Source organism: Glycomyces niveus (assembly GCF_017592475.1).
GTDB classification, from domain to species: domain Bacteria; phylum Actinomycetota; class Actinomycetes; order Mycobacteriales; family Micromonosporaceae; genus Glycomyces; species Glycomyces niveus.
In genome coordinates, this window is sequence record NZ_JAGFNP010000003.1 from 451,279 (window position 1) to 501,041 (window position 49,763).

A 49,763-nucleotide genomic window follows, 5' to 3' on the forward strand; every position below is an offset into this window, starting at 1 on the left:
AGCGGGCGGGGAGGCGGCGCTCGCACCTCGCGGAGGGCAGAGCGAACCGGCCGCCGCTTCCGCTCGTGACGGTGACCGTGGCGTCCCTTGGGACGTAGACGAAGTCGGTGACCCGGCTGAAGACGTTCCGGCGGCCCTGGACCTCGAAGGTCTGGCCGTCGCAGGTGACGGTGCAGCTCCCGGAGAGCGGCAGCACCAGTGCTTCGGCGTCTCCGGTCGCGAACGTCGCGGTGCCGGAGGGCTCCAGCGCCAGGACCTTCAGGCCGGAGTAGCCCCAGCCGGCGGATTCGGGGGTGACGACCGTGTCGTAGCGGCCGTCGGCCGTGGACCTGGAAGGCAGGTAGTAGTTCACAGCAGGCTCACCACCGCGTCGACGGCCCCGGCGACGTCGCCGTCGGCCGGATAGAGCAGCGAGCGGCCGACCGTCAGGCCGACCACATTGGGCAGTGTCAGGGACCGGCCCCAGCTCTCGCGCTGCGCGGCGAGGTCCTCGACTTCGCCGCCGAGGACGACCATCGGCAGCGTGGAGGCGGCCGCGACGCGCGCCATGTCGGGCGCGGTGGGGACCTTCAGCCAGGTGTGGGCGGAGGTAGAGCCGAGCCCGGAGGCGATCGCGACCGACTTGACGACCCCCTCCGTCGTCAAGTCGTTCACGACTTTTCCGCCTTCGCGGCGGGAGATGAACGGCTCGACCATCGCGATGAGGCCGAGGTCGGCGAGGGCGTCGACGGCGTGCGCGGAGGCTTCGAGGGTGGGCGCGGTGCGGTCGTCGTCGAGGTCGATGCGGGTGAGCATCTTCCCGCCGTCGAATCCCATGCGGGCGATGGCGTCCGCGTTCATGCCGGTGAACCGGTCGTCGAGTTCGAACGCGGCCCCGGCGAGGCCGCCGCGGTTCATCGAACCGAAGACGACCTTGCCCTCGAGGGCGCCGAGCAGGAGCAGGTCTTCGAGGATGTCGGCGGTGGCGAGCACGCCGTTGCAGCCGGGGTTCTCGAGGGCGGTGACGAGGCGGTCGAGCATGTCGCCGCGGTCGGCCATGGCCATCGGGTCGCCGCCGGTGGCGAGGGCGCCGCGGGCGGGGTGGTCGGCGGCGATCACGAAGCACTTTCCGGAAGGGCCTACGGGGCTGGTGGCGCGCTTGCGCGCGTCGGCGGCCCGGCGGATCGCGGCCGGGTCGGTGAGCCGGGTGCGGGCCAGTTCGGCGAGGCGGTCAGGCCGCATCGGTCGCCTCCTGGAGTTTGCGCTCGACCTCGGCCTCGGTCGGCATGGCGTCGGAGCAGGCGAGTTCCCCGGCGACATGCGCGCCCGCGGCGTTGGCGAAGCGCATGATGCGCTCGGTGTCCCAGCCGGCGAGCAGTCCGTGGACGAGCGCGCCGCCGAAGGCGTCGCCCGCACCGAGGCCGTTGACGACCTTCACCGGTGCGGGCGGGACCTCGACCTGGCCGGTGTCGTCGAGGGCCAGCACGCCTTTCGGGCCCTTCTTGACGACGGCGAGGGAGACGCCGGCCGCGCGGAGCGCCTGCGCGGCTTCGGCGGGTGTGTCGTGGACGCCTACGGCCACTTCGCACTCCTCGCGGTTCCCCACCGCGACCGTGACGTGCGGCAGGGCCAGTCTCACCCACTCGCGGGCGTCCTGGGGCGAGTCCCAGAACATCGGCCGGTAGTCGAGGTCGAGCACGGTGATGCCGCGCTTGCCCCTCGCTTCAAGAGCAGCAAGGGTCGCGGAACGCGAAGGCTCCTGGCAGAGGCCCGTCACCGTCACCCAGAAGACGGCAGCGCTGCGGATCGCCTCAAGATCAAGTTCCTCAGGACGAATGTCGAGGTCGGGAGCCTTGGGGAACCGGTAGAAATAGAGCGGGAAGTCGTCGGGAGGGAAGATCTCGCAGAAGGTCACCGGCGTGGGCAGGCCCTCAGAGGTCCCGACCAGCGAATCATCGACGCCGTAGCCCCGGAGCGCGTTGCGCACGAAAGTCCCGAAGGGGTCCGCGCCGGTCTTGGTGATGACGGCGGCGCTGCGCCCGTACCTGGCGGCCGCGACCGCGACGTTCGTGGGGCTGCCGCCCAGGAACTTGCCGAAGGACTCCACGTCCTCGAGGCCGACGCCGATCTGCTGCGGGTAGATGTCGACTCCCACCCGGCCCATCGTGACGACGTCATGCGTCGCGGCCACAGGCGCACCTCCTCGTGTGTCTTGCGCGCTCCACTGTCGCGCGTTACTGTCGCGCGACAGTGATTTGCAATATACTCACATCCAGGGCCGCGCGTCAAGCCGCCCGGCCGGTCGGAAATACACTCGGATTACCGACCGGTCACCTACCGGGGCCAGGAGAGGAAGAGTCGTTGGACGAAGCGCTCGAGCCGCAGCAGCAGCCGGCCCGCCACCAGGGCTCCCCGCAGCGCGCGACGATGGCCGACGTGGCCCGCCGCGCGGGCGTGTCCCGCACCCTCGTCTCCCTCGTCCTGCGCGACCGCCCCGGCGCGGGCGCCGCGACCCGCGAGCGGGTCCTCAAGGCCGCCGACGAACTCGGCTACCGCCCCGACAGCGCGGCCCAGATGCTCGCGCGCGGCCGCAGCCGCACCCTCGGCGTCCTGATGAACCTCGAGCAGCCCTTCCACGCCGAGGTCGTCAAGGCCATCTACCCCGCCGCCGCGCAGCTCGGCTACGACGTGCTCCTCTCGGCCGTCGCGCCCGGCCGCGACGAGCACATGGCCACGGGAGCGCTCCTCGGCCACCGCTGCGAAGCCCTCGTCCTCCTCGTCTCCGACCCCGAATCGCACTCCACCGAGCAGCTCGGCGGCGCCGTCCCCACCGTCGTCGTCGGCCGCAAGGCCGCCACCCCCGGCGTCGACTCCGTCCACACCGCCGAGGCCAAGGGCGTCCGCCAGGCCGTCGACCACCTCGTCGAACTCGGCCACCGCCGCATCGTCCACATCGACGGCGGCAAAGGCCCCGGCTCGGCCGACCGCCGCACCGCCTACCGCGCCGCCATGCGCCGCCACCGCCTCGCCGACGAGATCCGCGTGATCCCCGGCGCCCAGGACGAGGACGCCGGCATCGCGGCCGGAATGCTCCTGCTCGGCGAGGACACGCTGCCCACGGCCGTGCTCGCCGCCAACGACCGGTGCGCCATCGGCCTCATGCACGCCCTGCGCAGCGGCGGCGTCGACGTCCCGGGCCAGGTCTCCATCGTCGGCTACGACGACAGCAACCTCTCCCACCTGTCCCACATCAACCTCACCACCGTCCGCCAGGACGCCACCGGCATCGCCGAGCACGCCGTCCGCAACGCCGTCGAACGCCTGGAGAACAGCGCCCTCCCCGCGCGCGAGACCGTCTGCGACGCCAAACTCGTCGTCCGCGCCTCGACCGCCCCGCCCCGCTAGGCGGCCTTCCGCGCGGCGACGAGCACGGCCATGACCAGGGCCACGAAGCCCGCCGCGGCCATGACCGCCGACGGCGACGAGCGGTCGACCACGGCCCCGCCGAGCAGCGCGCCCACCCCGATCGTCGCCTGGAACGACGCCGTGAACAGCACCGACGCGGCCTCCCGCGCCCCCGGCGCAGCGTTCGCGAACCAGGTCTGCGAGCAGACCGGCACACCGCCGTACGCCGCTCCCCAGAGCACGAGCAGCACGACCGCGCCGACCGGATCGCGCCCGAGCACCGGCAGCAGCAGCGTCGCCGCGGCGATCGCCACCGCAGCGGCCGCGAACGCGGCCCGAGGGAACCGCGCGACCATCGCGCCCAAAACGAGATTGCCGCCGATCCCAGCCGCGCCGTAAACCAGCAGCATCACCGTCACCGCCGTCGGCCCGACCCCGGTGACCTGCTCCAAGAACGGCGTCACATAGGTGTAAGCACCGAAATGCGCCAGCACGATCAGGAACGTCGCCGCCAACGCGACCCGCGTACCGCCACCCCGCAGGAGCCCCAAGAGCACGGCCGGCCGGGTCGGAGCCCCAGCGGGCAGCCGAGGCAGCGTGAACACCAGCGCCGCAAGAACAACCGCGCTCAACGCCGCGAGCACGACGAACGCGGAGCGCCACCCGGCGAGGTCCCCGATAAGCGTCCCGGCGGGGACGCCGAGCACGGAGCCGAGCGGCACCGCGGCGAAGACGACGGCGGTCGCCCGACCCACTGTAACGGGAGGCACCAGCCGCGCGGCGAGACCGGCGCCGACCGACCAGAACCCGCCGATCACCACCCCGACGAGCACTCGCGAAGCCAGCAGCACCCAGAACGCCGTGGCGACCGCCGCGAGCACGTTGGCGACGAGCAGCACCAGCATCAGCCCGCACAGCACGACCCGCCGGTCCAGCCTCGCCGTCGCCACAGTGACCAGCGGCGCGGCGACGGCCGCGAGGAACCCGGGCATGGTCATCGTCAGCCCCGCCACGCCGTCCGAGACCGCGAAACCCGAACCGATCGAGGTCAACAGGCCGATCGGCAGGATCTCGGCCGTGACGATGACGAAAATCCCCGCCATCACGGCGAACACGGCGGGCCAGGCGTGCCTAGGGCGGACGGCGGTCGCGGTTGCAGTGCTCAAGATCAGTCTTCCCGTCGTGGAGCGGCGAACAATCCACGCCCAACTCCACCCGGAAACGGAAGCCGATGCTGGCAGGAATGCGACCACAACGTTCCAGCGGCCGCTCAGGCGTGTCGGCTGATTTCCCGGACCGCTCTCGCCGACCCGCCTGCGCCCGCCCTCCCGCCGGGCGATGATCGAGCGTGACGATTCGGATCGGGGGAGCCATGGAGTCACGAAGGATCGACCCGAAGCGGGTGCTGCCCGGCTCGCTGCTGCTCATACTCGGCGGCCTCGCGCAGTCGCTCCAGGGCATCGCGGCGCTCGCGACCGGTGGGTACTTCGACGCCCCGCCCGATTACGACTTCGGCTTCAGCATCGCCGCCTGGGGCTTCGTGCACCTGGCCGTCGGCGTCCTCGCCATCGCGGTCGGCATCGGCGTCATGGGAGGCAGCCCGGTGGCCCGCCTGCTCGGCCTGGCCATGGCGACGGCCTCGTTCCTCTCCAATTTCCTCTGGCTCCCCATAGAACCAGGCTGGTCGGTGGTCCTGATAGCCCTGTCCGTACTCGCCCTGTGGTCCCTGGCGACGGCAGGCCCGCCTCTCATTGAATCCTTAGTGGACGACAGCCATGGCATGCGGCGTGTTGTTGAACCGCTCCGCACCCGTCTCGGTCGCGGTCACGATGTCCTCGATGCGCACGCCGAACCGCCCCGGCAGGTAGATGCCGGGCTCGATCGAGAAGCACATGCCGGGCACGACCTCGCGCTCCTCGCCTTCGACCATGTAGGGCGGCTCGTGCGTGGTCAGCCCGATCCCGTGGCCCACACGGTGAATGAAGTACTCGCCGTACCCGCCCGCCGTGATCGCCTCGCGGGCGACCCGGTCGACCTCCTGGCACGCGATGCCCGGCCGCACGGCCTCGAACGCCGCCTGCTGCGCCTCGCGCACCAGGTCGTGGACCCGCTGCACCTCCGGGTCGATCACATCGCCCACGTGCACGGTCCGGGTCGTGTCGGACCCGTACCCGTCCTTGAGCCCGCCGAAGTCGAGCACCACCGCGTCACCGGCCTCGACGACCCGCTCCCCCGCCTCGTGGTGCGGGTTCGCGCCGTTCGGCCCTGAACCGACCACAGTGAAGTCCACCTGCTCGTGCCCATGCTCGCGCAGCAGCGAAGCCAGGTCAGCGGCGATCTCCGACTCCCTCCGGCCCGCGAACCGCACATTCAGGATGTCCTCATACGTCTTGTCCGCAGCAGCACCCGCCGCCGCCAGCCGCTCCAGCTCATGCCGGTCCTTGACCGCGCGCAGCATCGGCAGGCTCTCGGTGAGGGCCACGTACGACGACCCCGGCACGGCCCGCTGCAACCCCAGCAGGTGCATCGCCCAAGCGTTGTCGGAGACCGCGAACCGCGTGCCGTCCCCCAACAGGGGCAGCGCAGCCGCATAGGGATCAGACCCATCCGTCCAATCAGCCATGACGACCGCCCCCGCGCCCGCCGCGTGCTCGGCATCAGGCCGCTCGAGCTTCGGCACGATCAACGCCGGCTTCCGCCCCGCCGCGAGCACCAGCATCGTCAACCGCTCGGTCACCGCCGGCCGGTAACCCGTGAAGTACTGCAGATCAGGCCCCGGAGCCACCAGCAACCCGTCGAACCCGGCCGCCGCAGCAGCCTCGGCCCCACGCCGCATCCGCTCCGCAAAGTCCCCAGTATCGAACGGCCGCAAACTCATCCCAGCTCCCATCTGCACAGCACGGACTCCTCGACCCGACCGTACCCGTCCACCGCGCCCGCCGCACTGAACCGACCGCAAGAGGAGCGAGCCCCCGCGCCCGGGGTGGCAGCGGCGGGCCATCCTGTACCGGACCGATCCGACCGAGCCGTGGAGCCGAGATGAGCGCCGCCCCCGCCGGCAAGCAGCAGCACCCCGTCCTTGCCGCGGTGCTCGTGACCGTCGTAGCGATGATCCTCCTGGCGTTCCCGATCGCACTGTGGGCCAATGCCGCCGAAATGATCAACGGCTACCGCGCCTCCCACGGCCAAGGCGGCGTCCCCGGCACCGCGACCGTCGAAACCGCGGTCGAAACCCGGCACGGCCCGGTCTGCACCGGCACCTTCACTCCCGCCGACGGCGGCCCCACTGTCGAGACCCGCATCGAGACTCCGGATGGCTGCGAAACCGGCCAGCGGTTCAACGTCCGCCTCATCGAGGGCCACCCCTCCCCCTTCACGGGCTACGGCGAACCTCGCGCCTGGGCCTCCGAAGCCGGCCAATGGATGACGTACCTCCCCCTCGTCATCCTCTTCGGCCTCCTCAGCCTCCCGATCCTCCTCCTGATCGCCATGTTGGCGACCAAACTCGCCACCCTCGCCCTACGCGGCAGACGAACCCCCGAAGTCTGACTTCCACCACCGGGCCAAAGCCGTTCCAGGACAACAAAAAACCCTGGTCAACTAATCGTTGACCAGGGTCTTCATTGGTAGCGGGAGGCGGATTTGAACCACCGACCTCCAGGTTATGAGCCCGGTCCTGTCGTAATTGCGAAGGCCCTGGGCGCCAGCGAGAAACCAGAATAACTTCCATCCTGACCTGCATGAATGCACCTCGATCCCGTACCGAGGAGCACCAGCGGGTACCGCTCGATCGCGGTTCATCGGAGCAACGAACCAGCAACGAGAACAGGATGGAACCCCCATGGGATGCTCGCTGAAGCGCCTCAACTCGAAGGGCCAGCGGCGCTGGACCGCCGTGTACTTCGACCGGCGCGGCGACCGGCGATCCGCCGGCACGTTCGCCACGAAGAAGGAAGCCGACAAGGCCTGGAAAGACGCCGAGGCCAAAGTCAACGCACGGCGCGGCGACCACCTCGTCCGCGGCCAGGTCGCCTTCCGAATCTACGTCGAAGAGACCTGGCTCCCCAACGTCACGGTCGAGGTCAAGACCCGCGAGGTCTACACCTACCAGCTCTACGCACACATCTTGGATTTCTTCGGCGACCTGCCGATGCTCGACATCTACTCCACCGACATCAAGGAGTGGCTGACCGAGCTTAAGCAGCTGGGCGTCAAGGCCACCACTAGGAAGCGCCTTAAGCAGCTTCTCAGCTCGATCCTCAGCAGCGCGGTCGATGACAAGTACATCGTCGAGAACCCCTGCCTGCTGGTCAAGACCGACCCAGTCGCGCAGAAGCCGCTCAAGATCATTACCCCCGACCAGTTCAACAGCTTCTACGAGGCACTGCCGGACGAGATGTCGAAGCTGCTCGTCGAGACCGGGATCGAGACCGGCGGGCGCTGGGGCGAGCTGACCGAGTTCCGCGTCAAGGACTGGAACGCCGATCAGCGTGCCTTCACGATCAGCCGCGCGGTAGTCCAGGTGCGGCCGGAGTTCCACCCGGAGGGTAAACGGTTCTTCGTCAAGGACTACCCCAAGGAGGGCGGCTACCGCATCGTCAAGGTGGCACCCCATCTCGCTACGAGGATCGATGCCCACATCACGGCGCATGCACTGAAGGAGGACAACCTCCTCTTCTGGTACACACCGCTACGCCATGGGTCGAGCATCCCGAACTCGGCACACTGTCTCGCTCCCCCATCGGGCAGGACGAAGCCGAGCGCGAGAGGCCGGACCTACGCTCACGGCACGATGAGCGCCTACACCGCAGGCAAGTGCCGTTGCGCTCACTGCAGAAAGGCGATGGCGACCTACCGGCGTTCCCGTCGTACCAAAGGACTGGACAATCCGCGTCCAGGCCGCCGCTGGGACACCGACGGTCACATCCCCAACCGTTGGTTCCGCGAGCAGATCATCAAGCCTGCGTTGAAGAAGGCCGAGATCAAGGTCGACATCCGGATGCACCTCCTGCGCCACGCGCACGCGTCCTGGCTCCTCAACGGAGGCGCCGACCTCATGGTCGTCAAGGAACGGCTCGGCCACGGCAGCATCACCACCACCGAGCGCTACCTTCACACGGTCCACAACGCAGACGAGACCGCTCTCGCCGCCCTCGACAAGGTGCGCAAGCACCAGCACCGGGATTCTCAACCCGATGACCGGAATCTCCGGACCATCCCGACCCAGCGCCAACCGCTCTCAAACGAGGAGCTCCTCACACAGATGGCGGCCCTACAAGCCGAGCTGACCAAACGACTGAGCGGCGGAGAGGCAGGAGCCGCGGCATGATGAAACTGCCAAGCTTCGGTCGCAGGAACCGCCACCAGCGCAGGAAGAGTGCCATTCCCGCGACAAAAGCCCTCTACATCGACGCGCTCCCCATCGGTCCCGGCCTGATCTACCCGGACATGCTGCCAGAGAACGTCTGGGGCTCAAATCTCCGCGGCATCCTCCCCAAGGCCGACTGGGACCGCCTGCGCATACCCGTATGCGAGGCGGCGGGAAACCGCTGCGAGGTCTGCGGCCAGCCGGGATACGACCCTGACACCGACAGATCGCGACGCCCCGACTGTCACGAACTGTGGCACTTCGAGGTCTCATCAACCTCGGCAGCTCAGCGGCTCGCTCGACTTGTCGCCCTGTGCCCGGACTGCCACCGCATTCAGCATGTCGGCCGGGCCTCAGTTCATGGTGAGCTTTCGATGGTCGTCAGTCAGCTTCGAGTGGTCAATTCCTGGACGGACCATGAGGTCAGCCTCGCACTCGACAACGCCGATGAGCGGTACCGGTGGCGCCGACGTTTCGACTGGGACCTCGACCTGTCACTTCTCGTGGGCAAGATCCAAGTAGAAGGAGCGCCAGATCTGTTCATACCCGCGGATCGAAGACGACTCCTCGGGAACTCGTACTCTGGCGGGTAGTTTGAGATTCGGGGCGGTGCTGTGCAGCATCGCCCCTGCCGTTTCTGACTATCTCTGCCGTACCGAGACCGCGAGCTTGCCGTGACGGCGTTGGAATGGAACCGGGCCTCCTTCAAGGTGGTAGAGCGCGAGCCGGTTGAGGTCGTGGCGCTCCAGTGATCCGCTGGCCTCCAGGCCGCCCTTGTCTGCGACCGCTGCCAAAGTAATGATCATTTCGGCGTCGGCGGAGACGACCAGGCCGGGGCTGCGGGTGGCAAGGATGTACTGACGGGCACCGCGCAGGTCGCGGAGCCGGTCGACGAGGTGCTCCTCGATCCACGGAGCGTGCAGAGCGTCTTCGGGTTGGTCGACGATCAGTGGTTCGGTTCCATCAGCCATGGCGAGGATAAGGATCGCGGTGCACTTCTGGCCGTGAGCGAGCCGCTCGATCTCCTCATACTGCCCGGTTCCAGCGGGCCGGAACTTGACGATTAGGTGGTCGTGGAGCTCGAAGCTCTGGAGTTCGAGAAGCTCGGTTTCCTTGCCTTTCGTCTTGATGGTGTCGAACAGCTTCTGGACGTCAACCAGCGGCGCGCCGGTGGCGTCTGCGACTGCCGCGGCATCCCCGTTGAGGTAAGAGCGAACAAGGCGGACAGGATCGGACTTTTTGCGGAGCAGGTCGTACGTGGGCTTCCGCAGGTTCGATCCCTTGCCGAGCCTGACCAGTTCCTCTCCGAAAGCCTTGTCCTCAGCTTCCTTTTCGAGCTTGATGAGCACCTCGTCCTTCATAAGGGCGTTGAGGTGTTGGATCCGTTCCTGCCGCCGGGCCCGCCGTTCTCGACGGATCTCCTCGATCTGCGACGTGATCTCATCGCGTTCGACGAAAGCCGTCCGAAGCGAAGGTCGAAGCCGGGTGTCAAGCCGGTCGGAGGTGTCGTCGAGCTCGGCCTTGATCGTCTGCAGCTCCTGCAACTGGCGTTGCAGCGCGGGCAGGCCGAGCTTGCCGCCGTCGTATTCCTGAAGTCGTGCAGCCAAGCGCGCTTCAAACGCACTGTTGCGCTCCCGCCACTCGTCTGCGATGGCCGCGAGTTCGGCCTGAGCGTTCGCTGAGGCGCGTTTGACTGCACCGTTGGCCTGGTCAATCGCCTCGTTGAGTGCCGTGTGGGCTGAAGTGGCACGGTTGTAGAGGTCTTCGTTCTCGCTGTTGGCAACGGCGTGGTCAAACGGTTCCACATTAGCTATGGTCGCGATCGCGGCACATCCGATCCGCTCTGTGAGGCCGCCCAGCCGCAAGCGTTCCTGGCTCCATGCCTGCTGCTGTTCAACAATGCCCGAGTCGAAGAAGCGCGTGAGTTCAGCGAGCTTGCGTTCGACTTCGGGCAGTCGTTCTAGGGCGTTCTCGGTCGATTCGATCTGGCGGCACAACTTGACAACCGTCGCGCCATTGGCTTCGAGCGATACGGCTGCTTCCTCTTCCCGCTCGTCGAGGTCGGTCAGGTCCAGCGCCGCGTCGACCAGGTCCATCCGGCCGACAGGCTCGCGAGCGTACTCGATGATCTCGCTCTGCGAGAACGCCCGGAGCTTGATCAGGCCGGCATCGACGGACTTAGCCGCGCCTCGCACGCTCTCGACTTCGGGGGCAGGCGAATCCGCACCGGAGTACGCCCGGCAAACGGTGAACTCCGCTTCCCCGATCTTGAGGTCAATGCGCACGGTGGAGTTGGTGCCCAGGGCACGGTCGAGTCGCGAGTCCACCTCTTCACGGATCTTCGGGAACGACTCGCGTGAGGTCTGCTGCCCCAAGCCGAACCTGATGATCTCGATCAGGAGCGACTTCCCCGTACCGGTGCCGCCGAGCAGGCAGTTCAGGTCCTCAGAGAACTCGAACGTCTCACCGTCGAAGAACCCGCCGGTGACCGAGACCGAGGTGATCGCCGGATGCACGGCCGGTTCCGGTGCATCGAGACGCACGCGCAACGCCGGATCGTCGAAGGCGTGTTGAAGACCGCGCAAGTCCGGCCTGGCAGCCTTGATCCAGGTGCTTCGGGCGCCGATACCAACAGCTGAGTGTCCCCCTGTCTCCTCGGGACTTGGTGCGTCCGAACCGCGCACGCAGGCGAGGACGCGCTTCCCACCGATCTTCTTCTGCACGTCTGAGACCGTCGCGAGGTCGGTGACCTCCACGGCGGCGATCCCCGAGGACCGGAGCACCTCCTTGATCCGGAAGGGAACGGGAAGTCCGAGCAGGCCCTTCGGTTTGTCGATGTGAGCGGGGATCGCCAGGCCGCCTGAGTCCGTGATAATTGCGCCAGCTTCAGCGAACCCGAACTTCGAGCACTCGGTGGTGCGGCCGAGCTGCTGAGGGGTGAACCCGAGCTGGTGCAGCACAGCGGTGATTTGCGCAGCCGGGGTCCCCTCCTCCCAGATCCCCAGCAAGTGACCCTCGCTGGTGCTGATCTCGGCGCCCGGAAGCACTATGACACCACGCACGAGCGCGGCCTCGGTCATCGCATCGCACCACTCGGCCGTGTTGTGGTCGGTGATCGCAATCGCATTGAGGCCGACACGCTCAGCGGCGTCGAGGATCTCGCTGGCGCTCGAGGCGCCGTAGTGTTCGGCGTCTGGAGAAGCGGGCGTGTGCACATGCAGATCGACGCGCCAGAACACCGCTCCAGCAGTTCCCGGGATCGGCTCTGCGGCAACCGATACTGCCACGTGGACTCCATTTCAGCACCCTTGCGACCTTTAATCACAGAGGCTTCGACTAGGGGGTATTTGAAGAATGTCGAAAATCTAAATGTCCGATAAGGATAGTAAATTCGACCAGACACTTGAGTGCCGAACCCAAGAGTTCCGATAGGAGCAGTCGATGTCAGCAGGACACTACTCCTCCTTCTTCCCGAGCGCCGCACTCCTTCACACGGTCGTGTCCAGCGGCACATTACTCGGCAGTCAACTTGGGCCCGTTGAGGGCTGAACGAACTAATGTTGATCGGTTAACTCGAAAAAAGCGATGCCCCTGGGACCAAACGCAGAGTCATATTGGCACACACTTAATGCCGAAGTCATTTGAATCCGACTTTTATACACTCCACTGCTCTCCAACATCAGCGATGCCAGATTCTCTTATCCAGAGATGAGATATGCCTGTCGTCCTTGATAGCATCGCGTCTCCGTAGACCGCATCCGTCTCACCGGCCGATGTCAATGTCGGAGCGTCCGTTGGATCTCTGCGAGGACCTCTGCCGCACGCTTCTGGGTGGCTTCGTAGAGGGCGATGGCGTTGGGGTCGGTGGCGCGGACCCAGGCGTCGGTGCCGTCGAGGTTCCACCAGTGGCCGGCGTACTTGACGGTCATGTCCAGGATCGGGGAGAGGGGCGTGACCTCGCGGTCGAGCCAGCGCTTTCGCATCTCGGTCGCGGTCATGACCTTCGGCAGGCGGTGGGAGGGGATCTCGGTCGGGGAAGGGCGGCGGTTCATCGCGTGCCTCCGGCCGGTCTCTGTGTCGGCCCTTGGCGGTGTTGGGGTTCGGGTGGGGCGTGGGGGTCGATCTGGTTCGCGTGGTGGAAGACCGATGCGGGGCTGGTGGACCGGTCCATCATTTCGGGCGTTTGCCGCTCGGCGGTCAGGCTGGCCTTGATGTCCTCGGTGAGGAGATGCTTGGCGGTGTCGACTCCGGTCTTCTGGTCGGTCTCGGTGCGGGCCAGGCGGGCGACGAAGGCGGCGTCGGGTTCGGTGTAGCCCGGTGGGGTGTCGCCGAGGCCGATGGCGATCTCGCGGGCTTTGGCGATCTGCCAGACCAAGCTGATGTCGGTGGTGAAGTCGCCGTCCCAACCTGCGGAGGCGACGGCCTCGTAGGCGACGCGGCAGCGGAAGTCCTGGACTGCTTCGGGCGGGACGATGCCGACGAGGGCCCGCGCCTGTTCGGGGTAGGCCATGAGGGCGGCGACGAGGAGTTCTTCGTGGCCGGTGCGGGTCGCGGTCTCGGGGGCAATCGCAGCTACGGCTTGGTCAGGCCAGGGGGTATCGAAGAGCTGCCGGTATTGCTCGGCGTGACGTGCATTCAGCCGCGGAGTCTCCGGGTCCGCGGTTTCACCGGAAGCGAGTGCGGTCGAGGCGTAGGTGGCGAGGTCCCTTTGGGCACTGCCGTCGAGGACCATGCCGACATAGAAGGGGATCTCGGAGTCGGCGGGAGCGTCGGCTCGGAGTCGTTCGAGGCGTTCGGCGTCGAGGCCGGGGGCGTCGGCGCGTTCGGCCGCGGCGCGAGTGAGGTCGGCGCCGCGGAGTTCGGGTTGTTCGCGGTGGAGTTCTTGGACGGCTTGGTAGACCGCGGCGTATCCGGGGTGGGCGAGGTCGCGGGCTTCGATGGCGTCGACGGCGAGTTCGGGGCGTTCGAGGACGGCGGCGAGGTAGCGGCGTTCGGCCTCAGTGATGAGTGTGGACATCGGTTCGTTCCTTACTCGGTGATCTCGGCGGCGGCGAGGTTGTCGAGGCGGCGGCGCATCTCGGCGTCGGTGATCTTGACCCAGTCCCGGGTCTCGATGTCGCGGGTCCACCAGTCACCGAAGGAGTGGACGTGGTCGCTGTCGGGGCCGTCGAGTCCGCGGGCGGTGCCGAGTTCCAGGCGGCGGTGCATGTCCCCGGCGGCGAGGCGCGGTGCCCGATCCGGTGCCACGGCGGCAGTGCTCGTAGCCGGTGCGGGGATGCCGCAGGTGGGGTCGGCGGTGAGCCATTGGGCTTTGAGGTCGGTCTTGGAGCGGTCGGCGAGGCGTCGGCCGCCGCCGTGTTCGGCGGCGCAGCGTTCGGCGTAGAAGGTGATCTGGGTGAAGAGGTTGCGCAGGTCGGTGTGCCAGTAGCGGGCGTGCTGGGCGAGGCCGCCGGCTTCGTGGCCGGTGAGGACGCCGGTCTGGGTGTCGGTGGTGTAGAGGGCTTCGCGCCACATCTTCAGCGCCCAGAGCTCTTCGATGATCCCCGGGTGCTGGGGCCAGCATTCGGGGAGCCGGGATTGGATCGACAGCTCGTAGCGGTCGTGGAGCCAGGCGACCCACTCGACCAGGCCCGCCCACGCGGCACTGCGCTGCTGGTCGGTCATGGCGTGCCATTCGATCAGGCGCCCTTTGATGGCGAGGACACCTGCGCCACCGCCTTGCGAGCCTCCGCCCTCGTCCTTGGCAGCACTGCGGCCGCGGCGCACGGTCGGTGTCGTGGGCCGCTTCGGGTGTGCAGGCTCGGTCATCGCCAGTCCCTTCGTTCGGTCGCATGGCCAGGGCGCTCCCAGGCCGCGGCGCCGACCGGTTCGGCGACGGGCGCGCCACGGCCGAGCATCCGCTTGGTCTCCTCGGCCGATCGTTCGTACGCTTTGGCCTCGCGCGATTGGTAGTGGCGCCGCATGTAGGTCTTCACTGCCGGGGTGGAGGCGTGGACGATCAGGGCCTCGCCGCGTTCGGCGTCGAGAGTGCGGACCTCGGCGGCAGTGATCGTCGAGCGCTCGTGCTCGGCCCGGGACCGCGAAGTGCCGTTCGGGCCGTGCTGCTCGTTGACGACCTGCTCGCGCCAGGTCCCGGCGAGGTCGGCGAACCACTTGGACTCCTCCCCCGCGAGGCCGGCGAGCGCGATCTTGAGGGTGGAGGCGCCCCAGAGCATGTCAGCGCCGTCCCGGCCCCAGCGTTTGCGGGCGGCGGCGATCTCTTGGAGCACCGCGACGATGAAGATGCCCGACCCGGCCGAGTACGACATGAGGGCCGGGAGGTTTTCGAGGGCGATGACGTTGCCGACCTCGTCGAGGAATTCTCCGAGTGGCGGGTCGAGGCGTTCGGCGGTGGACTGGTCGGCGAGGCGGAGGGCGACTTCGTTGACCTCGTCGACCAGGGCGTTGATGATCGGAGCGAGCTCGCTGGTCTGCATCGCGGGGGCGAGCAGGTACATGGTGCCCAAGTCGCGCAGGAACTGCTCGATGTCGATCGACTCGTTGGGGTGGCATGAGAACAGACGGCGCGCCTTGGCGGACAGGAGCGGGGTGATGGCGGTCTGGACGGTGTTGAACAGGTCGCCCTTGGAGTCGGAGTCCCCGGTGTAGAGGGAGAAGAGGTTGCCCGCCACGCCGGTGACCGCGCCGGGGTTGGCACGCAGCAGGGTGATCGGCTCGTCGTCGCGGGGGTCTAGTGCCCAGCGGACGACGTCGTCCATCGTGCGGCCTTCGAGGGCGGCGATGTGCAGCCATGCGGCAAGCAGGTTGACGGCGTTGTTGCGGAAGTAGCCGGAGTTCTTGGAATCGGAAGCGCCGTCGCCGCCGACGGTGACCATGACGTTCGCCCTCCGGCGAGCCCGGTCGTAGTCCTCACACCCGGCCACGGGACTCCACCGGAGCGGGTAGGGCCATTCCGTGTCGGAGACGTCGAGGACGGCCACGGGGCCGATCTTGCGGCGGAGCTCGTGCGTGGCAAGGACGACGTCCCGTCGGATAGAGGTGGTCAGCGCCGGACCGGGCCAGCGCCGCAGCCACGGGATGATGACCTGGCTGGTCTTGCCCTGTCGGGGCGCGGCGAGGACGAGGATCGAGTTCTCGATGCTGGCGGCGAGGCGCTTGGCGCCCATGCCGACAGTGCGGCCGAGGTCGACGGCGACTTCGCTGATATCCATGCGGCCGTTCAACCCAGGGCGGAGCCGCTTCGCTTTCTTCAAGGCGGCCCGGTGGGAGAGGGCGCGGTCGAGTTGGGCGCTGGTCGCGAAGCCCTTGGCTTCGCCGATACCGGCGAACAGCTTGATGAGGCCGACACCGGCGGCGATGATCGCCGCGAACGCCAGGACCGCGGCGACGGCGAAGCCGACGGGGCCGGGCAGGTGGCCGCGGATGTCGGCCGGCCATGCCTGAGCCGGGTCGGTGATGGTGGCGGGCAGCGCGAACGCGGCTTGCACCGTCTCCTCGACGCCGACACTGATCCACGTCCAGGAGAAGAGCAAGGCCGCAAGCTGGGCGGTCAGCCAGACGCCGGCGAGGAGGCCGATGACGATGTAGGCGCAGGCGAGGAAGATCGTGTCGCTGCCCGAGGTGGTGCTGCCGGTGCTGGTACTCATGTCAAGGGTTCCGTTGTCCTACAAGGACATGCGCTCGTTGGTCCAGGTGAGTTCTTGCTCGATGGGGGTAAGCATCATCTGGACGACGTGGGAGGAGGAGCGGCCGATTTTCCAGATGGCGCGTCCTTTGTGCTGGCCGGTCCAGGAGGCGATGTGCTGGCATTCGGTGTCGGTCAGGCCGATGGCGTCGCGGGTCATCGCGAGCGGGGCGGTGTCCTGGGCGAGGCAGATGCGGACGTCGCAGGAGCTGATGAGGCCCTTGGCGATGGCGACCTCTTCGCTGCCGGCTGCGCCGACGGCCTCGAAGTCCGAGAGCCGGTGCGTCGAGAGGACTTCGATGGTGCCGTTGGATCGCGACAGCCGCAGGTCGGCGTCGAGCTTGCGCACCATCGCTGGGATGCGCATGGCGCGCCAGAGTTCGTCGCGGATGACCAGGCGGACCGGGCCGTTCGGGTCGTCGATGGCGGTCTGGCCCCAGCTCGATGCGCACGCGAGGGTCATGGCGACGGTCTCGTCACCGCGACCCTTCATCCGTTCGAGGTTCACCGTTTGAATCGGGGCGTCGAAGTCCAATCGCACTGTGGTGGGGCCGTCGAAGAGGCCCGAGAGACTGCCTTGGACCATGTTGCCGAGCGCGTCGGCCGCAGGCCGGATGCGCTCGCGCAGTTCCTTGACCGAGTCGGCACGCAACTCTTCGACCATGACGGGGTGGGGGTCGCGGAGCACGGCCCAGACCTCGGGGATGGTCGGGTCGACGAGGTGGGAGTTGCCGTCGTGCTCGCCAGAGATGTCCTTGATGGCGTACGCGAGCGCGGCCTCCTCGGTCGGGTCGAGCTTGCGATCGAGCCGGACTTCCAGAAGGGAGGAGAGCAGGGTGATGCGGCGGCGGTGGATCTCGGCGAGCCGATCACGGAGCTCGATCGGGTCGGTCGGGAGGTGCTGGCCGAGGGGTCCGGAGTCGAGCGGGTTGAGCCGGGTCGGGAGCCCTGGTCCGAGCTCGACCGGTTCGACACCGAGCGCGCGGGCGACCTTGGCGTACTCATTTTTGATGTCGCCCAGCACGAACGTCTTCACGCCGTACGTGAGCAGGCGCAACGCCAGGCCCTTGATGGTCGCCGACTTCCCCGACCCCGGCACGCCGGTGATCAGGAGGTTCGGGTTGGTGATGAGGCCGTGGTGGAGCCATTCGATCGGGTGGCAGGAGAAGGCGCCGCCGGTCAAGCAGTCGACGCCCATGTACGCGCCGACCGGCGGCAGCGATTTCCCGTACAGCCATGGGTAGAGTCCCTGGACCTGCCCGGTCGAGGAACGGAACGCGGGCAGGTTCGGGATGCGCGGCGCGCGACCGTTGAACGGTTTGGCGAAGCCCCGCCGGGGAGGGATCGGTTCGGGGCGCTCGCGGCGCTTCCGCTGTGGTGCTGGCGCTTCGGGTTCGGTTGGGGGCGCGAGGAGATCGCCGAGGTCCGCATGCGGGAGATGCTGTGCGGCCTTGGCCTCGCGTCGGCGTTCGAGGGCCTGCTTCATCACTGCGACCACCGGGCCTTCGGCAGGCCGTAGCCCAACGGCAGGGCGGACATGGCGAAGCCGATGTCCTGGGTGTTCCACATCCGGTCGACTTCGATGCGGGCAGCAGCCGCGTCCGCTTCGAGCGCGGCAGCGGCGTCCTCGAGTTCGCGGTGCGAGGCTTCGCTGTTGTCATCGAAGTCGGTGACCGTGACGGTGATGAGTCCTGTGAACCGGACCAGACCGTGGCCGTTGGCGCGCTCGACATCCTGCTGCGCGGCGCGGTCGAGGGCGGCCTGTTCGTGCTCGGGCACGATCTGGCCGGTCCGCTGGCGCATCCGCACCGCGACCGAGCGGGCCGTGCGCTCCTTCATGACCTCCTTCTCGGCCTTGCGCGGGCCGAGCGGCTCGTGGTGCATGGAGAACGTGCGCCGATGCTGACCTTCGCCCAGCAGGGGCGCGAGCACGGTGGAGTATGTGCGCGAGCGCGGCCAGTCGTACACCCAGTACGTGATCGAGGCCGACCCGTCGTGCAGGTAGTATCCGGGTCGGGCCTCGGCCGAGGCCGGCCGCGCCAGGACCGGATCGATCCCGGCTTCCAAGCCGCCCATGTCGGCGGCTTCGCGGCGCTCGGCGAGCGAGCGCGCCATGTTGGGGGTGAACGCCGAGCGGACGACTTCGGCGAGCTCCCGCGGCTGAAGCCACGACTGCACGGCGAGATCGGCACCGCCGATCGACGCGGTCAGCGAGATGACGTGGCGGGCAAGCACCGTCGAAGCGGCTCGGGTTCCGCCGCCGGCCGAGCGGATCGCCGAGGCCGCGCGGCGCGCGTCCATGGTGAAGGCCAGGAACGATTCCCGGCTGGAAGTAGCCAGCGTTGCCGTCGACAGCAGACCCTCGGTGATGGCCTGCGTAACCTCCGGTGCTTCGGCATCGACGTGGTCGAGGTGCCAACGGCGGAGTGCCGCACCGGATTCGGGGAGGAGTCGCTGGAACGCCTGGACGCGGATGATCGGGTTGCCTTCGGTGCAGAGTCCGGCCAGGAGGCCGCCCCATCCGGCGACGCGCTGCTCGCGCCGGTCGGTGTCGACCAGCCCGAGCCCGGGGTAGGTGATGCGGGCGACCGCGGTGAAGGTCTTGTCGATCCGGTGATGGACGATGGCGATCGGCGTCCCGTCGGGGAACTCGTCCTCGAGGATCTCGATCGGCGCCAGGACGCCGGGCAGGTCGGCGCGCTTGCGCTTCCGTCCCGGGCCGTGCCCGTGCTGGGCGGTGATCGGCTCCGCGTCCGATGCAGCTTCCTCTTCTGCCGCTTCGGTTTCGAGGTCGGCGGTGTCGATGATCGGGCTCGCGTCGGGAGCGAGCGCGCCGGAGGCGAACTTGTGGAGGTCGCGCCGCTTCCCGAGTTGGTAGGAGACGTATCCGCTGATCCATTCGTCAGCTGTGCGTCCGCGAACCCGGAAGAACGCCAGTCCGATGGTGATCGCGGCGATCGGCCAGACGATGACGCCGAAGAGAAGGTCGGCGACCGTGAAGGGCCACACCGCGAGCAGCGAGGCGGCGCCGAGCATGAGCACGCGCGGTCCGGACATGCCGAACATGAAGGCCACGCGCTCAACTTGCCAGCCGAAGTAGGTGCGCACTTCGGGCTTCGTCTGCTCGCTCATCGGTTACCTCCTTGGTCGGTGGGTTTGGGGGGCGGTGGCTGGATCGGCGGTGGCGGAGTCGGGCTACTCGGGTTGCCGTGGTCCGGGGGCGGCGGTGCCGCCTGCGGTGCTCCGTGACCAGGCCGCGGCTCGCCGTTCGTGTCCGGACCCGGCGGCCGCGGGACCGGCTGGTGGTACCCGGGATAGCCACCCGGGAGCGCGTACGGGTTGGCGCCTTCGATGCCGGCGCGGGCCGCGGTCTGCTCCATCCGCTGAGTCAGTGAGTTCGCGCCCCGCTGTACCGCGCGCATCGCCATCGCGGCACCGGCAACCCACGGCCCCGCCGCCCCGGCTGCCTTCATCGCACCGCCGCCGATCGCTCCGCTCTTGTTGCCGGCCATCGCCATTCGACCCCCGACAGCCGCCATCGTGCGGGCCTCTGCTCCTTGTCCGAACTGGAGCGAGCTGGCGCTCCCGCCCATTGCGGGAGCAGTCTGCGCGCTCAGGAATCCGGCGCCGGCCCCGGCAACCGCCGCCAGGCCCGAACCGCCGCCGACGTGGGTGGAGGTGAAGGTCATGAATCGCGCGAGCGCAGGCCAGGCGAGAGCGGCGAGCAGGATGACGAGCATGCCGCTGAGGAGGGTGGCGATGTCGGTCGCGCCGGTGCCGTCTTCCGTTTCGGTCTCACCGATGAGCGAGAAGCCCACGGCGAAGATGATCGCGATCAGCGGCTTCATGATGATGAGCTGGATAGTGGCGCTCACCAACTTGTTCCACCACTGCTTGGTGGTGTGGGACATCTGGCCGACCGCGGCGATCGGGCTGGTGGCGATCAGCACGGCGATGGCCGCATTGCGCAAGATCAACTCGCCCCAGAGCACGAACAGCAGCGCGATGCCCGCGAGAGAAATGAGGAAGACCAGCGTGACCGCCAGCTCCGGGCTGGCGCCGAAGGCGAACAACGCGGCGAGCTTATCGCGGAGCTCGGCGTCGCCGTCCTCAAAGGTGTAATCGATGATGCCGCTGGCGAGTTCGTCCGAGGCGACGAGCGCCATCGAGCCGATGGTCAGCGTCGTCACGACGGCCAGGAGTGCTTTGCCCAGGCCCACAACAGCTTCGGCTATTGGTCGGCCTTCTGCGGTCACAGCGGTCCGGATGACCTGGATGAACATGATGAAGACCGAGACGATGGCGGCGATACCCATGCTGATGGCGTAGACCTTGGAGATGCCGCCGCCTGCGAGGTCGATGTTCGGGAACTCGACGAAGGCGTTGGCGAACCACTCCATCATCTGCATCATCCCGGCGGCGGCGTCGCGGGCGAGGTCGCCCATCACGGTGCTGCCGATTGAGCTGCCGACCGCATCGCCGGCTTCGTCGGCGGCGTTCGATGCCAGTTGGTCGATCGCCCATTCGTTGACAGGGCTGCAGACGACGTAGTCGGAGACTGAGGTGGGGTCGAAGTCATCGCACATCGGAGTGCTCCTGGAGGTGGGGTGCGGTTCGTGGCGGGACGGGTCAGCGGGTGAGGCGGAACCAGCCGAGTTCTGTGGCCTCGAGCGATCCGGGCTCGGCCACGAGCGATTGGTAGTCGAGGTCGCCGAAGGGGAAGCCATCGATCTTCCAGTCGCCGCCTTCCCAAACCATGACCAGCGGGGCGAGTACCGGAGACGTCTGCGGGACGCCGTCGTCGACATAGACGGTCGCCTCGCCCAGCAGCAGGAGATTCACACGGTCCGCCTCGTACCCGTAGGTCTGGTAGTTCGAGAACGCGACGATCAGGTCAGTTCCTTCGGGGACCTCGCCTTCGGCAGGGATGCCGAGGGATTCGCGTGAATCGAGTGCCTTGGCCCGCAAGCCCTCGGTGTCGAACTCGGCGAGCATCGACTCGGAAAAGATCGACGCTCCGAGCTCCTCGCCGCGGCCCGGGTCGAGGTTGCCTGAGTAGGCCGACCAGTACTCGACGCCGGCCGAGACCGCACCGGTGAGGTCGTGGTCGAAACCGGTCCACATCCCCGAGACCAGCTCGGTCCCGACGGTGTCCAGCACGAGCACTTGCGGCACATCTTCATCCGGTACTACCGGACTCGATTCGGCGCTGGGCTCTGCGGTTGCAGGAGCTTCGCCTCCAGTTGACGGGTCGCTTTCGCCGCTGGATTTCAGTGCAGCCAGAGCGAGGACTCCGGCTAGTCCGAGCGCCAGCAGTAGTGCCAGCGGCAGGGCGATTCGGCCGCCCCAACGTGATCGGGCGAGGAAGGCATTGCGTCCCATAGGTTCTGCTCCTGCTCAGGCGACGAAGGACCAGGTCGTGTTGGTGACGACGATCCAGACTCCGGCCACGACGATGCCGACGAAGGAGCAAAGGAGGGCTTTCTTGCCGAGATCTGCGGTGTCGGGGCGCTTGCTCGCGCCGCCGATCGCAATCAGCGCGCCCGCAACGACTCCGATGATGCCGCAGATGATGAGGACGATGTACTTCGCCGATGAGATCAGGAAGCTGACACCCTCCGATCCGCCGGTCGGGTCTACCGGTGCGGGGTTGGGGACGAGAGCGAGAAGATCGGCCGTTCCATTGACGGTCGAAATCGCAGTGGTGAGGTCCATAAGAGGCACTCCTGGGTTGGGGCGATTGCAATAACAAGGCCTGACACATGAACATCAAACCCGGAATTCGCATTGACGTTTGCATCGATCCGCAAGACGCCTGCTGGTGGACTAACGTAGCGGCCGTCACAGCAAGTGACAACGGTGAGAAAACGATCGTTACCATCTTGTGACATCAAATCAGCAGGTCAAGCGGTACCCATGATGGACACGTTACACTCTGCTCGTGCCTAGATACGATTTAAAATGACCAGTTGTTCCTGATTGAGAGGTTTCGAACTAATCGATCCCTCAGTCACCGAACGACCATCCCGCGTACTCATGACCCATCTAGTACCAGCCGGTAACTTATAGTCTCAAATACCATTCACCGGAAACTGTTTCAAGTAGCAGAATTGCAAAATGGCATCCGTCGGTATTGACGGTCAATCATGGAGGCCGCCTATATTGGAGCGCCGTATTGCGTGTTGCTCGGTCGAGTTCCACGCAGTCCGCTCCCCCGTCCCCGACGATCCCGGTACCCCATATGAACGCTCGCGCCCCGCTGGCCGCATTGTTGGCCCTGCCGTTCGTCGCCGCCCTCGGACTCATCGTCCTCACCGCGGCGGCCAGCGCTCCCGAATTGGTCGACGGCGGGTTCTACACCTGCCGCACCGAGGCCGAAGGGTCGGCGGCCTTGATCGAGGCGACCCAGCTCTCCGATGAACAGATCCAGAACGCCATCACGATCTACTCCGTCGGCGCCGAGCGCGGCCTCCCCGAACAGGCGATGGTCATCGCCCTGGCGACGGCGATGCAGGAGTCGAACCTTCGGAATCTCGGCCACCTGGGCGAGGCGAACGACCACGACTCCCTCGGTCTGTTCCAGCAGCGCCCGTCCTCGGGATGGGGCACGCCCGAACAGATCCAGGATCCGGTCTACGCCTCCACCAAGTTCTACGACAAGCTCGAGACCATCGGCGACTGGGAGGGCATGGCTGTCACCGACGCCGCTCAAGCAGTCCAGATCAGCGCCTTCCCCGACGCCTATGCCAAGTGGGAGCCGCTCGCCCGGCTCGCCGTCGACCTGCTCGCGACAATCGTCAACTGCGAATCGGCCGACCTGCCTGAAGGCGCCTGGACCAACCCGCTCCCGGGTGCACCGCTCGTCTCCGAGTACCGCTCTAGTGACCGGCCCGAACACGACGGCATCGACCTGTGGGCCGACAAGGGAATCCCGATCTATGCCGCCAGCGATGGCGCCGTCAACCGGGTCCGCTGCAACGCGACCCTCTACGGCGCCGACTACTCGTGCGACATCGACGGTTCCCCCGAGGTGCGGGGCTGCGGCTGGTACATGCAGATCGCGCATCCTGACGGGACTTTGACGAGGTACTGCCACATGGTGAGCGAACCGCTCTTCAAAGTCGGCGACGCCGTCGAGGCCGGCGACATCATCGGCTACGTCGGCAGCTCCGGCAACAGTTCCGGCCCTCATCTCCACCTCGAGGCGCACACCACCCACGATGCTTCCAGCGCGGACGCGACCGATCCGCTCTCGTACTTTGCCGAGCGCGGGATCAGCTTCTCGTCCTGACCCGGCCGTCGTGGTACGCCCAGCACGGCCGACCGGGATGGTCGCGTTGATCACCGGCATTCCGGCTCCCCCCACCGGGGCGCGAGCTCCTCGAGGAATCCCGAGATCATCCGCTCGGTCAGGCGCTCGCCGAGGCCGGCGGTCAAACACGAGGCCCGGAGCTGTGCAGCGTGCTCGCCGAGCCGCATCCAGCGGCCTGTGAACTCTGCCAGGGAAACTCGGTCTCCGAGCTCGCCGAGCTCCTCCCAGACCGCCATGAACTCCTCGGGATCACCCACCGCCTCTTCCAGCGTGATCTCCTCGGGCGCCTCGTACGGCAATTCGGGGCTCAGCTCCTCCCAGATTTCTCGTCGGCAGCTCACCGCTCGACCTCCGCTCGATCGTCGCCGCCGTAGAGCAAGTCGAGGAGTTCCTCGACCACCACTCGGCACCGGCCGCCGAGCTTGAGGACCTTCACGGGGAACGTCCCGGCACTCGCGTGCTCGTACGCGGTGTTGCGGCTGATGCTGAGGATGTCCGCCGCCGTCATGAGCGGGCACGTGGTGCCGAGCGCTTCGATTTCCTCACGCCGCCACATGCGGTTCGCGCTGAATCGCGGCGGCTTCCTGGTCAAGGTTCGACGCTGCATGACGCCTCCAAATCTCGCAGTTTCGACAGGATCGCTTCGAACCTGTCCGCTTACCTGCATTGATGGTGCGCCCGCCGCTACGATGACCGACAGACGTTTCGCAAAAACGACAGGACCCCAGATGGCACGCCCGAAATCAGACTCAGCGACTCCAGGGCCGCTCACGCCGTCGGACATCGTCCTCCGACGCATTCGCACCATCTCCGAGAGCCAGGGCCTCTCGATCTCAGCGCTCGCCCAGCGCCTCCTCGAGCACGGCTTCGTCATCAGCGACAACCGGCTCTGGAACCTGGTCTCCGGCCGCACCAAACTCCACGTCGACACGCTCTTCGCCATTGCCGCGGCCCTCGGCGTGTCTCCGCTTGCGCTGCAGACGATGCCAACCGACAGCGATGAAGAGATCCAGCCGGCACCCGGGGTGCAGGTCTCACCCAGTCGGTTCAACGCCTGGATGACCGGCACTGCACCCCTTCCTGGCTCCAGCAAGTCGGCCTACGCCGAGCATCACCCGTACGAAGCGCAACTCGGCCGATTCAGGGGCGACCTCGACGAGCGAGCCCAAGCCCTGGCGCTTCGGCTCGCCTCCCACGCCGACGAGGCCGCTTCGGCTGCCGAAGTGCTTCGTGCTCAGGCATTGCAGTACGCGGCTGCACTCCTAGAAGGAAGTCCCTCGGAAGACGTCTTGCGCTCGGCTGAAGCGCTGTCGAAGCGCCTGGGAATCGATCTGAGAGGCATCGAACGTCCGGGACACAACGGCCGCTCCTAGCAGGCGAAGTGGCGACGGCCCGCCAGTACATGCCTGCGGCGGTCACGAGGACGGCGGCGACTGCCTCAGTGACCATCGCACTCGGCTGAGCATAACTGGACCAATACAATGTTCAGGCCACTATCGGCGGCCGCTCGCGTGGCTTCGGGCCACCGGGTCCATGGTGGCGCCGCCGCTGCCGTACCGACAACGTCAATGTCCCGAGTATGGCATGAGGGCTACGTCGTCACCACGAGCTGAATTAGCTGTTCGGGCTGTTTCCGTGTCGCTTCGCCTCCGCGCTTTCGGCGATCCGCTGCTTTAGCTTGTTCAGCGGGAACAACGCTCAGTCAGTTCGTCGAGTTCGACTTTCGACCCGACAGTCTCCCCAAGTCCGGGATGGACATCAAGTCTCGTGCAGCGTCCCGGAGCAGCTGAGTGATGCGCGGCCATGACGTGCGGATCTCCTTGAGCGGGATCATCGCCCCGAAGGCGACAGCATTGTCCGGGCTCGCCTTGGCATTGACGAGCACGGCCGCCCCGGCCATACCATCCTTGAACTGGCCCATTTCGGCGTACACCCCGGACTCGCCGTAGATGGCAAGGTCATATTCCAAGGCGTCCGGTTCGACGAGGGTGCGGCGTGTAAACGCGCGCATCCCGGCGGACCGCAGGAAACGTGCGCGGTCGGCGGGCTGGAGGGTCGCGAGGAGCGCCTTGCCGAGCGCAGTGGCATGTGCGCCATCGTCGAAGCCGGCGGCGAATTCTTCAACGTGCGGGGTGCGGAGGCCTTCGACCATATCGGTGATGGCTGGTCGGCCTTCGACGAAGCGGCCAAGGAGGGTTGAGTAGCCGGTTTCGACCGAGAAGCGGTCCATGTATTCGGCGAGGGTCAGCGGTCCGGTGGTGGCGCGGGTGAGTTGAGAGTAGCGGGCAGAGACTTCTCGGCCGAGTTTGTAGCGGCCGTTCTCGTCGCGGCGCAAATACTCCTCGTAGACGAGGGTGCGCAGGAGGTTGTAAGCAGTCGCTCGGCTGAAACCGCAGTCGAACGCGATGCGCGCGGCGGTGACGCCTTCGGGATGGCGGCCGACAAGCTCCATGATGCGCAATGCTCTCTGGACGCTCTGGATCATCTTGGTCGGTTCAGCTTGCGAGCGTGCATTCCACACCGCAGTGTCCGGGCCCGAGGGCGACGCTGAAATCGATCGAGCACCCGACGCTGCCGCTGGCCGTTGATCTTCCCCGCTTCGGACCTCAACGGGTGGCGAGGGGATTTCCGGTTCACGGTCCTGCGGGGGAGTTTGCGCGGTAGCTGTCAGAGCGGCAGTGCGAAGCACGTCTTCGGCTTCGTCTCTGGTGATGCGATCTCGCAGGGAACGTGCTCCGACACTGCCGAGTGAGGAGCGTTCCAGCAGTTCACCGGACTCTTCAGGGTCCATTACCGTCCCCCTTCCACGGGTGTGCTCGTGATCTGCTTGAGGTTGGTGCGAGCTCGGTGAATGAGTCCTTCGACGGCTCGCTCCGACGTGAGTCCCAGGATCTCCTTGATCTCGCTCTGCCGGTAGCCCTTGGTGCTGAGAAGGAGGGCTTGCCGTTGCTTTTCAGGCACACGGTTGAGGGTCCGGAGCAGCATGTCGTTGTTGCACGCCTGCGTTGCCGGGTCGACGTTCTGGTAGGTGGCCGCAGGCTCGGGAGCTTCATGGAGTTCCAGCTGCGAGTGTCTGCGCTCGTGCCTGCTCCACTGCCGGAACGGATTCGGTACCTGGTACAAAGACGACCCGATGAAGTAAGTCGGTAGTGACGCTCCGCCGGAAGCCTGCCATCCGCCCTGGCGCAGCGCCTTCTCCTCGAATATCGGGAGTGCGCGGGCGATCGTGAAATCCGCGATCTCACCCCGGGCGTCAGGGTCCCGGTGCAACCGCTCCAGTTCCCACACGGTCGGTCGGAGCCAAATCTGTCGTTCGTTCAGCAGTGTGAACGCTCGACCGGAGTACAGCCATGCTCGCATGACCGCGAGGCCGTAGCGGACCAGTTCGATTTGAAAGTTCCGATAGGCCGGTCCCGAGAAGTCATCGGCGGCGAACTTGCCGACCAGGGCTTCGTCTGCGAGGCGTCGATCGAGGTTGCCTCGCCGCCGGTGGGCCTCATCGGTGTGGGGCGTCGCCCCGAGGTCGGCGACGTCGCCCGCGTGTACGTCCGGCTTGCAGTCGTTGTCAACTTTTGCAGGTTCTAGCGCGCTCCCGGCGATGGCGCGCGGGACTGGAACCCCGTCGCCACTGGACAACGCCAAAGCCTGCTCCTTCTGATCCTGGGGTGCGGCCTGCCGCGGTCAGCGGCATCGCCTCTTCTATGTCCGAGGACGGTGTTCACCCCACGCGCTCATCCAGATTTTTTCTGCGAGTTTCAGTACCTGGCCGCGGCGTGGGGTCTGTGCCCACGAGAGACATAAGAGCGCCGTCAGTTTGAACTGCAAACCGATCGGAGAGGGCTCATGTTTTCGATTCGAACCTCGGTCATCGTCTTCGCGGCCACGGTATTCGGCGTGCTCACCGGAGGCCTCAACTACCTCGACTCGCATTCTCCCCTGAGCGCCGTCCTCTATGGCATGGGGGCATTCGGCGCCTCCATCGTCGTGTTGCACAGTGTGATCGAACGAGATGCGCCACGTGGCGGCGATGGTGAAACAGGTTGAATATGGGCACTCCTCGCAAACGTCCACTTTCGGGGGTAGCCCACCTGTGGCGAGTCCTCAATGCATCGCTGGCAGCGTGCGAGCAGGGACGAGGTTGAGCTCGGCATCCTCGACGACGTCGAAGGCTCTCCGTCAACCCGTTCGGATTCCAGCGGCGATCGAAACTCTAGGACTCTCGGTCGGACTCACGCTTACGGTCTAGGGCGTCAAGGCTCGCCGTATCGCCGGTCTCCGGTCGGCCTTTCACCCGCTATTCGAGCGAGACGCCGGGTCAGTACAGCTGCCCGGTCCAGGTGTAGGACGGGTCGTTGGTCCACGAGCCCTCGCACTCGGACTGTCCGTAGCCCGCGTAGACGCAGTCCGAGATGTACGTCTCCCGTTGAGCTGCAACGTAGTCTGTTCGGTCGCCGAACAGCTGCCCGGTCCAGGTATAGGACGAGTCGTCGGTCCAGGAGCTCTCGCAGTCGGATGCCGTGTAGCCGGCGTCCTGACATTCGGAGAGATATACCCCCCGCTGATCCGAAACAGAACCGCCGCCCGCTAGGGTGCCGGTCCAGGTGTAGGACGGATCGTTGGTCCATGAACTCTCGCATTCGGCAGCCGTATATCCGGCGTTCTGGCAGTCCGCGACGTAGATCTCCTGGGAGGTCAGCGCCGCGGGCTCCGCCTGGTCGATGGATTCGACTGGATAGAGCTGGCCGGTCCACACGAACGACGGGTCGCTGGACCAGGAGGTGGCGCATTGATCGGCGGTGTATCCGGCATACGCGCAGGCGTCGAGGTAGGCCTTCTCCTGGTTTGCCGGCGTCTCCGAGGCGTCATCGAGGTCGGGCGGGCCGCTCCAGCGCTTCGAACTGTCGGTCTCCCAGTACAACTGGCACTGGTCGGCCCAGTACCCGTCCGCGGCGCAGTCCTTGAGGTACTTGACATAGTCGCCTTTGGTGAACGGCTCGTCGCCGCCGAACCAACCGCCGACGGTCGAGACGTCGACGATGAATCCGAGAACTGCAGCTACCGCGAAGAACAGCCCGACGAGCTTGCCGGTGCTGATCTGGCGACTGGGTGGCGGGGTAGTGCTCACCTCCCCGAGCGTACTGAGGCGGGCGACTGCCGCCTGCCCAGCGCGGTAGGCCCGCTGCGGGCATTCAGGGCAGAAGTAGTAGCGAGAGAACATCGGCACCAAGTGATGTCAGCAACCCGACACCAGGCGTTCCAATGTGGGCATCCGGTGCCCTGGTAAGAGGAGTAGGGCACGCCTACTCGCACGCTTGCCGAGGGCCCCTCTTCCGCAACGCACCAAGCCGCGCCCTTCGACCAGGTCAACTCAGCCCGGGTGTATTCGCGCTCCTCGGCGGTCCGTTCGACCGCCAGCTTCCTGCCGTCGACCCCGAACCGGGCGATCACGAGATCGTCGTTGAGGGGCCGTCGCCCGGCCCTGGTTGCCATGCCTGGGGGGTGCTCAAACGGAGCTGCCGAAGGTCGGCGGGTCGGCCAATCTCCCGTAGTCGCCGAAGGCGCCCTGGACGTCCGTCTCGTTGATGCCGTATCGGTAGAGGGTGTATTCGTGGGGGCGGCCGGGACGGCGTTCGGTGGCTCGGCGGACGCGTTCGCGGTCGGCCGGCGTCCACTCGAGGTCGAGCGAGCCGAACAGGTGCTCGATGACGCCGAGCGGGTCGGCGGTCAGCGCGGGGTATCGCAGGTCGATGATCTGCGAGCGGGGAATGCGGGTGCGCGCGTCCCGGCCGCGTTCGACCAGACCGGACATGGTGGCGATCGCCATGCGGCCGATGTCGTGGAGGTCGTCCTCGCCCAGGCGGCGCAGGTGCAGTGCCCTGCTGGTCTCGACCAGCGAGCAGATCGAGCCGACCACGTCGACGGGGTCGCGATGCGTCCACACGATCTGCGCATCGGGGAACATCCGCAGCACCAGGTCGAGGTGGCCGAGGTGGGTGGGGCATTTGAGGACCCAGCGGGCGCGCTCGCGCCCGTGCTGCAGGACTTGGAGACCCTGTTTGAGGTACTGGTAGTCGGGCTCGAAATCGTGCGAGGCGAGCCAGGCCTCATAGCCGGGCAGCGGCGCGCGCGCCAAGTGCTGCTCGCCGTGGGGCAGGAAGAACGCGCACTCATCGGGATGCTCGGCCCGCTGGGGGTGGATGTCGCGCATCGCGGGAGCGAACGCGGTGACCACGTTGAGCGCGTTGTTGACGCCGCGGATGATCCGGCGCTCGTCGCGCTCGGGCAGGGCGAGGCTGGTGTGCATCCACTCCCAAAGCCTGGGGCCGCGTGCGCGGGAGGCGGCGGCGAGGATGCGGTGGGTGAGGGTCGTGGCGGTGCGTGGGAGCCCGACGACCACGATCGGCCGCGAGATCACTTCCTCGGCGATGTCCGGGTGCTCGGCGATGAGTCGCCGGACCCGGGCGCGGTTGGCCAGGCGCCCTTGGACATCGGAGGCGAAGGCATACCAGCCCACGGGCGAGAGCCGCTCGACCTCGGCGACCTCGCCGAGGAGGACGCGCATGTCGGCGAAGAACTCGTGGTCGTCGGCGTCGGTGATGCGGATGTCGTGGCGTTCCATGGCGTTGCGCAGCACGCGGCCAGCGTCGATACGGGGCGTCAATAGCCTGAGGCCGGCGTTGATCGCCGGGAGCGCGGGATGGGTGCGGCGGTGCATGACGAACTGCCTTCCGGGAGTCAGGGGATGAGGGTGGTGACCAGGGTCGACCCGATCATGAGTACGAGGACGACCACGCCGAACATGAGGGCGATCTTGTCGCGCAGGTGTTTGGTCCGGCCCTTCCAGTAGGGGCTGAACACGAGGAACGCTGCGATGACGCAGCATGACGCCGAGGCAGGCGCCGGGGGCGCTTTCGATGTCGCGGAGCATCTGGGCGGGATTCTCATCCATTGTGGATCAATCTGGGTTGGTTGGTTCAGAGCGGTGGTTGCGGGGGCTGGGCGCGGCGGTACTCGCGGATGCTGCCTGCGCCCCAGACGATGCAGGCGGCCATGCCGAGCGCGATGCCGCCGAGGACGACGAGCGCGTACGGCACATCGAGGGTGCCGTTCTCGGCGTCGAGGGCGACTTTGACGGCGAGCCCGGTGAGCACGCCGGTACCCAGGCCCGGCCAGAACAGCCGGGTCAGGTACGGGACGGCTCGCAGCACGAGCGACACGATCACGCTCACGCCGCACCCGCTTCCCTAGGGCCTGGGCACGAAGCGCTAGTTGCCGTGGATGTTGAACTTCGCCGCACCGCCGCAGACCGGGCAGGGCCGGAATCGTCTGGTCCGTGAGAGACGGGCCCAGGACAGCCAGACGGGCTCGAAGTCTTTGCCCGAGCCGCGGCAGGCGGCACAGGTTTCGAGTGGGTAGCGGTGCCGGGAGTAGAAGACGGCGCCGATCCATGCGGCGACGATGACGATGGCGACGATGACGGTCGCGATCGGGTGGGACATGGCGGATACCTGCAGGGAGAGGGTGAAGAAGTGGCACCGAGGGCGGCGGGAATAACGGCGTTGACCAGCTCGCGCTGCTGGTCGGGCGACCAGGCGCGGTGGCGGCTTTCGGCCGCGAGGAACGCTGTCTCCGCGACGCGGTCGAGCATGTCAAGACAGCCCAGCGGCACCGGGTAGGGACTGGGGCCGGTGATGTCGTAGAGCAGGACCGTGGCGGGCTCGGCGGTGTAGACGCGGCCGGTGATCAGCCGGGAGCCGATCTCGACCGTCTCGAGCTCGATCACCTCCGCCACGGGGCCGCGCGCCCTCATGGCCGCTCCTGCAGTCGTGGGGCCGCACCGAGGGTGGACCGCGCCACCGGCGTCCACACCCCCGCCGTCTCGGCCGCGACCCGAATCGACACCACGATCTCGCCCACCAAGCACTCGGCGACGAAACCGTCCAGCTCCCGCTCGGCGCGGTCGAGCGCAGCCTTGGGCAGGTTCTGGGCGACGGTGACGTGCGGGTGGAACGGGTGCTCCAACACCGCCTCCACCGGCCCCGACCGTAGCTCCTCGGCCAGCGCCGAGCATTCAGCCACCCCTTTGGCGAGGCGCGCGTAGACGACATCGGTCACCGGCCGGAACGTCCCGGCCCCATGCAGGCCGATGCGGAACGGGCGCGTCGCCGCAGCGACTTTGTCGACATGGACGGCGAAGTCGACGATGCCGGCACTGTCGATCGGGGTGGGAGGCACGAAGGTGAGATGCGGGTCGAGCACCTTCGCGAGCGGGTCGCCGACCCGGGTGCCGATCGCGGTCAGCATGTCGCGAGCCAGCCGGGGGACCTGGTAAGTCACGCCCACAAGGAAGCCGAAGCCAGAGGCGGTCATGCCGCCTCCGGTGCCGGTTCGTCGTCGACGATGAGCGCGATGCTCAGTTTCGGGCTCAGGTAGGCGCCCTCGAAGATCGCCGCGACCGCGGCCGTCACGGCCTGGAGTACGCCCTCGCGCATCTTCGACCCCTCAATGAGGCCGATCGTGTAGGCCGCGATGGTCCATTCGTCCACCAGCGTGCCGTCCTCGCGGCGCTCGAAAGCGGCGATGGTCCGGTCGAGTTCACCGGCCTCGTGCGCGGTGACCTCGAGGTGGGTGCCGCCATCGTTGACGGCGGACAGGATCATGGTGCGCCTGCAATGAAGGAACATCGCCAGACGCTGCCCAGCGCGGACGCGCCGCTTCGGGTCGGTGGTCATACGAGCGTCACCGTTCCCCGTGAGCGAGGGCCGCGCAGGAGCCGGTACCCGCCTGGCGTGAGCGTCACGCCGAGGTCGCGCATCGTTGCGGCGGTGTCGATCAAGGTCGACAGCTCGGCGACGGCATCGCGCAGGTCGCTGTGCGCACGCGAGCGGGCCTGGAGGCCGAGTCGGTCGGCGACCGGGAGCAGGTGGGCGCTGATCAGTCCCGTGGTGACGCTCATGTGGCCGATGGGGGTGTCGGCGAGGCAGCCGCCGCTGACGGCGAGGTCGAAATGCCCGCCACCCCCGTCGCCCTCGCGGTAGGCCACCAGAATCTCCCTGTGGTGTTGGGAGATCACGGCGATGTGGCCGTGCTCGGCGACGATCGGGGCGATGCCGGACTTCATCACGCCGGCCCTCCCTCGGAGTCTTCGAGCTTGTCGAGTTCCTCCACGATGGCTTCGAAGAGGTCCGCCGCGCTGCCGGCCGTGGCGAGGACGCCGATGCCGAAGGCGCCGGCGATGATGCCGCATACGACTGCCTCGCCGCCCGATCCGGGCGGGTCGCTGATCGCGACGACGGCCGCGGCGACCGAGAGGCTGATGCACCCGATGATCGCGGCCAGGACCATCATCGGGGCAAGCGCGAGCATTCTCGCTCGAGTCCGAACGACCTTCGGTAGGCCGGGCGGCCCAGTATCGGGCTCGGTCGTTTTGGGGTCGGGGTCGTGCATTCGGGAAAGACTCCGTTTCCGGTTAGAGTCGGGTACGGCGGCGCTGGCGGACCGGAGGGATACCGCCAGAGATGCCGCAGCACCCGAGTTCTGCGGTGGTGATGACAGCGGGTTCGCGATGACCTTCCGGCCGCCTGGGGCGGCGCGGTGATCGCGTCGCGGGCCGCTAGGGGTTCTGGTTGTCGTTGGCGACCGCTGGTCGGTCGTCTTTGGTGTGTTCGGCCTCGGCGATGATCCGGCGGGCCTGTTGGTCGATCCACGGCCTCCAGGGGTCGATAGCCCAGGGCAACGACCAGTTCGCTGGCATCTTGCGGTGATAGATGGCGCAAACCGGAATCGCTCGCTCGTCACCTTTTCGGACCTCGACGCTGTGGACTTCGCCGTCGCGCAGGACGGTGAAAACGAATCCCTCGCGCTCGAACTCTTCAAGTGCTTCTTGGTCAGCCATTGAGGAGGTCTGCCTCCTCGTTAGTGCCGTCGGTTCTCACTTGGTGCGAGGCCCGCCCCGAGCTCCGCACATCTTTCGGACGTTGATCAGTAGATGCGGCCGCGCGCCAGTCCGGGTGAACCGCCACAGGCAACTGCGGATCGAGCTGCTGCCCATGGACGGCGCCCCACCACACGACGGTCGCCAAGTCAATCAACTCGATCTCCTCAGAGTGCTCGATCCACGCCTCGCGTGGATCCGGCACCAGCCGAGGTCTCTGCCCCGGGTCCCATCGGACGAGACCGACGGTCTCGGTGAAACCTCCTGGACGGCAGACCCACATCGCACGCGAGCTGTGGAAATAGACGGTCAACCACTCCTCTCGGAAGTAGCAGCACCCGAGTTCGCTTCCGGGCTTCGGGGTCGGCCGCAGGAACTTGCCTCCGGGAGCTGCAGGCGAATCTCCGTTCGCGCCGAGGGCTACACCCCGCCGTGAGAGGGCCGCCTGCGTCGGATCGGCTGAAGGTGCAGACGGCCCCAGCGCCTGAAGGTGATTCGTCGAAACCTTCATTCCACTGCCCCTCCGGCATCATCACGGCAATCTGGTTCGAGAGTGGCGGCTGCGGCAGCGCCGGGAGGATTCCTCTCCGCCACCGCAGCCGCCTTCATGGAATCCGGCCAGTAATCCTGTGTCCCCACCTCGACATCAGGACCAGAACCGATTCCGAGCTCACACCTCCACCCGGGAGGGAAGCTCATGGTGTTCACGTCAAGCTCAATCCAATGAAGATCGTTGGTCACGCTCATCGACGATCGCCGTCCTCAATCTGAGGCAGATGGTGCCCTTCGACGAACGCGCGGAGCTCGGTTCCGCGGGAGCAGGGCCCACGCCGCCGCCGCGAGTCACGGCAACCTGTGCAGTCGAGCAGATGCCGGCACAGTTCCGCACGTTTGCGTTCGAGTTCGTTCTCAGGCAACTCAGCACGCACCGGAGCAGCAGCGACGAGATCGGCCTGCCGACTCGTTCGACACGACCGCCCGGACACGGGGAGCGCGTAATTGATTGCCATGTATGTAGCCTGGAGCACAAGCCTAAGCACGGACAAGCACTTGAATCGGACACGGCGACGGGACTCGAACTGTCCGATTCGAACCGAGGAGACGGTCATGCCGCGCCCCCTGAAGCCGCTGGACCCCGCGAAGGGACCTGCTGACTGGTTCGGTGCTGAACTCCGTCATCACCGCCAGTCCAAGGGGCTCTCCCAGAGCGAACTCGGCGAGCGAGTCTTCGTGTCCGGCTCGGAAATCGGCAAGATCGAGACCGCGGCTCGACGATGCCCGCTCGACCTCGCTCGACGCCTCGACCAGGCTCTGGACACCGGCGGAGTACTTGAGCGCTCCTGGCCCCTGATTGCGGCTGAATCGGACAAGTCCGTCCGGGAATCGGACAGTTCCCGAAGGAGCGGCCTCAACGTTGACGACCACCCGCTCGTCGGAGAGATGCTGGAGTCCCAATCGTCAACCGGCCCAGGAGATTCATTGGATCGACGCAGCTTCCTCGCCACGAGCGCAGGTCTGGTCGTCGGTGCCGCCCTCGCAGACAGCACCGTCGCGTCGAAATCGCTGCTGCCCACCGACCTCATGACCCAGATCGATCAGATCGCCGCAGCCTGCGTCCAGATGGCGAATCAGCGGAACATCGGCCGAGCCGATCTCGCCCGTCTCGGAGCCGTTCACGACCTCTATCAGTCCATCGACTACCAGTACGGCGGCGGCCTGGTCTACGAGAGGCTGAACGCGATCGCGGACGCCTCGGCCGCGATGCTCGACGGCTCCTGCCCCGATCGTCTCCGTCCGACCCTCATCAACACCGTCGCGAAGCTTCGCCTTCTTGCCGGCTGGACCGCCTTCGACATGTGCGACCACGCGAGCGGACAGCGGCACTTCGCCGCGGCTGAGCGGCTCGCTATCCGCGCCGAGAACACGAGCCTGACGGCGTACGTGCACTACTGCCAGGCGCGGCAGCTTCAACATCTACGGCACAATCGCGATGCCGTGGACGTGCTCCGCCTCGCCCAGCAGCGTCTTGACCGTCACTCGACGCCCGGTACGAAGGCGGTGCTCGAAGCCACGATCGCTCCCTCGCTGGCGGCCCTCGGTGACCGCACCGGAGCGGATGCCGCGCTCACAAAGGCCACTGATGCCTTCGAGCGGATGATTCCCGGCGACGAGCCCAGTTGGATCAGCTGGATCGACCAAGCCGAACTCGCGGCCCAGTTCGGCCGCGTCTACCGCGATTTCGCAAGGCAGGATCGCGCCTTCGCCGAACAGGCGGCCACCTGGACGCGGCGAGCCGTCGACGGTTTCGACGAGGGCATGCAGCGCAGCAGCGTGCTCAACCAAGTCGGTTTGTGCTCGGCCTGGTTCCTGGCCGGAGAGGCGGACGCGGCCTTGGAGATCGGCGCCGGGCTGCTGGGCAACGCCGACCGGGTACATTCGGCGAGGATCAGAGAGCGGATCGTGAATCTCGGCCGTGACGCGCAGGCGTGCGCCGGTCGCTCGGATGTCGACGACTTCATCAACGAGATCACCTCCATCTGAAGACGAGAGGAGCACGGTGTCCAACGGCCGGTTCACCGAGGAGCGCATGCGCGCCGCCCTGAACGCACTCGCCGACCAGCTCGACATCGATGCCAGCGACGCCAGAACCCTCCACATGGCGAACAACGCCGTCTACGCGCTCCCCAGCGCCGGCATCGTCTTCCGCATCACCCGCTCCAACACGCTGCACGACCGCGTCCGCAAAGGCGCCCGCCTCGGCCGCTGGTTCTCCGACGTCGACGCACCGACCATCCGCCTCGCCCCATATCCGAACCAGCCGCTGGTGTACGAGGACCTGCTGGCGACGGTCTGGAACTACGTCCCGCCGGCTCCCGACGCCCCCGACGCCGATGATCTGGGGAAGGTCCTGCGTGAGTTCCACAACCTGCCCGCGCCCACCATCGACCTCCCCAGATGGGACCCGGTCGGAACCGCCAGAAAGCGCATCGCCGATGCCGAAGCACTCGAGGATGGCGATCGGCAGACGCTCCTGGACTGGTGTGACCGACTTGAGCCCGAGATCGGCACGCTAGTCGAGGCCTCAAGCGGCACCCTCGTGCACGGCGACGCCCACGTAGGCAATCTGCTTCGCCGCCCCGACGGTCGAGTCGTGCTGTGCGACTTCGACTCCACATGCCTAGGCCCTTCGGGAGTCGACCTGGCGGCTGTCGCCGCGGCCGAAATCTGGTTCGCGTCGACCGGTGAACACGATCGGCTCGTCAAGTCCTACGGATTCGACATCACCTCCGACCCTGCCTGGCCGATCCTCCGCCAAGCTCGCGAGCTGACCTTCGTGGTCGGCGGGGTGCCGCTCCTCGCCAGCAGCGCCGGTGTAGCAGAGCAGTTCAAACTCCGGCTCGACTCCGTGATGGCCAACGACACGAGCGTGGTCTGGACACCCTATGCGGCGTATGGCAAAAGAGACTGAAGGCTGATCTTGCCCACTTCATCCTGACTGCGGCACAACCGTATAGTCACGTGTGCTGATAAACCCGCATCAGAGGAGCCCCTGTGACCAGTATCGATGAGGCATCCGGGGCCGTCGGTGGCAACGCCGAACAGGCCCGCGAACTCGTCAACGGCATCACCGCCTCCAAGGAGATCGTCGACTCCCTCGCCGGTGCCATGGCCGCACTTGGCGTCGGCGCCAAGGCCAGCGAGGCCCGGGCAGCGAGCGCACGCGCGGAGGAACTCGCAGGTCATGCCAACGGGTTGGCCGATGCTCTCGACTCCCTCCGTGCCCAGATCGAGGCATTGCGCGGTTTACTCGCCAGCGCAAGAGGCAACGCACCATCTCCCCTTCCGTCCCAGGACAGCGGATCGAAGTTCACTCGGCCATCCCTGCCGCCTGATCTGAACCGGAAGCCGGGAGGCTCTCCCGCCCAGGTCAACAAGGGATCTCAGTCCGGGAACCAGGGCGATATCCGATCAGAGAACGAGGCGGCAGCCGTCCTTGCCCGCAGCGGATACGAGATCGTTCAGAACCCCCCGCCAAAGGCCAACGGGAAGGAACCCGACTACTTCATGGAGGGTGACTATTGGGACTGCTACACCGTCAGCACGGACAACCCCGAGCGCGTGCGGAAGTCGATCGGCAAGAAGGCCAACCCGAAACACGGGCCGGTGCAGGCGAGCAGGATCGTCCTCAACTTCGACTCCAGAGGGCCAGGCCAGGGAACCTCGCTGACGCCTGAAACCGTGGAGGCGCTGTTGCAGCGCAAACCGGTCGACGGGCTCAAGGAAGTTAAGGTAATCAAGGACGGCCGTGTCCGTGACCTGGATCTGGAGGGTTGAGCAGCATGACCCTGGACTACACCTACTATCGCCCCGCTGCTCCCGAAGCGGAGCTCTCGGCGTACTTCACGGCGCGCCTCGGCCTGAAGCGCAGTTCCGCGCAAGACCCGTTCCCGATTACCGGTGAACGTTGGTGGGGCACTTACTTGCTCGACTCCGCCGAGGAGTTCGACGAGGAAGCCGCCCGTCTAGGGATCGGCGAATCCGGCGAACTCTCCATCATCACCTTCGAACTCCGCAAGTCCCTCTCGACCGAGGAGTACTACCGCGCGCACCTCGACTTGTATGGTGCGGTAGTAGACCAGCTCAACGAAACCCCAGGCCTCACCGGACTCCTGGTCTACGGCGACGTAAGCGTCCAGATCGAACGTCCGCCCGGCGGGCCGACCTTTCTTGACCGCTCCCTCGCCGACCCGACCGACGGCAACCAGGACCATCATCTCGACCCTGTGCTCGCCCGCGCCACCATGGCAGACCTGGTGAACTTCGCATAGCTCTTGAAATCGCACGAGCGAGGCAGTGTGGGGACCGCACCCGGCGCGATCCGGCCGATCACGCCCGGTGCTTCAGAGTTCTCAGTCATCAACCGGTACAGCCAATCTCAGCGATTTGCGAGACACTGTCGAGATGGGCGAGACGCGCGAGACTCCTGGCCGCGGTCGATGGATCTGGGTCGTGGCCGTTGCTGGCATTGTCGTTGCCGGCGTGAGTGTCGGCGCATGGTGGTTGGTCGATCCACTCTCCGCAGAGACGCCTGCTGATAAGGCAAGCGCACTCCAGGCCACTTTCACATTGGCGTTCGGATTCGGAGGGGTTGCGACTCTCGCCTTGTTCGCGCGTCGGCAGTGGCACCAGGAACGCGTCCATGAGCATGACCGGGCAGTCGCCGCTGAAGCCCAGTACGACGCCGAGCAACGTCGAATCACCGAGCAGTACGTTAAGGCCGTCGAGCTGTTGGGCCATGAGAGCGCGTCGGTGAGGCTTGCGGGCCTCTATGCGCTTGACCGGCTCGGCCGCAACCACCCGGAACAGCGGCAGATGATCTCCGAGGTCTGGTGTGCATATCTGCGGCGCCGATATCGACCTCCACGTGCCGTGTTGCTGGGAACCAGTGCAGATGACGCCCTCGATCTTCAATTCGATGGCGAGGCAGGGCCAGGAGGGGCCGATGAGCTGGAAGCATTGGATGAGTACGAGGTCCGTGCGACGGCGCAGCGACTGCTTGCCCGACACCTTCGTGATCCTCGCCCCGCCGAGCTCAGAAACGGCGAGCGGCCGCCTGCCTCGGAGGAGTACTGGGACCTCCAGCGGATCGATCTCACTAAGGCCACGCTGGTCAGCATGGACTTCCGAGATTGTGTCTTCCCCAGAACCGATGCGGGTGGCCTGCGCTGCCACCGGCGCGCCCAGTTCGATCGCGCCGTGTTCACCAGCAAGGTTCTGCTTGAGCGGTCGAAGTTCCACGGAGGGGTGAGCTTCTTTGACACGCACCTTGCAGACGACGTGTCGTTTCTGGAAGCGACATTTCTGGATCGTGTGACCTTCAGGAACGCGAAATTCAGTGGTGGTGTCCGCTTTGAACGAGCAGTGCTCACGCGCACCCTGGACCTCCGAGATTCGTGGTTCGAAACCTACGCTGTCTTTGAGGATTGCGAGCTCGCCGGGAAGCCGGCGGTTGACCTCACAGGAGCTCGGGCAACTAGCGACCCAACCGGATTCTTTCGCCGGGCATGGCCCCCTGGTTGGGTTGCACGAGAAGCTGATCCGGTCGATATTCGGGGACAACCACGCGAACCGTTCATGTACCTCGTGCAACCCGACGACCCGGAAATCTAGGAGGATCCCGGATCCTCCACATTCCGGAAATCGTCCTTGCTTCGTTCACTGCCCTCGTGTCGAAGTCACGGCTCGGATTTCCGCCGCCAGGATACCCGGCAGCCGGTCAGGGGCCGCTGCGCTCGCACCGGCTGCTCCTTCGTCGCCGCTCCGGTGCACCCCTTCCCTTCCTCCGCCGGGTGGGCGGCCGGGTCAATCCGGCCGCGACCGATCAACAGGTCGCGACCCCGACCCGAAGGAGGAACCATGTCCAACTATGACCACGAAGCGCTGCAGCGCATCGCCATCGAGCACGCCCACGCGCTGTGCGGGTATCTCGCCGGTGACTGGCACCGGACTGATGCCGTCCAGACCGAGGCGAGCATCGCCCGCGAGGACTGCGAGCTGTACCTGTGGGGGTACGAGCAGGATGGGACCGCCCGCCTGTCCATCCGGGCCCAGCTCCCCGACGGGTGGGCCGGGATCGACGGAGTTGCGCCGCCAGAGATCACCGTCCGAGCCGACCGCTCCATCGAGTCGATCGCCACCGACATCGCCCGACGCCTCCTGCCCGCACACGCTGAGCGGGCCGCCCAAGTACGGGACGCCCTCGAGCGGGAAGAGCAGCGCAAGGCCATCACATCCTCGATCGTCGACTACTTCCTGGAGACCATGCCGGGTGGCGTGCCCGACATGCACCATCCCGCCACGGCCGTCAGCAGCAGAGGTCCGGGCGCCTTCAGCGCAAGCATGCGCCTCGGACTAGACGTGCAATCCGCGGACCTGCACCTGCGGAATCTCCCGCTCGACCTCACCCGCAGCATCATCCACATCGTCGGCCGCCATCTCAGCGACACCGAACCGGCCGACGGCTCCCCCGAGCAGGTCCTCAATGCGCTCGCCGACACCATCACCAAGCTCGCCGGCGTCCGTACTCAGATCCCGACCGCCAAGCTCCTGCGCGAGTCCGCTCTGAACCTGCTCATCATCTCCCGCATCGCCTCGAACCGCCTCCAGGACCGGGCCGAGCGCGACGAGATCGAGCAGGTCGCCGACCAGCTCATCACGACGATCCGCCACCGCGCCTGGTCACTGCCTCCCGAGCCCCTGACGGACTCGCCCGCCACCGACCAAGCGCAAGCCGCCTCGGAGGCGACCGATGAGTGAGATCCTGTCCTGGAGCGAGGAACAGCACCTTCGAGCGACTATCGCCGAGTCGTGCGCCGCGGGCCTCGCCGAACATCTGGCTGGTGAGTGGGTCCGGTGCGATCCGCACGAGCACCTGGTGGCCCTCCGGTCGGGCGAGCGGCGCTTGACGATCCGCCCCGAACGGAAGGCCGCACTCTGGCGGGTGGAGATCACCGCCGATCTACCTCAGGGCTACCAATCCCATACTCGACTGGAGGTCGAGCGGACCAGTGTCGCTCCCGACCGTCCAGCCGACAAGATCGCCCGCCAAGTCGAGCGCCGACTGCTCACAGACGCCTACGACGCGGCCTGTACCGAAGTCCTCGCTGCGCTCGACGCTGAGCGCGACCGCAAGACCGTCCTCGCGACCGCAGTCGCCGAGCTCCAGGCCCTCATTCCCGGCGCCTACCAGTCCCAACACGACTCTGACGGCTCCGTGCAATTCAGCGGACCGAACCTATTCCGAGGCTCGTTCCGCCTCCACTACCGCGCCACCGAGGCCACCATCAAGCTCGATGGCGTCCCGATTGACCTCGCCCGCAACCTCGCCGCCCTCATCGGCAAGCACCTCAGCAGCGAGATCACTGCCGCGCAGGTGAGTTGATCGCCAGGACCCGTCCACATCGCACTGCCGCCTTACTCCGGGTCGACCAGCCTCCTGCTGGTCGGCCCTTTCTATGTCCCATCCCAGCACGCTTGAATGGAGCGTTTCGCTATGTCCACCCACCGCTTCGCCGAAGGCGAGATCGTCAAGGCCCGCCCGCACCTCCTGGCCCCGCGGACCCCCTCGGATTCGCGGCCGTTCGCCTGGCCGTTCTACTACCCGGCCCGGATCACCAGCCTCTTCGGAGACGACGGTGCAATCGTCGAATTCCTCGAACATCAGCACGCGGACGACGCCTGGGAGCAGGTCATCACCCCCTGGCCTCGAGAGCAAGGCTTCTCGGTCAAGTCGTTGCACGCCCTCGACTGCGACTGCGGCACTTGCGATCCCAACGAATCACTGCGCGACCCGCGCGCCCTGATCGACCGCCTCCAGGGTGACCTCGACGGTCTCGGCAACCGCCGCGCCGAACACACGGCCCGCACCCTCCACAACCGCCGCTTCCCCGGGGCCCTCCGTCTCGTCTCCGCCAGCGACCTCGCCCGCGGGGACTTCCTGCTGTTCCCACAACAGCACGTCCACACCGCCCGCGAGATCCGAGGCGACCTCCACTTGACGTTCTGCCACGGCAACTTCGTTACCAGGCCCGAAACCCGGTACCTGATCCACCGACCCGCGAGCCCAGCGCCGATCTGCGATTCGCGTTCGACCTCCTTCGACCCGCGCTACACCGCGACCCTCGTCCCCTCTGCACTGACGCTCTTGGAGCAGGCCGCCCTCGACTGCCTCGTCGACCTCGGCCTCACCGAACCCGCAAGCAACGACCGTCGCCGGATCCGGGCCCGCGGGACGACTGCCGGACTTCGAGGATGAGGTCCAGGCTCGCGCGTGCGTCGTACTCGCGCTCCTAGTTGCGCGACTCGCCGGTCGAGGTTTTCGTGCCCCATCTGCCACCCGGCCCGGTCATCGCCGGTCCGACATTCGACGGCTCCCGACTCCTGCCCGCTGACGCCGACCTCATCGCCGACGACTGCCTCATCGAGTGCAAGGCCACCATCGGCGGCCCACCGCGCAAAGACGGCAGCCGCGCCCTCAAGTTCGACAGCAATGACCTGTTCCAGGTCCTCGGCTACGCCCTGATGGACTTCTCCGACACGTACACGATCCACAGCCTCGGCCTGTACGCACCGCGGTTCGCCTCGTTCCAGACCTGGCCGCTGGCCCAGATTCTCGACGAGGCGCAGGCAAATCCGTGGACCTCGCTCGGGCCCACGGCGCGTTCGAGCAGATGCTGCGCACCGCCCTGCCCCCCTTCCTCACCAAGACCTATGGCATCGCCCGACCCGAAGCACTCCGGCACCCCGAACCGCACCTGACGCCACTCACCCGAGTCCGAGGTCTTGGTGGCAGCCGTTAATGGACAACAGGATGTCTTCTTCGTCAGTGATCGCACTTGGGCATGTCGGGATACGAGCTTGTGGACGAGGGTCGAATCAATGCTTCGGGCAACCAGAGGCCGGATGGAGTTCGCATCCAACGGCCACCCTCGGGGCCAGTCTCCCAACAAACAACGCCGAATACTTCGTCAGAGCAGAGCGCCTCCGTTCCGGCGTTTCCGCCTGGGTACGTGGCGGGTTGGAAGCAGTAGAGCTTGCCTTCGGTCTGTTGATTGAGCGCGTAGGTGTACACCCGATCCGGCGTCTCTGCGGCCACTCGATTGAAGATCCAGACCCCCGCGATCACCAGCACCAAGCACATCACCGTGGCATGCAGACGGATCTGTCGTGCCCGGCTGTCCAGGTCGGCCCTGGTTGATTCGGCCCACAAGTACCCCGCGGCCGTGAGGAGGACCGTGCCTGCAATCCACCAGGGCAGCGGCAGCGGAATCGCACCGAATAGCCCAAGGAGCAGTGCCGCGGCCAGTACCACGACACCTGAGAGAACCGATCGGGAGGCCATTCGGGTCGCCACTCGGACGACTACGGACTTCAGTGTGCCTGAGGGGTGAGGGGACCGCCTTTTCATCCTCGAATTCTAGAGCTTCGAGCTTCTCCCGGGGCCCACCTGCCGAGCGGGAGGCAAGTGGCGGCTGCCGCTCGCGCGCGCGGACGCTACCCGACGGCCGGGGCGACCGGGCTGCGCCCTGGACTGCGTCCTCGCCCCTTCCCCGCCGGGTAATGGCGCCGCACCGCGCGGCAGCCACCAGGGTCGCCGCGCCCGGCCCTGGAAGGCGCACCGCCATGACACCACCGACTTCGTTCGACGCCCTGCTGGAGAAGGCGACCGGTCCGCGCGAGTTCGCCGCCGCGTTCATGGATCACCTCGGCCTGGCCGGGATCTTCGAGCGCATGGACATCGCCGAAGAGGAGATCGCCGCCGCTCAAAAGCGACACCCGGACGCCAGCGACCGGCTCTACCACTCCTTCAAGCTCCTCGTGCCCTCCCACGAGCGGATGGAGTACGAGCCGGTCTACCGCGCGCACTGCCGCGAAATCCTCCACCGCGTCGCCACAGGAGGCGACACGCGGATCGGGACGGCCGCCGAGGTCTGCTGCACCCTCCACGACGTCAGCCTCATCGCACCGCTCCGGTCGGCGGCGTCAGGGTTGTACCTCCGGATGTGGCGAGCCGCGGGCCTGCCCGACTTCCCCGAACTCATCCCCGCCAGCGAGAACCACGAAGCCCTGGAGGGATCTCGGATCGACGATCACGAATCCGAGACCCGCCGCAAGCTCACCGACCACACCCGCACCCTCGACAGCGTCGAATGCCGCGGCATGCACCACGGCGAGCGCATCACCTGCACCCTCGCTCCCGCCCCGACCCTCTTCGACGCCATGGACGCAGGAGCGCGGTCATGACCGGCGATGGCTTGATCGCCGCCATGCGCGGTCGCCCTGACGTCCCACGCGACGAGCGCGAACGACAGTACCTGCGCCGACTCATTGCGCTCGATCTGTCCCCGATCGGCATCTGCCCTGACTGCCGGGGCGCGATCCTCCGCCACAAGTCCGCGACCGCGGACGAAGCAATCCGGTTCCACCAGTCCAAGGAGGGTGCCTGCACTGCCCGGATCGCGGCCCGCCTGGTCTCCGCGCACATCAGCGCCGCCCGCCCGGCCGCGGCCGTGGCGACCATGCAGTACCTCCACCTCAAGCTCGAAGCCGACGACGCCACCTCTACTGAGCGGCATGGCCTGCGCGACCGCATCACCGAAGGCATCCCGCACTTCGAGGAGACGACCTGGACGCTTGTCTACGACCTTTTCGGCAGCCCCTACGAGTCCGAAGAGGAGTGGGTATGACACCGCCTTCGCCTGGCACGGCATCACCTCTTGCGGCGACGGATACCGCTGCGTCGCAACCGAAATACTGCCATGCCTGCCCGTCATCGCCGAGCCTGCCGCCCTGGCCTCTTCCCGGGAGCACGATCCAGCCCGGATCACCCGCGGTCTGACCGCGCTCGTCCTGGCGGAACTACCCCGCTCACTGGCCGAACGCGAGCTCGACGGAACCACCGAGCTGACCTGCCGAATCCGCGCCCTGACGCTGGAACTGTGCGCGGCCTACGGCCTCGACAACACCGCTACCGTACGGGCCACGTCCTGGACCACCTGGCGGCCTACCTGCTACCCGCGCAGCCGCTGTGCGAGACCGTCCAGGCGTGGGTCGTCAACCGCCTCGGCGACGCCAGCGAGCAGTACCCCGAAGTCATCATCCCGCTTCTTCACCGCGCCGCCGACGACTACCAGACCTCTGAGGAGGCCCCTGATGCGTGAGCCGACCGAACTCGAACTGCACAACGAGCGCCTGAGATCGGCTGGCGAATCCAGTCGACGGTTCACCTCACGTAAGTGTCTTCGATGTGCTCTGTCCCAAGGCCCGTGACCGTTCGGATGCGGGCGACGGCCCAGCTCCATTTCCTCTCGGCGACTGCGGTTTGGATCGCTTGGATACTGGCGGTTTGCCATGTGTCGTGTGTCGTCCCAAGCACGATTTCATCGGCATGCAGCACGTCTGCAAGAAGTGCCTTCTTGCGAGCAGCGTCGTTCCTCTGCCCCCTGTCGGCCCCAAGGGTGTTTGAGCTCTTCGCCTCCGCGATCAGGACTTTTCGGTTGCTGAGCGCGATGAGATCGGCTTCGGCTTTGCGCTTGCCTTCGGAGAACAGTTCCATCTCGGGCGCATCGGTGTAGGTCCTTGAGTTGCCTCTGAGGTGATGGGCGAGCAGGACAGGAACGTCTCCGTTTTCGTTGAGGAAGTCACGGACGATGGGGTGGAGGTCGTAAAACCAGGGCGGCTCAGTGGTCTTTCCCCAGCTCGGGCTCACAAGCTGGCTTGATCCGTCGCAGCGAAGGCACTTGTTGAGCTGGGCGAGCGCGTCGATCGCAATGAAAGCGGGGCGTCCGCAGTGCGCGCATTTGAGGATGAGGCCCCTCTTCAAGACGCCGAGCTCCAGGAGCGAATCGACTTCGCCCCGCAGCAGCCCGACGTCTTCGATGCCTCGATACTTCAGCATTCCATCGAAGCAGAGGTACCCCTCTCGGGTCCCGTCGGTCAACCCGGGGGATCCAAGGACGACGCCCTCGCGGTTCGGATAGGCATCCTTGGAGGCTTTTCCTGTGGGACTGAAAGCCTTGAAGACCTTCCGCATCGGACTGGCTATTGCCTCGGCGACGGCCTCTGGTGATCCCCAGAGGCGGGCAAGCGCTAGGAATCTCGAGCCGGCTGGCGAGTACTCCATGGTCATCGCGGACTCCGCTGCCACGAGGTCGGCCCACGCGGCAAGCGAAGGCTGTCGAAGTCGCGGTCGAGCTAGTGAAGAGGCTCTCGATGAACCCGAGAGTACGAGGTCCCACTTCCCCGATTCGAACGAGATACCATCGCGACCGCTTCGCATCCAGGTGTGGTGACGACTCTGCCCCGAAGCGAGGAGATCATGGCCGTCAATGCCTCTCCCGCCAGGCAGACCATTGGGGATGAAGAACACCTCGACCTGCCACTGGAGCTCGTCGCACCCGACAAGGTGAGGGTGGGCGATATCGGGGTATCGCTGTCCTGCAACCATCTCGATGGCACCTTGTGCGGTCCGATGGACACCGACAGGATGCTCGATATCGTATTGCTCCTCCACCGCCAAAAACCACGCAGACTCAGGCAGTGCCGCCGCAGGCTCCACGCGAACTGCCTGCTGGTGGCGAGTTACGAGTGCCTGCTGCTGCTCGCTCACCAGTGCAACAAAAGGCGGGTTTTGAAGGCTCACCGCAAGAGCTTGAAGCTCCTCATCCGGTTGTGAGAACGATGAAATGGCGAGCGCTCTTCTCTTGCGGGCGAGTCCGGAGACGAGCGTATGGAGGTGATCGTATGAGGGGTCTTCTTGCATCTCGCTCCACCGGGAGTACGGCAGCCACACAGAGCGACCGTAGAGACGTTCGGAGATGTGGGCAAGCGCGAAATCGTCTGCGGTGTCGCCGAGCACAAGGTCAACGGTTTTCCGACGCTCAGCCGCGTTGTAGATGTGGGTGAGCCCGCTCAACGTCCTCACAAATGCCGTCGGATACTGATGGTCACCGCCGCTCGGATGGCCGGCTTGAGGATGTGTCCAGTAAGCCAGCTCATGGTTGACCAGCTTGAGCTGGTCGCCTGGATTGCGGTCGTTACTCAAGAGCCAGTTCCAGAGCACGTGCTCCTGGTCCCTTGGAAGGTTCGGATCAGTACCAGCTAGCGGTCGCTTCCCCGCGCCGCACCGGGCTGCGAGGGCGACGCCAAGCGCACCGCCCCAATGCTCGGGTGCTGAGATATATACCTGTGGCCATTCTGGTTGATTTGTAGACTTTTCGATCGCTGTCAGGGTATGCCACACCTCAGTGGCGGATATATGGGTCGCAGCCTCGTCCCAGGCTCCGCCTTCTTCTCTGCGGCGATATGGAGAACAGAATTCGGTGACCTGATCCCGCGCCGCCCGGTCGGAGGGATCTTCGATGGGAAATGCGCCTGACTCCGAGAGTCGCTGTTCCCGTTCTGCTTCCGAGGTCTCAGTAGCCAGCTTGATGCAAGATCCGGGCGAGATCTGCTCCATGTCGGCGACGGTTCGCTCAAGTGTGAGTACATAATCCGGATCATATGCACGAACCATTGCAAGAAGGTCAGGTCGCACTATTCCGTCATGATGCGGTATTACGACGAATCCACGTCCGCCCCATACTCTTGTGGCGCAGTGAAAAGCCGTTCTCGCCCAGTAGTTCCAGTGCTCGCCTCCGTCGAAGAGAATGACAACGCGGGGAGGGCGCAATGCGACTTGAACTGGGACGGTTTCGAACTTCATCTTGATCTCCATGCGGCACGAGGGTTTCAAGAGGATAACTCTTCATCCGGCCCTCAAGTGGACTGGCAGTCGTGGAGTTTCCGGTTTTTCCAAACCCAACCTGATCGCCATGGGCTTCCGACCCGGACGGCCTCTTCTGCGGCGCTTGCTGGGCCGGCCCAAGGGTAGCCGCTTCGCGGCTGGGGACCGGGCCCACAGCAAGCGCCGCCGACTCCATCAACACGTCGGCGGCCGATCCGATTGGAGGCTCCCGTGGAGCTCACCCAGATTCCACCCGCGCAGCTCGTTCCCCACGAGAAGAACGCGCACTCCGAACTGCGCGGCATCGACGCCCTCGCGCAGACAGTCGCCTACCTCGGCATCATCGAACCACTCGTCGTCCTCCCCGCCGATGACGAAGGGCGCCACACGATCGTGGCCGGGCACCGCCGCCACGCCGCCGCACTCCAGGTCGGACTGGAGGCGGTGCCGTGCGTGGTCGTCGACGACCCAGGCGCGGCCGACCAACTCGTCACCATGCTCGTGGAAAACCTCCACCGCGACGACCTCACCGTCCTCGAAGAAGCCCAGACCTACCAGCAGCTCGCCCTCCTGGACTGGGAGCCCAAACGCATCGCCCAGGCCACCGGCCGCGACCTCGACCGCGTCCAGCAGTCCCTCACCCTCCACACCCTCCCCGAACACGTCCAACAGGCCGCACACGCCGGCCAGGTGGACCTGGTCTCGGCCGCCGCCTTGACGGAGTTCGCGCACGACCCCAAGGTGATCGAGCGGATCATGAAGAAGGCCGGCGGGCACTGGAGCGTTCAGCACCTCATCGCCGAGGAACGACACCGCCAGCAGGAGAAGGACAAGCTCGACCGCCTCAAGGCCGAACTCGTCCTCGACGGCGTCAAGGTCACCGCCCGACCCCACTTCCTCACCGAAGGCGGCACCGCTGTGCCCCTCCACCACCTCGTTGACGCCGACGGCAACTCCGTCGACCCCGAGACGGTCAAGAGCGAGCCGGGATTCGCGGCCTACATCAATCGCGACTACGGCGCCAAGGCCGAGTTCTACTGCCCCGACCCCGCCGCGGTCGGATTCCGCCCGGCCCCGGGTTCACAGGCCGCGCACCGGACCGAGCGGGAGGCCCGCGACGCCGAGGCCGCCGCGCGGCGCCAGGGGTGGGAGGCCGCCACGGCCGTGCGGACCGATTTCCTGCTCTCCCAGTACGGCACCGCGAAGGGCGCGAAGACGCTGTTCCGGCCCGCGCTACGCGAACTGGCGGGCACGCGAATGGACATGCCGTTCAACCAGTACGCTGAGCTCGCTGACGCCCTGTGCGGGTGCCCGATCCGCGAGCTGCCCGAGAACGCCGGGATGGACCGCCTCACCCGCGCCACTGTCGCCCGCTGGCTCGCGCGGTGCGAGGAGAACCTGTCCGGGCTCGTCCTTGGCCGGTGGGGCGACCTCGGCCACGCCCTGACCTACCTCGACCTCCTCGTAGCCGAGGGGTACGAGCTGGCCGAAGTCGAATCGGGGATCCACCAGTCGATCACCGACCGCCTCGCCGAGGAGATGAAGGACGACGAAGAAGTGGTCGCCGAGGAAGACGAAGGTGACGGCGACGCCTCGGAGACGGACGCCGACTCTGAAACCGAGGCGGTTGAGGAGCACGAAGTCGACCTCGCTGAGATCGAGCCGGACTCGGGTGATCTCAGCGGCGCCGACGCCGGACACGTGCTCGAAGCGGTCTGACAGCCGGTCGCGGGGGGGGGGGCCCCCCGGGGGCGCCCCCCCCCACGACCAAACAGGAAGCCCCCCCGCGCCCCCCAC

51 protein-coding genes and 1 pseudogene (1 of these 52 running past the window's edge) are annotated in these 49,763 nt (G+C 66.6%); 21 read left to right on the forward strand and 31 right to left on the reverse strand.

What is annotated here, in order from left to right; translation table 11 throughout:
• The 3 genes in view from iolB to iolC are tightly spaced (each overlapping or abutting the next) and all read right to left on the reverse strand, a layout consistent with a single transcriptional unit that may run on beyond the window.
• A protein-coding gene (iolB, locus tag J5V16_RS07885; RefSeq protein ID WP_208495524.1) for a 5-deoxy-glucuronate isomerase crosses the window boundary here: on the reverse strand, positions 1 to 352 show its 5' end (the start). The gene continues 527 nt to the left of window position 1, outside the view; only the first 352 of its 879 coding nucleotides appear in the window; the start codon lies at positions 350 to 352; its stop codon lies off the left edge, out of view.
• Positions 349 to 1,221, reverse strand: coding sequence for a Cgl0159 family (beta/alpha)8-fold protein (locus J5V16_RS07890; protein WP_208495525.1), 873 nt, complete (start codon positions 1,219 to 1,221; stop codon positions 349 to 351). Before J5V16_RS07890 ends, iolB begins: the two co-directional genes overlap by 4 nt.
• Positions 1,211 to 2,143, reverse strand: coding sequence for a 5-dehydro-2-deoxygluconokinase (gene iolC / locus J5V16_RS07895; protein ID WP_208495658.1), 933 nt, complete (start codon positions 2,141 to 2,143; stop codon positions 1,211 to 1,213). The genes J5V16_RS07890 and iolC overlap by 11 nt, the downstream gene beginning before the upstream one ends.
• Positions 2,144 to 2,406: 263 nt before the next feature.
• Here iolC and J5V16_RS07900 point away from each other — a divergent pair, with 263 nt between their 5' ends.
• Positions 2,407 to 3,384 carry a LacI family DNA-binding transcriptional regulator gene (locus tag J5V16_RS07900; RefSeq protein ID WP_208495659.1) on the forward strand — a complete coding sequence of 326 codons (978 nt, stop codon included), beginning with the start codon at positions 2,407 to 2,409 and terminating at the stop codon, positions 3,382 to 3,384.
• On the opposite strand, the gene J5V16_RS07905 is transcribed toward J5V16_RS07900, so the two are convergent.
• Complete coding sequence (locus tag J5V16_RS07905) at positions 3,381 to 4,550, reverse strand: MFS transporter (protein ID WP_408612383.1); 1,170 nt, start codon at positions 4,548 to 4,550, stop codon at positions 3,381 to 3,383. The two genes, J5V16_RS07900 and J5V16_RS07905, sit on opposite strands and share 4 nt — an antisense overlap.
• A gap of 206 nt (positions 4,551 to 4,756) precedes the next feature.
• Here J5V16_RS07905 and J5V16_RS25880 point away from each other — a divergent pair.
• Positions 4,757 to 5,113, forward strand: a pseudogene (locus J5V16_RS25880) (DUF7144 family membrane protein); the annotation flags it as partial.
• 30 nt (positions 5,114 to 5,143) lie between these two features.
• On the opposite strand, the gene J5V16_RS07910 reads toward J5V16_RS25880, so the two are convergent.
• A complete protein-coding gene (locus tag J5V16_RS07910; protein WP_208495526.1) occupies positions 5,144 to 6,262 on the reverse strand; it encodes an aminopeptidase P family protein in 1,119 nt (372 codons plus the stop codon).
• A 161-nt stretch (positions 6,263 to 6,423) separates the two neighbouring features.
• Between J5V16_RS07910 and J5V16_RS07915 the strand changes: the two genes are divergently transcribed.
• From J5V16_RS07915 to J5V16_RS07925, 3 genes are all read left to right on the forward strand, one after another.
• A complete protein-coding gene (locus J5V16_RS07915; protein ID WP_208495527.1) occupies positions 6,424 to 6,933 on the forward strand; it encodes a hypothetical protein in 510 nt (169 codons plus the stop codon).
• A gap of 292 nt (positions 6,934 to 7,225) precedes the next feature.
• Complete coding sequence (locus J5V16_RS07920; RefSeq protein ID WP_243900885.1) at positions 7,226 to 8,713, forward strand: tyrosine-type recombinase/integrase; 1,488 nt, start codon at positions 7,226 to 7,228, stop codon at positions 8,711 to 8,713.
• Complete coding sequence (locus tag J5V16_RS07925; protein ID WP_208495528.1) at positions 8,710 to 9,345, forward strand: hypothetical protein; 636 nt, start codon at positions 8,710 to 8,712, stop codon at positions 9,343 to 9,345. The genes J5V16_RS07920 and J5V16_RS07925 overlap by 4 nt, the downstream gene beginning before the upstream one ends.
• Before the next feature lie 48 nt (positions 9,346 to 9,393).
• Here the strand turns inward: J5V16_RS07925 and J5V16_RS07930 are convergent, their stop codons facing one another.
• From J5V16_RS07930 to J5V16_RS07975, 10 genes are all read right to left on the reverse strand, one after another.
• A complete protein-coding gene (locus tag J5V16_RS07930; protein WP_208495529.1) occupies positions 9,394 to 12,039 on the reverse strand; it encodes a PHP domain-containing protein in 2,646 nt (881 codons plus the stop codon).
• A 489-nt stretch (positions 12,040 to 12,528) separates the two neighbouring features.
• The gene (locus J5V16_RS07935) at positions 12,529 to 12,804 is read right to left on the reverse strand and encodes a hypothetical protein (RefSeq protein ID WP_208495530.1); all 276 of its coding nucleotides are present in this window, start codon (positions 12,802 to 12,804) and stop codon (positions 12,529 to 12,531) included.
• Positions 12,801 to 13,769, reverse strand: coding sequence for a hypothetical protein (locus J5V16_RS07940; protein ID WP_208495531.1), 969 nt, complete (start codon positions 13,767 to 13,769; stop codon positions 12,801 to 12,803). The genes J5V16_RS07935 and J5V16_RS07940 overlap by 4 nt, the downstream gene beginning before the upstream one ends.
• An 11-nt stretch (positions 13,770 to 13,780) precedes the next feature.
• Positions 13,781 to 14,560, reverse strand: a complete 780-nt coding sequence (locus tag J5V16_RS07945) for a hypothetical protein (protein WP_208495532.1) — start codon at positions 14,558 to 14,560, stop codon at positions 13,781 to 13,783.
• Positions 14,557 to 16,398, reverse strand: a complete 1,842-nt coding sequence (locus tag J5V16_RS07950) for a type IV secretory system conjugative DNA transfer family protein (RefSeq protein ID WP_208495533.1) — start codon at positions 16,396 to 16,398, stop codon at positions 14,557 to 14,559. Before J5V16_RS07950 ends, J5V16_RS07945 begins: the two co-directional genes overlap by 4 nt.
• An 18-nt stretch (positions 16,399 to 16,416) precedes the next feature.
• Complete coding sequence (locus tag J5V16_RS07955) at positions 16,417 to 17,922, reverse strand: VirB4 family type IV secretion system protein (protein ID WP_208495662.1); 1,506 nt, start codon at positions 17,920 to 17,922, stop codon at positions 16,417 to 16,419.
• Entirely contained in the window at positions 17,922 to 19,568 is a 1,647-nt protein-coding gene (locus J5V16_RS07960; RefSeq protein ID WP_208495534.1) for an SCO6880 family protein, read from the reverse strand. Before J5V16_RS07960 ends, J5V16_RS07955 begins: the two co-directional genes overlap by 1 nt.
• Positions 19,565 to 21,022 carry a hypothetical protein gene (locus tag J5V16_RS07965; RefSeq protein ID WP_208495535.1) on the reverse strand — a complete coding sequence of 486 codons (1,458 nt, stop codon included), beginning with the start codon at positions 21,020 to 21,022 and terminating at the stop codon, positions 19,565 to 19,567. The genes J5V16_RS07960 and J5V16_RS07965 overlap by 4 nt, the downstream gene beginning before the upstream one ends.
• Before the next feature lie 43 nt (positions 21,023 to 21,065).
• Positions 21,066 to 21,611, reverse strand: a complete 546-nt coding sequence (locus tag J5V16_RS07970) for a hypothetical protein (RefSeq protein WP_208495536.1) — start codon at positions 21,609 to 21,611, stop codon at positions 21,066 to 21,068.
• A gap of 222 nt (positions 21,612 to 21,833) precedes the next feature.
• On the reverse strand, positions 21,834 to 22,151 hold the full coding sequence (locus tag J5V16_RS07975; RefSeq protein WP_208495537.1) for a hypothetical protein: 318 nt from the start codon (positions 22,149 to 22,151) through the stop codon (positions 21,834 to 21,836).
• A 526-nt stretch (positions 22,152 to 22,677) separates the two neighbouring features.
• Here J5V16_RS07975 and J5V16_RS07980 point away from each other — a divergent pair.
• Entirely contained in the window at positions 22,678 to 23,727 is a 1,050-nt protein-coding gene (locus J5V16_RS07980; protein WP_208495538.1) for a M23 family metallopeptidase, read from the forward strand.
• Between the two features lie 50 nt (positions 23,728 to 23,777).
• Here the strand turns inward: J5V16_RS07980 and J5V16_RS07985 are convergent, their stop codons facing one another.
• Both J5V16_RS07985 and J5V16_RS07990 read right to left on the reverse strand, forming a co-directional pair.
• Positions 23,778 to 24,047, reverse strand: a complete 270-nt coding sequence (locus J5V16_RS07985) for a hypothetical protein (RefSeq protein WP_208495539.1) — start codon at positions 24,045 to 24,047, stop codon at positions 23,778 to 23,780.
• A gap of 38 nt (positions 24,048 to 24,085) precedes the next feature.
• Positions 24,086 to 24,355, reverse strand: coding sequence for a helix-turn-helix transcriptional regulator (locus J5V16_RS07990; protein WP_208495540.1), 270 nt, complete (start codon positions 24,353 to 24,355; stop codon positions 24,086 to 24,088).
• A gap of 121 nt (positions 24,356 to 24,476) precedes the next feature.
• Between J5V16_RS07990 and J5V16_RS07995 the strand changes: the two genes are divergently transcribed.
• The gene (locus J5V16_RS07995) at positions 24,477 to 25,121 is read left to right on the forward strand and encodes a helix-turn-helix domain-containing protein (protein WP_208495541.1); all 645 of its coding nucleotides are present in this window, start codon (positions 24,477 to 24,479) and stop codon (positions 25,119 to 25,121) included.
• 329 nt (positions 25,122 to 25,450) lie between these two features.
• Here J5V16_RS07995 and J5V16_RS08000 read toward each other — a convergent pair whose 3' ends face one another.
• Both J5V16_RS08000 and J5V16_RS08005 read right to left on the reverse strand, forming a co-directional pair.
• On the reverse strand, positions 25,451 to 26,539 hold the full coding sequence (locus tag J5V16_RS08000) for an IclR family transcriptional regulator (protein WP_208495542.1): 1,089 nt from the start codon (positions 26,537 to 26,539) through the stop codon (positions 25,451 to 25,453).
• Positions 26,539 to 27,390: an RNA polymerase sigma factor gene (locus J5V16_RS08005; protein ID WP_208495543.1), complete on the reverse strand. Its 852-nt coding sequence runs from the start codon at positions 27,388 to 27,390 to the stop codon at positions 26,539 to 26,541. The genes J5V16_RS08000 and J5V16_RS08005 overlap by 1 nt, the downstream gene beginning before the upstream one ends.
• Before the next feature lie 201 nt (positions 27,391 to 27,591).
• On the opposite strand from J5V16_RS08005, the gene J5V16_RS08010 reads away from it, so the two are divergent.
• Positions 27,592 to 27,792, forward strand: a complete 201-nt coding sequence (locus J5V16_RS08010; RefSeq protein ID WP_208495544.1) for a hypothetical protein — start codon at positions 27,592 to 27,594, stop codon at positions 27,790 to 27,792.
• A gap of 271 nt (positions 27,793 to 28,063) precedes the next feature.
• On the opposite strand, the gene J5V16_RS08015 is transcribed toward J5V16_RS08010, so the two are convergent.
• From J5V16_RS08015 to J5V16_RS08055, 10 genes are all read right to left on the reverse strand, one after another.
• Positions 28,064 to 28,873 (reverse strand): hypothetical protein, encoded by an 810-nt coding sequence (locus tag J5V16_RS08015; protein WP_208495545.1) that lies wholly within the window; start codon positions 28,871 to 28,873, stop codon positions 28,064 to 28,066.
• A gap of 378 nt (positions 28,874 to 29,251) precedes the next feature.
• Positions 29,252 to 30,463: a sulfotransferase family protein gene (locus J5V16_RS08020; RefSeq protein ID WP_208495546.1), complete on the reverse strand. Its 1,212-nt coding sequence runs from the start codon at positions 30,461 to 30,463 to the stop codon at positions 29,252 to 29,254.
• A 20-nt stretch (positions 30,464 to 30,483) separates the two neighbouring features.
• Positions 30,484 to 30,606 carry a hypothetical protein gene (locus J5V16_RS24955; protein ID WP_255537274.1) on the reverse strand — a complete coding sequence of 41 codons (123 nt, stop codon included), beginning with the start codon at positions 30,604 to 30,606 and terminating at the stop codon, positions 30,484 to 30,486.
• Positions 30,607 to 30,722: 116 nt separating this feature from the next.
• The gene (locus tag J5V16_RS08025) at positions 30,723 to 30,977 is read right to left on the reverse strand and encodes a hypothetical protein (RefSeq protein WP_208495547.1); all 255 of its coding nucleotides are present in this window, start codon (positions 30,975 to 30,977) and stop codon (positions 30,723 to 30,725) included.
• A 36-nt stretch (positions 30,978 to 31,013) separates the two neighbouring features.
• Complete coding sequence (locus J5V16_RS08030) at positions 31,014 to 31,247, reverse strand: hypothetical protein (protein WP_208495548.1); 234 nt, start codon at positions 31,245 to 31,247, stop codon at positions 31,014 to 31,016.
• Positions 31,248 to 31,554: 307 nt separating this feature from the next.
• Positions 31,555 to 32,118: a 2'-5' RNA ligase family protein gene (locus J5V16_RS08035; RefSeq protein ID WP_208495549.1), complete on the reverse strand. Its 564-nt coding sequence runs from the start codon at positions 32,116 to 32,118 to the stop codon at positions 31,555 to 31,557.
• Positions 32,115 to 32,480, reverse strand: a complete 366-nt coding sequence (locus tag J5V16_RS08040) for a hypothetical protein (RefSeq protein ID WP_208495550.1) — start codon at positions 32,478 to 32,480, stop codon at positions 32,115 to 32,117. The genes J5V16_RS08035 and J5V16_RS08040 overlap by 4 nt, the downstream gene beginning before the upstream one ends.
• Complete coding sequence (locus tag J5V16_RS08045; protein WP_208495551.1) at positions 32,477 to 32,872, reverse strand: hypothetical protein; 396 nt, start codon at positions 32,870 to 32,872, stop codon at positions 32,477 to 32,479. Before J5V16_RS08045 ends, J5V16_RS08040 begins: the two co-directional genes overlap by 4 nt.
• Positions 32,869 to 33,114: a hypothetical protein gene (locus J5V16_RS08050; protein ID WP_208495552.1), complete on the reverse strand. Its 246-nt coding sequence runs from the start codon at positions 33,112 to 33,114 to the stop codon at positions 32,869 to 32,871. Before J5V16_RS08050 ends, J5V16_RS08045 begins: the two co-directional genes overlap by 4 nt.
• 247 nt (positions 33,115 to 33,361) lie before the next feature.
• A complete protein-coding gene (locus J5V16_RS08055; protein WP_208495553.1) occupies positions 33,362 to 33,643 on the reverse strand; it encodes a hypothetical protein in 282 nt (93 codons plus the stop codon).
• A gap of 1,146 nt (positions 33,644 to 34,789) precedes the next feature.
• On the opposite strand from J5V16_RS08055, the gene J5V16_RS08060 reads away from it, so the two are divergent.
• The 9 genes from J5V16_RS08060 (at position 34,790) to J5V16_RS08100 (ending at position 43,000) form a co-directional block, all read left to right on the forward strand.
• Positions 34,790 to 36,223 (forward strand): helix-turn-helix domain-containing protein, encoded by a 1,434-nt coding sequence (locus tag J5V16_RS08060; RefSeq protein ID WP_208495554.1) that lies wholly within the window; start codon positions 34,790 to 34,792, stop codon positions 36,221 to 36,223.
• Positions 36,186 to 37,151 carry a phosphotransferase family protein gene (locus J5V16_RS08065; protein ID WP_408612384.1) on the forward strand — a complete coding sequence of 322 codons (966 nt, stop codon included), beginning with the start codon at positions 36,186 to 36,188 and terminating at the stop codon, positions 37,149 to 37,151. Before J5V16_RS08060 ends, J5V16_RS08065 begins: the two co-directional genes overlap by 38 nt.
• An 83-nt stretch (positions 37,152 to 37,234) precedes the next feature.
• Positions 37,235 to 38,017: a CdiA C-terminal domain-containing protein gene (locus J5V16_RS24960; RefSeq protein ID WP_208495556.1), complete on the forward strand. Its 783-nt coding sequence runs from the start codon at positions 37,235 to 37,237 to the stop codon at positions 38,015 to 38,017.
• Between the two features lie 5 nt (positions 38,018 to 38,022).
• Entirely contained in the window at positions 38,023 to 38,511 is a 489-nt protein-coding gene (locus tag J5V16_RS08075) for a hypothetical protein (RefSeq protein ID WP_208495557.1), read from the forward strand.
• A gap of 133 nt (positions 38,512 to 38,644) precedes the next feature.
• Positions 38,645 to 39,853: a pentapeptide repeat-containing protein gene (locus tag J5V16_RS08080; RefSeq protein WP_208495558.1), complete on the forward strand. Its 1,209-nt coding sequence runs from the start codon at positions 38,645 to 38,647 to the stop codon at positions 39,851 to 39,853.
• A 246-nt stretch (positions 39,854 to 40,099) separates the two neighbouring features.
• Positions 40,100 to 40,999 (forward strand): hypothetical protein, encoded by a 900-nt coding sequence (locus tag J5V16_RS08085; RefSeq protein WP_208495559.1) that lies wholly within the window; start codon positions 40,100 to 40,102, stop codon positions 40,997 to 40,999.
• On the forward strand, positions 40,992 to 41,624 hold the full coding sequence (locus J5V16_RS08090; RefSeq protein WP_208495560.1) for a hypothetical protein: 633 nt from the start codon (positions 40,992 to 40,994) through the stop codon (positions 41,622 to 41,624). Before J5V16_RS08085 ends, J5V16_RS08090 begins: the two co-directional genes overlap by 8 nt.
• 111 nt (positions 41,625 to 41,735) lie before the next feature.
• Positions 41,736 to 42,497, forward strand: a complete 762-nt coding sequence (locus J5V16_RS08095) for a hypothetical protein (RefSeq protein WP_208495561.1) — start codon at positions 41,736 to 41,738, stop codon at positions 42,495 to 42,497.
• A 65-nt stretch (positions 42,498 to 42,562) separates the two neighbouring features.
• Entirely contained in the window at positions 42,563 to 43,000 is a 438-nt protein-coding gene (locus J5V16_RS08100; RefSeq protein WP_208495562.1) for a hypothetical protein, read from the forward strand.
• Positions 43,001 to 43,064: 64 nt separating this feature from the next.
• On the opposite strand, the gene J5V16_RS08105 is transcribed toward J5V16_RS08100, so the two are convergent.
• On the reverse strand, positions 43,065 to 43,583 hold the full coding sequence (locus J5V16_RS08105; RefSeq protein ID WP_208495563.1) for a hypothetical protein: 519 nt from the start codon (positions 43,581 to 43,583) through the stop codon (positions 43,065 to 43,067).
• Between the two features lie 281 nt (positions 43,584 to 43,864).
• Between J5V16_RS08105 and J5V16_RS08110 the strand changes: the two genes are divergently transcribed.
• The 3 genes from J5V16_RS08110 (at position 43,865) to J5V16_RS08120 (ending at position 45,402) form a co-directional block, all read left to right on the forward strand.
• Positions 43,865 to 44,485: a hypothetical protein gene (locus J5V16_RS08110; RefSeq protein WP_208495564.1), complete on the forward strand. Its 621-nt coding sequence runs from the start codon at positions 43,865 to 43,867 to the stop codon at positions 44,483 to 44,485.
• Complete coding sequence (locus J5V16_RS08115; RefSeq protein WP_208495565.1) at positions 44,482 to 44,928, forward strand: hypothetical protein; 447 nt, start codon at positions 44,482 to 44,484, stop codon at positions 44,926 to 44,928. Before J5V16_RS08110 ends, J5V16_RS08115 begins: the two co-directional genes overlap by 4 nt.
• A gap of 252 nt (positions 44,929 to 45,180) precedes the next feature.
• Positions 45,181 to 45,402, forward strand: a complete 222-nt coding sequence (locus J5V16_RS08120) for a hypothetical protein (RefSeq protein ID WP_208495566.1) — start codon at positions 45,181 to 45,183, stop codon at positions 45,400 to 45,402.
• Between the two features lie 62 nt (positions 45,403 to 45,464).
• Here the strand turns inward: J5V16_RS08120 and J5V16_RS08125 are convergent, their stop codons facing one another.
• Complete coding sequence (locus tag J5V16_RS08125; RefSeq protein ID WP_208495567.1) at positions 45,465 to 47,957, reverse strand: hypothetical protein; 2,493 nt, start codon at positions 47,955 to 47,957, stop codon at positions 45,465 to 45,467.
• Between the two features lie 240 nt (positions 47,958 to 48,197).
• On the opposite strand from J5V16_RS08125, the gene J5V16_RS08130 reads away from it, so the two are divergent.
• Positions 48,198 to 49,685 carry a ParB/RepB/Spo0J family partition protein gene (locus J5V16_RS08130; RefSeq protein WP_208495568.1) on the forward strand — a complete coding sequence of 496 codons (1,488 nt, stop codon included), beginning with the start codon at positions 48,198 to 48,200 and terminating at the stop codon, positions 49,683 to 49,685.
• Positions 49,686 to 49,763 lie beyond the last annotated feature (78 nt).

Bases quoted from the DNA above. Each gene is read 5' to 3' on its own strand.
- J5V16_RS07890 (WP_208495525.1), bottom strand. From the start codon at position 1,221: ATGCGGCCTGACCGCCTCGCCGAACTGGCCCGCACCCGGCTCACCGAC.
- iolC (WP_208495658.1), bottom strand. From the start codon at position 2,143: ATGGGCCGGGTGGGAGTCGACATCTACCCGCAGCAGATCGGCGTCGGC.
- J5V16_RS07900 (WP_208495659.1), top strand. From the start codon at position 2,407: ATGGCCGACGTGGCCCGCCGCGCGGGCGTGTCCCGCACCCTCGTCTCC.
- J5V16_RS07910 (WP_208495526.1), bottom strand. From the start codon at position 6,262: ATGAGTTTGCGGCCGTTCGATACTGGGGACTTTGCGGAGCGGATGCGG.
- J5V16_RS07915 (WP_208495527.1), top strand. From the start codon at position 6,424: ATGAGCGCCGCCCCCGCCGGCAAGCAGCAGCACCCCGTCCTTGCCGCG.
- J5V16_RS07920 (WP_243900885.1), top strand. From the start codon at position 7,226: ATGGGATGCTCGCTGAAGCGCCTCAACTCGAAGGGCCAGCGGCGCTGG.
- J5V16_RS07925 (WP_208495528.1), top strand. From the start codon at position 8,710: ATGATGAAACTGCCAAGCTTCGGTCGCAGGAACCGCCACCAGCGCAGG.
- J5V16_RS07935 (WP_208495530.1), bottom strand. From the start codon at position 12,804: ATGAACCGCCGCCCTTCCCCGACCGAGATCCCCTCCCACCGCCTGCCG.
- J5V16_RS07940 (WP_208495531.1), bottom strand. From the start codon at position 13,769: ATGTCCACACTCATCACTGAGGCCGAACGCCGCTACCTCGCCGCCGTC.
- J5V16_RS07945 (WP_208495532.1), bottom strand. From the start codon at position 14,560: ATGACCGAGCCTGCACACCCGAAGCGGCCCACGACACCGACCGTGCGC.
- J5V16_RS07950 (WP_208495533.1), bottom strand. From the start codon at position 16,398: ATGAGTACCAGCACCGGCAGCACCACCTCGGGCAGCGACACGATCTTC.
- J5V16_RS07955 (WP_208495662.1), bottom strand. From the start codon at position 17,922: ATGAAGCAGGCCCTCGAACGCCGACGCGAGGCCAAGGCCGCACAGCAT.
- J5V16_RS07960 (WP_208495534.1), bottom strand. From the start codon at position 19,568: ATGAGCGAGCAGACGAAGCCCGAAGTGCGCACCTACTTCGGCTGGCAA.
- J5V16_RS07965 (WP_208495535.1), bottom strand. From the start codon at position 21,022: ATGTGCGATGACTTCGACCCCACCTCAGTCTCCGACTACGTCGTCTGC.
- J5V16_RS07975 (WP_208495537.1), bottom strand. From the start codon at position 22,151: ATGGACCTCACCACTGCGATTTCGACCGTCAATGGAACGGCCGATCTT.
- J5V16_RS07980 (WP_208495538.1), top strand. From the start codon at position 22,678: ATGAACGCTCGCGCCCCGCTGGCCGCATTGTTGGCCCTGCCGTTCGTC.
- J5V16_RS07990 (WP_208495540.1), bottom strand. From the start codon at position 24,355: ATGCAGCGTCGAACCTTGACCAGGAAGCCGCCGCGATTCAGCGCGAAC.
- J5V16_RS07995 (WP_208495541.1), top strand. From the start codon at position 24,477: ATGGCACGCCCGAAATCAGACTCAGCGACTCCAGGGCCGCTCACGCCG.
- J5V16_RS08000 (WP_208495542.1), bottom strand. From the start codon at position 26,539: ATGGACCCTGAAGAGTCCGGTGAACTGCTGGAACGCTCCTCACTCGGC.
- J5V16_RS08010 (WP_208495544.1), top strand. From the start codon at position 27,592: ATGTTTTCGATTCGAACCTCGGTCATCGTCTTCGCGGCCACGGTATTC.
- J5V16_RS08020 (WP_208495546.1), bottom strand. From the start codon at position 30,463: ATGCACCGCCGCACCCATCCCGCGCTCCCGGCGATCAACGCCGGCCTC.
- J5V16_RS08030 (WP_208495548.1), bottom strand. From the start codon at position 31,247: ATGTCCCACCCGATCGCGACCGTCATCGTCGCCATCGTCATCGTCGCC.
- J5V16_RS08035 (WP_208495549.1), bottom strand. From the start codon at position 32,118: ATGACCGCCTCTGGCTTCGGCTTCCTTGTGGGCGTGACTTACCAGGTC.
- J5V16_RS08040 (WP_208495550.1), bottom strand. From the start codon at position 32,480: ATGACCACCGACCCGAAGCGGCGCGTCCGCGCTGGGCAGCGTCTGGCG.
- J5V16_RS08050 (WP_208495552.1), bottom strand. From the start codon at position 33,114: ATGCTCGCGCTTGCCCCGATGATGGTCCTGGCCGCGATCATCGGGTGC.
- J5V16_RS08055 (WP_208495553.1), bottom strand. From the start codon at position 33,643: ATGGCTGACCAAGAAGCACTTGAAGAGTTCGAGCGCGAGGGATTCGTT.
- J5V16_RS08060 (WP_208495554.1), top strand. From the start codon at position 34,790: ATGCCGCGCCCCCTGAAGCCGCTGGACCCCGCGAAGGGACCTGCTGAC.
- J5V16_RS08065 (WP_408612384.1), top strand. From the start codon at position 36,186: ATGTCGACGACTTCATCAACGAGATCACCTCCATCTGAAGACGAGAGG.
- J5V16_RS08075 (WP_208495557.1), top strand. From the start codon at position 38,023: ATGACCCTGGACTACACCTACTATCGCCCCGCTGCTCCCGAAGCGGAG.
- J5V16_RS08080 (WP_208495558.1), top strand. From the start codon at position 38,645: ATGGGCGAGACGCGCGAGACTCCTGGCCGCGGTCGATGGATCTGGGTC.
- J5V16_RS08085 (WP_208495559.1), top strand. From the start codon at position 40,100: ATGTCCAACTATGACCACGAAGCGCTGCAGCGCATCGCCATCGAGCAC.
- J5V16_RS08090 (WP_208495560.1), top strand. From the start codon at position 40,992: ATGAGTGAGATCCTGTCCTGGAGCGAGGAACAGCACCTTCGAGCGACT.
- J5V16_RS08095 (WP_208495561.1), top strand. From the start codon at position 41,736: ATGTCCACCCACCGCTTCGCCGAAGGCGAGATCGTCAAGGCCCGCCCG.
- J5V16_RS08105 (WP_208495563.1), bottom strand. From the start codon at position 43,583: ATGGCCTCCCGATCGGTTCTCTCAGGTGTCGTGGTACTGGCCGCGGCA.
- J5V16_RS08110 (WP_208495564.1), top strand. From the start codon at position 43,865: ATGACACCACCGACTTCGTTCGACGCCCTGCTGGAGAAGGCGACCGGT.
- J5V16_RS08115 (WP_208495565.1), top strand. From the start codon at position 44,482: ATGACCGGCGATGGCTTGATCGCCGCCATGCGCGGTCGCCCTGACGTC.
- J5V16_RS08125 (WP_208495567.1), bottom strand. From the start codon at position 47,957: ATGGAGATCAAGATGAAGTTCGAAACCGTCCCAGTTCAAGTCGCATTG.